This window comes from Pseudoalteromonas rubra (assembly GCF_000238295.3).
In the GTDB taxonomy this organism is placed as follows: Bacteria; Pseudomonadota; Gammaproteobacteria; order Enterobacterales; family Alteromonadaceae; genus Pseudoalteromonas; species Pseudoalteromonas rubra.
The window spans coordinates 288,357-346,027 of the sequence record NZ_AHCD03000044.1 but is presented as its reverse complement, the minus strand read 5'-3'; the positions used below and the strand labels follow the sequence as shown (position 1 = coordinate 346,027).

Sequence of the window (57,671 nt, the reverse complement as noted above, 5' to 3'; positions counted from 1 at the left end):
GACAGCTTGTGGATTAAGCACATCGCCCCCGGCCAGCACCGTTTGTAATGCCAACGTGTCAGCCTCTAATTCGCCACACACCTTGCTCCATTCCGTGAATAAACCCGAGGTCAGCCACATTGCAGTAATCCCCTGCGAGCTCAACACCTTGTTGATCCCATCCAGTGACAGATAAGTCTCGGGGTACAATACACAGCGCCCACCATTCAGCAGTGGCCCCCAAATTTCCAGGGTGGCTGCATCAAAGGCGATATTGGCGCTTTGCAGGAACACGGTCTGGTTGTTCAGGGCCATAAAGTTAGGGTCGTACACCAGACGATTGACTGCCCGGTGCGGTGTCATCACGCCCTTGGGCGTGCCCGTAGAGCCTGACGTGTAAATCACATAAGCAATCGACTGCGCCGTTAGCCCTTCAGCCCTGGGCAAATCTAATACACTCAGCGCAGACCAGGGCGCATCTATGGTGTCTAACGTGATTTTTGCCACCGAGCTGAAAGCCAGTACTTCATGCTGCGCCTGCTCAGTCAGGACCACAGTTAGCTGAGTATCTTCAAGCATATAGGCCAGGCGAGATTCCGGATAAGTTGGATCCAGCGGGACATAAGCGCCACCGGCTTTCAGAATCGCCAGGGTTGCAACCAGCATCTCCACAGAGCGGCCCAGACACAAACCGACTAACGCACCTGCACCAATCTGATGTGTTTCTCGCAGATACAGCGCCAGCTGGTTAGCACGCGCATTCAACTCACCATAACTAAGCATCTGGTCATTCAGCTGCACTGCCACCTCATTAGGTGTTGCCGCAGCCTGCAACTCAAACAACTCATGAATACAAGACAGCCGCGGATAGTTAGCTCGCTCACTCTGCCACGTATCTTGCAGCGCTATCTCAGCAGGCGGTAAGACCGTCAGCGTCGACACGGGCTGATTGCTATTATCTTGCAGTGCATTCACCAACCCATGCAGTGCTGTTTCCATCCAGTCAGCAATGCGCGTCGCCTCAACAGTTTGCTCAATCTGGAAGTCCAGCGTAAAGCTGGCCTGCTCGCCCAGATCGTTAACAGACAGATCAAATGGGTAATTGGTACGCTCACGGGTACTAAGCAAACTCGGGGCCCCCTCATCACGGTGAGACGCAGCCTGCTCCTGTGCGGCATCATGCCCGGTATGACGGTAGTTGAGGATCGCACTGAACAGCGGCGTATTACCGCTGATGGCACTGTGGCTTTGCGCTTCTGCCAGCGACACCTGCTCGTAAGGCAGCAATGCCTGCAGTGCGTCGTTAACTTCTCTCAGGGCATCCTGAGCACTTTGCTGTCCCAGCGAAACGCGCAGCGGCAAAGTATTGATCAACATGCCCATCATGTTTTCTATACCAGGCATACCATTCATGCGCCCTGACATCACAGTACCAAATACCACCTCATCACGGCCTGTGCTGGTGCTCAATACCTGTGCCCAGGCAAGGTGGAATAGCGCAGCCGGGCTGCATTGCAGGTGTCTCGATAATGCCCGGATCTGCTGCGACAACGCCATATCAAGCGTCGTGCTATATTCCGCTACCGCATTGCCGTCTCCGGTCACCTGGGACAAACCAAATGGCAAAGTTGGGGTATCAATGTCGCCGAGCTGCTCGGTGAAAAACGCCGCCGTATCCAGCTTAGTGCTTTGTGCCATTGAACGGGCGATAAAGTCACGATAAGGCAGTGGTGCGGGTAATTCAGCCTTGTTTTGTGCACCCAGCTCTGAGAGCAATATTTCCAAAGAGACATGATCGGTGATCAGGTGATGGAACTTCAGCAATGCATAAATTCTGCCCTGCTCGTCCTGTGGTGACACCATCAGTTGGATCAACGGTGCAGACTCCAGCTCAAAGCCATGCGCGGCATTGGCCACATAGTCTTCAAACTGCGCTTTTATCTTTGCGCGCTCGAACGCTAACTCAGAGACGGGCAGTTGTGCCTCACGCAGTACAACTTGCACTGCCTGCGCACGACCACGCCAGAAAATCGCGGTACGCAGCACATCATGGCGCTGGATCACAAAGTTCAGCTCAGCTTTGAGTTGTGCCAGTTGCGAATCATCCGCCAGTTCAAACGCCATGGTACTGACATAAGGGTCGTGCTGCTGGTTCAGCGTGTGCACAAACAGCACCCCTTCTTGCAGCGGTGCCAGTGGATACATATCCTGCACGTTTGCAGCGCCACCGGGCACCTGCGCAATCAGGCTGTCTATGCTGTCCTGTGTCAGTTCAATCAAAGGCAACATATCCGGGGTAATGGTGCTCGCCTGCTCGGGGATCAGGTTTTGAGGCACGCTGAATTCAAATTCAACCTGGGGTTGTGCGTCCAGATGCGCTGCCATCACACTCAGGCTACCCGCCTTAAACAAGGCCTGCGCCTGGCACTGATAACCCAGCTGTTTAACCCGGGACAGTAGCTGCATGACCAATAAAGAGTGGCCACCCAGAGCAAAAAAGTTAGCATCACGGCTAATTTGCTCTACCGGCAGGTTCAGGACATCAGCCCAGATTGCCGCCAGCGTACGCTCGGTATCGCCCTGTGGTGCCACATAATCGCTACTTAAATCCGCGTGTTCAGGCGCTGGCAGCGCCTTGCGGTCAATCTTACCGTTAGGGGTTTGTGGCCATTCGTCAATCAACACGAAACTGGTTGGGATCATGTACTCAGCTAATGACAGACCCAGTGTCTCAACAATCGACGCTATCAGCGTCTGTTGCGCCGCTTGCACCTGCTCAGTAAGCGGTTTAACGTAGGCAACCAAACGCTGGTTGCCCTGCGTATCTGACAACGCCATCACCAGTGCCGAATCAACTTCGTGATGCTCGCCGATATGATATTCAATTTCACCCAGCTCAATGCGCAATCCGCGAATTTTTACCTGATGGTCCATCCGACCCATATATTCTATGGCGCCATCATCACGAAAGCGCACCAGATCGCCGGTTTTATAGAGTCGCGAGCTTGGCAATGTATCCTCAAACGGATTATCAATAAACCGCTCGGCAGTCAGCTCGGGGCGGTTATGATAGCCGCGCGCCAGACCTTCACCGCCGATGTGCAGCTCACCACAGGCACCTTGTGGTAGCAGGTTAAGGGCCTCATCCAGGATCACCAGCTGGATATTCTGGATTGGTTTCCCAATCGGCACGCTGCTGCCATGTGGCTGGCTGCAATCCCAGTAGCTGACATCAATGGCCGCTTCGGTCGGACCATATAAGTTGTGCAGTTGTGCCGAAGGTAAACTCGCTCTGAACTGTTCAACATGGCTGATCTGCAGCGCTTCACCACTACAGAACACCTGATTAATAGACGTACAACGAGCAAGATCGCCATGCTCCAGCATCACACCCAGCATAGAGGGAACAAAGTGTAGTTTGGTGATCCCCGCGGCCACGATCAGCTCGCTTAGATATTCCGGTTCTTTATGACCACCAGGTTTGGCAATCACCAGCTCCGCGCCTTTGAGCATAGGCCAGACGAATTCCCATACAGATACATCGAAACTGTAAGGGGTCTTTTGCAAAATTCTGTCGTCCGGGCCACAACCGTATTCGTTGTCCATCCAGTCGATGCGGTTATGCAGCGCCTGATGCTCAACCAGCACGCCTTTAGGCAGCCCGGTGGAGCCTGACGTGTAAATGGTATAGGCAAGATTGCGAGCATTCAGACCAATGTCACTCACTGCAATATTGGTATCCGGATAAGCGCTAAAATCGAACTCATCCAGTCGCGTAACGCTTGCTTCACCAAGGCTCACTCGCCCGGCAACCACAGCTGTGCTGAGTACCACAGCCGCATTGGCATCTTCAACCAGGTAAGCCAGGCGTGCCGGAGGCAACTCGGGGTCCAGCGGCACATAAGCGCCACCGGCTTTGAGGATACCCCAAATCCCGATCACCATTTCCAGTGAGCGCTCGACACACAAGCCCACTAACGAATCCGGTCCGATATTGTGCTCCGCGCGCAGATAATGGGCCAATTGGTTAGCTCTGCTATTGAGCTCACCATAGCTCAGAGTCTGCTCACCAAAGCACAGCGCAATCTGCTCCGGCGTGGTAGCTGCCTGCTGCTCAAACAGTTCGTGAATACACAGCTCACGCGGATAATCCAGCGCAGTGTCATTCCAGTTATGTAGCTGCTGCTGGCGCTCCGCCTCATCCAGCACACACAGACTCTGTACCGCAGTGCTGCTCTGGCTATCCAGTAAATCCAGCACCTGAGTCAGGGTCACTTGCAGATACTGTGCAATGCGCGCCGCCGGGGCACGTTTATCTACCTGCAGCTCAAACCCAAAGCCATCGCCGAAATCATCCACCGAGAGGTTGAACGGATAGTTGGTGCGCTCTTCACTACTGATGACTCTAAATCCGGCATCCTGCTCCAGCTGCGACTCCTCTGTCGCCGAATGGCGGTAGTTCAGCATCGCACTGAACAGGGGCAGCTGACCACTCACGCCGCTGCAACGCTGCGCCTCGGCCAGCGACACCTGCTCGTACGGCATCAAGGCACGCAGGTCATCATTAATCTGTGCCAGCAGGCTCATCGCATCCTGCTCACTCAGCGACACCCGCAGCGGCAGGGTGTTGATCATCATCCCCATCAGCTGGCTGCTCAGGCCATCGTCGCTCATACGGCCGGATAAGACAGTACCGAACACCACCTCCGACTGACCACTACACACCCCCAGTACTTTGGCCCAGACCAGATGGAACAGTGCCGCCGGGCTGCTGTGATACTGACGGGTCAGGCGGCGAATGCGCTGCGCCTGTGCGTCATCCAGCGTGACATGCACGGTCTCAATGCCCGAGCCGTCGTTTAGTACGTCTGTCAGACCATAAGGCAATGTTGGTTCGCTGACCTCACCCAGCATCTGAGTGAAAAAGGCCTCAGTATCCAGACTCGCTGTGCGTGCCAGTGTGCGACCGACAAATTCCCGGTAGGGCACCGGCTCAGCCAGGCTCGCTTCATTGCCGTGCAGCAGCGCCGTCAACTCATGCACCAGAATTTCCAGCGACACGTGATCTGAGATCAGGTGATGCTCACACAACAGCGCATAATGCTTACCCTGCGCGGCGTCTTCGCACACGCTCAGTTGCAGCAGCGGCGCATTTTCCAGCTCAATCCACAGCGGCTGTTCAGCCACATGTGCACTGAACGCGGCCCGGACATCCGCTTCCCCGCTGAAGTCCAGCTCAGTCACGGGCAGCGCTACCTCACGCTGTACCACCTGAAGTGCAGTGGTGCGGTTGCGCCACAGGATGGCGGTGCGCAGCACATCGTGGCGGGCAATCAGCGTATTCAGTGCCCACTTAAAGCGCTCAAGAGACTCGCGGCTGTCGAACTCAAACGTGGTGCTGGTAACATACGGGTCCTGCCCTTCACTCATGGTGTGTACAAACAGCACGCCTTCTTGCAGCGGTGCCAGCGGGTAGATGTCCTGAATATTGACCATGCCACCGGGAATAGTCTGGGCAATATCCGTAAGCTGTTGCTCATCCAGCTCAGTGAGCGTCACCATCTGTGGGGTGATTTTGCTGCAATCCGCCGGAATTAAATTGGCGGGCACACAACTTGATTCCTCACTCCCAAGTGCCCAAACCTGGCGTGCCATGTCCTGTAGCGTGTGTGCCCTGAACAAGGCCTGCACATCAGCCTGATACTGACGTGCCCGCAGCTGACTGACCAGCTGCATAATCAGCAATGAGTGGCCGCCCAGCGCGAAGAAATTAGCATGGACACCCACCTTATCGACGTCCAGCGACAACAGCGACGCGACGATGTCGACCACCATTTTCTCGGCGTCGGTTTGAGGTGCCTGATAAGGCTGCTCCACCGTTTTAGCCGGCAAAGCCAGCAATGCTCGCTTGTCCAGCTTGCCATTGGCCGTCAGCGGCCACTGATTAACAAAGCTATAGGCCGACGGCACCATGTAATCCGGCAGGTTGCCGCTCAAATGTTGTTGCAGTGCATCAATTAAGTCGTTGGTCTGCTCGCTCTCTGCCTTCACAAAAGCGCGGAGTACCTTACCACCTTGCTTACCGGCCTCGGCCAATACCACCGCAGACTCCACCTCTGCATAACTCATCAGCTGGGTTTCTATCTCACCCAGCTCGACCCGGAAACCTCGGATCTTGACCTGATCATCGCTGCGTCCGACAAACTCGATTTCGCCGTCTACACCGATACGCACTAAGTCACCGGTTTTATATAACCGCGCGCTCAGCGCCGGGTTGGCCGGATCACAATACGGGTTATCAATAAAGCGCTCAGCAGTGAGTTCGCTTTGATGCAGATAACCACTGGCCAGACACTGACCACTGACATACAGCTCGCCCACTACGCCCGGCGGGCATAACGTCAGCTGCTCGCTGAGTACCAGGGTCGCAGTATTCACATTGGCGCGGCCAATGGGCACCGCCCGCGGGTCATCGTACCCGCCACTGATAGCATAGCCGGATGCCGTGACTGTGGTCTCGGTCGGACCATAGGTATTAAGCAACACAAAGCCTGGTTTAAGGGAAGCCACCGATTGTTTATCCAGCGCCTCACCGCCGACAATCACCAGTCGCAGTGCCAGGGATTCAAGCTCCGCTTCGCTCAGCGCCAGCATATGCCAGAACGCCGTGGGTAAGCTGGCCACGCTGATGGCATGGCTGTCGCAGAAGGCGATAAAGGCCTCGCGGCTCAGCGATACGTCTTCGTCGCGCAGCACCAGAGTAGCGCCCTGAGTCAACGTCGCCAGCCATTCCTCGACGAAAATATCGAAGTTCATGGTAGAGAACTGCAACACATTGTCGGCTTCGGTGATTTCGTAGCGCTGCTCACAGTTCGCGGCAAAGTTGATCAGGTTATGATGACTTATCATCACGCCCTTAGGATTACCGGTTGAGCCCGAGGTGTACATCACATAGGCCAGGCTATCAGGGTTCAGGGTAACGTCCGGGTTGCTGACCGGGTAGTTTGCAAACTGGCTGGCGTTATCCAGCAGCACAGCCGTGACGTTAAAGTCGTTCAGGATCCCGGCGGCTTTTTGCTGAGTCAGCACCACAGACAAACCGGTGTCTTCGACCATATACGCTAAACGTTCCTGCGGGTATTCCGGGTCCAGCGGCACATAGGCACCGCCTGCTTTGAGGATCGCCAGCACCGCCACCATCATCTCCAGCGAACGGCCCACACACAGACCCACCAGGGTATCCGGGCCCACCTGATGCTCGGCGCGTAAATAATGGGCCAGCTGGTTGGCACGTTCATTCAACTGCTGATAACTCAGTGTGCCCTCATGGTTCTTGACGGCAATGCGCGCGTCACATTGTGCGGCGCGTGTTTCAATGAGCTGGTGCACCGGCACCGCAGACAAAGCCACGCTCGGCCCACATAAATCTGTCAGATAGGCCTGTTGCTCTTGTGTGTCCATCAAACTCAATTGAGCCAACGCCGTGCTGGCAAGGCTATTACTGAACAGATGAATTGCCCGGATCAGATGGCGATTCAAAGTTGCAATATAGTCGGCATCAAACAACGCCAGATCATAAGTCCAGCGCAGTACGTAGCCTCCGTCCTGTGGGGTAATGTCGATATCTATGTCGTACTTCAGTGACACAATCTCGCGCTCGTACTGTCCAAAACGCAGTCCATCCAGTCCAACATCAGACTGATCGCTTACTCCAAAGTCACTGTCCATGGACAACATGATCTGAAACAGTGGATCGTGCGACAGGCTGCGCTCGACATTCAAACGCTCGACTAACTGCTCAAAAGGCACATCCTGATTGTCCTGCGCGTCCCGATGCACTTCACGCACGTGAGCAAAATAGTCACCGAGCGTAGCGTGTTGCGTTTGAGTTCTGAGTACCAGATTATTGACGAAAAAGCCGATCAGCGGCTCCAGTTCGCTTTGCAATCGGTTGGCAACCGGTGTGCCGATCAGAATATCCTGCTGATTACTGTGTTGTGCCAGCACCCAGCTCAACGCACTGTGTACCAGCATAAAAGGCGACATCTCATTACGCTGCGCCACGGTCGTGAGCTGCTGGCTTAGCGTACTGTTAAGACAGAAACTCTGACACCCGGCAGCACTTTGCTTTTCTTCCGGGCGCGCTTGTTTCAGCGGCAGGCTATGGACCGAGGGCGCGTCGGCTAATGTTTCCTGCCAGTATGATAATTGAGATTCCAGTACGTTTTCCTGCAACCAGGTTTGCTGCCACAGCGCATAATCAGCGTACTGAATCGCCAGCTCAGGTAAGGGGTTCTCTGCCCCTTGTGCAAACGCCCGATATAAAGTCAGAAACTCCTGACTGAGCAATTCAATTGACCAGCCATCAGACGCAATATGATGCATATTGAACAGCAACATCCCGTCTTGCTGCGCGCTACCCGGATCCGCAAGCAAAATATAACGTGCCCGCATCATCACGTCCTGCGTCAGATCAAACGGGGTATTCAGCTCCTCCTCAATCAGGGCTTCGAGCTGCGCCGAACGTGCACTTGCCTCCAGTGTGGTCAAATCGCTCTGGGCGATAGCAAACGTCACCTCGTCACGAATATGCTGCCGGGCTCCGTTTTCACCATCAACCACCACAGTGCGCAGTATTTCATGACGGCGGATAATGGCCTGACAGGCACGTTCAGCCACCGCCAGATCCAGCTCCCCCGTGACCGTCATCAGGGCTGGCATATTATATTGTGCCGACCCCTGTTGCAGCTGGTCGATAAACCATAACCGGCGCTGTGAAAACGACAACGGTGCTAAGGTCTGATATTGTTCAGCGCGCGGCGTAACGGCCTCGCGCTTAGGTTGTGCTTCGCTGTCACTCAAATAAGCCAGCAATTGTGTTTTATTATCTCTGATCAGCTGCGCTATCTCTGCGGTGACTGCGCCCTTTTCAGCTTCGACTACGAGCGCCCCATCAGAGGCACTCACCAAAATCAACTTGTCCTGAAGCAGACTTACTAACTGTTGCGGTTTCATTAAAACACAATCCTTTCTACATTATCTGATTGTTCTAACTTAGCTTTTAGTGCTTTAGCGGCCAGCAGCTCATCGAGCTGCACGGCTTGCTCAGCCACCGAGGTGTACTTAAATAACTGTTTGATAGTCAGAGTGCAGTCAAACCGGCTTTCGATGTCTTTCATCAACTTAATCACCAGCAGAGACTGACCGCCCAGAGAGAAGAAACTCGCCTGGGTACTGATGTGTCCTTCATCCAGACCCAGCACCTGAGACCAGATGGTCACCAAAGCCAGCTCCGTGTCGGTTTGTGGCGCAATGTACTCGCCAGCCAATCCGGCATGCTCCGGGGCAGGCAGCACTTTGCGGTCAATTTTGCCGTTCGGAGTTTGTGGCCACTCATCCAGCAATACAAAGCTGGTTGGGATCATATACTCAACCAGGGCGTCACCGAGTTGTGACTTGATAGCATCGATCAATACCTGTTGAGACGCTTCATCGCCCAGTGTATGCGGCTTCACATAGGCCACTAAGTGCTGATTGCCTTGCGTATCATCAAGCGCCATCACCAAGGCGGAGTCCACTTCACTGTGCTCACCGATGTGATACTCAATTTCGCCCAGTTCGATACGCAACCCGCGGATCTTCACCTGATGGTCAATACGACCCATGTACTCGATGACGCCGTCATTGCGATAACGCACCAGATCGCCCGTTTTGTAGAGGCGCTGGCTGCTACCCGCTTCGCTGTCATCATAAAATGGGTTAGCAATAAAGCGCTCTTCGGTCAGATCTGCACGATTGTGATAGCCACGCGCCAGACCATCTCCGCCGATGTGTAATTCGCCGCATGCGCCCTGTGGTAACAGATTGAGTGCGTCATCCAGTACGTAGAGCTGGATATTCTGAATTGGCTTACCAATGGGAACACTGCTGCCATAAGGCTGTGAACAATCCCAGTAGCTGACGTCGATGGCTGCTTCAGTTGGACCATAAAGATTGTGCAGCTGCGCGGAAGGTAACACGGACCGGAACTGCTCGACATGGCTGATCTGCAATGCTTCACCACTACAGAATACCTGTTTAATTGAAGTACAACGGCTCAAGTCACCATGCTCCAGCATCACGCCCAGCATAGAGGGTACAAAGTGCAGCTTAGTGATGCCTGTTTCGACGATCAGGTCACTCAGGTAATCCGGGTCTTTGTGACCCCCCGGCTTGGCAATTACCAACTCAGCCCCTTTGAGCATGGGCCAGACAAACTCCCACACCGACACATCAAAGCTGTAAGGCGTTTTTTGTAATATCTTGTCGTGAGGTCCACAGCCATACTCTTTATCCATCCAGTCGATGCGGTTATGCAGCGCCTGATGTTCAAGCAATACGCCTTTTGGCATGCCAGTGGAGCCTGAAGTGTAAATGGTATAAGCCAGATTAGTTGCACTGAGACCCATATCGCCTACCGCGATGTTCTTATCACTGTGGGCACCGTAGTCAAAGCCATCGAGCTCAACAACCTGCGCTGCACCCAGCGCGACACGCGCAGCGACCTCCTGGGTACTCAGCACGACACTGGCTCGGGCATCTTCCACCAGATATGCCAATCTGGCACTGGGCAGCTCTGGGTCCAGCGGCACATACGCACCGCCGGCTTTGAGAATACCCCAGATCCCGATGACCATTTCAAATGAGCGTTCCACACACAGCCCAACCAGTGAATCCGCACCCACGCCATGTTCGCTTCGTAGATAGTGGGCCAGCTGATTGGCTTTGCTGTTGAGCGTTTCATAGCTCATTGTCTGTGTGCCAAAACGCAGCGCCGTAGCCTGAGGTGCGCGGGCAACTTGCTGCTCAAACAGCTCATGAACACACACCTCACGGGTATAATCCCGGGCCGTGTCATTCCACTGTTGCAACTGCTCATAACGCTCCTGCTCAGACAACAGTGGCAGCGTATCCAGCGGATTGGCCAGCTGCGCCTGCGTAAGACGCGCCAGATATCTGAGCACGCCCTGGAGGTGTTTATCCAGCGCCACAATGTGCTGCTCGTTAAACAGGCCTGTATCGTACAACCAGTTAACAGTCAGTCCGGCATCATCCAGATCAATGTTAATTTCGATATCAAACTTGGTGGTACAGGCCTCCGGCAGCCTCGGGGTGAACTCCAGCCCTGCCAGCGCCTGCCCTGGCCTGTCTGCCAGCGCAAATTCCGAATTGGTGGTCAGCATGATCTGAAACACCGGGCTATAGGCTGTAGAGCGTGGAATTTGTAAGGCATCTACCAGCTGTTCAAACGGCACATCCTGATGTGACTGGGCACCAATATGGGCCTCTTTGACGTGCTCAAGGTAATCGCCCAAATTATGATGACGAGTGCTGACTCTCAGCACCAGCGTATTGGCAAAATAGCCGATGAGGCCAGCCGCTTCTGGTTGCGCACGATTCGCCACCGGTGTGCCAATCACAATATCGTGCTGATTACTGTGGCGCGACAACACATAAGCCAGTGCGCTGTGCACCAGCATAAATGGTGTGATCCGGGCTGCTTCTGCAAAGCTCTTAATTCCCTGACTCAGCGTGCCCGGCAACAAACTGGTGAAGCCTTTGGCACTGAACGCCTTTTCTTCCGGGCGCGGCTTATCCAGTTGCAGGCCATGCACGGCCGGTGCATCGCTCAGGGTTTCGCGCCAGTAATTGAGTTGCGTTTCCAGTGCTTTGGCGCCGCCTTGCGCGTTATTCAGCCAGTCGCGTTGCCAGATTGCATAGTCGGCATATTGGATAGCCAACGGTGGCAATGCAGCCTCAGTGCCAGAGACGGCCGCTTCGTAGAGTGCCATAAACTCGTTAGACAGCAACTCCACCGACCACCCGTCCGAAGCAATATGGTGCATATTAAAAGCCAGTACGCCACGCTGAGGTTGGTTATGATCGGCATAATTGAGCAAGACATACTGAGCGCGTAGCATCAAATCGCTGTCCAGTTTAAACGGCGTCAGCGCGTCTTCGCTCAGCAGCTGGTTAAGCCGATCTGTTTTGGCGTGTTCGCTCAGCTCACTTAAATCCTGCAAAGTCAGCGTCAGCTCGCCGTGACTACGGATCAGCTGAACCGGCTCGGCGTCCTGCTCCAGATAGACCGTGCGCAACGCTTCATGGCGCGCCACCAGGCTATTCAACGCAGCCTGGGCGGCATCCAGATCTAATACGCCATCCACATCAAAGGCCACCGGCATGTTGTACTCAGCACTGCTGCCATTGAGCTTGTCGATAAACCACAAACGTTGTTGAGCAAACGACAGTGGCAGGTGTGAATTGTCTTCACGCGGCTGCGGCACAATAGGTGGTTGCACCACAACATCAGTTTGCTGTGCAACACGTTCAGCCTGCTGTGCAATGGTCGTTGCAGCAAAGATATCCTTAACACTCAGCTCGCATTCCAGCTGAGTTCGGATCCCGGCCAGTAGTTTCATCAGCAACAGAGAATGTCCGCCCAGCTCGAAGAAGTTGGCTTCTACGCTGACCTGACCATGCTCCAGTTTGAGTAAATCAGCCCAGATCCCAACCAGGGTGTATTCAGTGTCATTGCGCGGCGCAACGTACGTTTGCTCACCCAGTCCGGCGTCCGGCGCTGGCAGCGCACGTCTGTCGACTTTACCATTGGCTGTCAGTGGCCACTGAGTCACGGTAACAATGGCGCCTGGTAACATATAGGCAGGTAATTGCTCACCGAGCGCTGCTTTTAATTGGCTCAGCCAGGTCTCATCGGTACTGGCTTCTGCGCCTTTTACATAGGCGACCAGTTGCAACGTGTCATCCGCCAGTGGCATAGCCTGCACTAAAGCAGAGTCCACCATGGCCAGCTCAGCAATGCGATTTTCCACTTCGCCCAGCTCAATACGGTGACCGCGAATTTTAACCTGATCGTCCTGACGACCCAGATAATGTAGCTCGCCGTTTTCGTCATAACGGGCCAAATCGCCCGCACGATACAAACGCTCCCCAAGCCAGGGGTAACGCTGGGTGTCGAATGGGTTGTCAATAAATCGCTCAGCACTGAGTGCTTCGCGGCTAAGGTAGCCCAGGGCGAGACCTGCACCACCGACATAGATTTCGCCCGCGCAGCCATCAGGTACCAGCTTAAGCGCATCATCGAGCAGCACGATATGCTGGTCGCGCAGCGGTCTGCCAATGTTGATCGGCGCATTGGGTGCTATACGTTTATAGGTCACATGCACCGTGGTTTCTGTGATCCCATACATGTTAATGAGCTCAGTCGGCTGCTGTGCAAAGTGCGTCCACCACTGGCTAACATGACTTGGCGTCAGCCCTTCACCGCCAAATACGATGCTGCGCAACGCAGGTAAGGCCTGTTGTGCCGTCACCAGATATTCGGTGAGTTGTTTAAAAGCACTCGGCGTCTGGTTGAGAACAGTCAGGGCGTTGCGCTGACATAAAGCCACAAACAATTGACTGTCCTTGACTTCATCCAGGCTTGGCATCAGCAGCTTGCCACCAAACAGCAGGGCGCCCCAGATCTCCCAAACACTGAAGTCAAAAGCAAAGGAGTGGAACACACACCAGCAATCGTCTTCATTAAAGTTAAAATCGGGCTGAGTCACATCAAACAGGCGACCCACATTGCGGTGCGTTTGCAGCACCCCTTTTGGTTTACCCGTGGAGCCCGAGGTGTAAATCACATAGGCCAGATTGTCCGATGTATGCGTCGTTAACTGCACGTTATCCGTGCTGTAACTCGCTAATACCAGCTTATTCAGGTCGATAATGGGCGTATCTTGAAGTGCCAGCGCATCGGCCACCTGATCTTCGCCCAGCACCAGTGCCACACCCGCATCCTGACAGATAAAGTCGAGGCGCTCCTGCGGATAGTTAGGATCAAGCGGAACATACGCACCACCGGCTTTGAGAATAGCCAGTATGCCCACAATCATGTTGACCCCGCGACCCACGCAGAGGCCTATCAGTGTGTCCGGGCGGATATCGTGCGTTTCAATAAGATAGTGTGCCAGCGCATTGGCCCGCGCGTTCAATTCGTGATAAGTCAACGACTCTTGCTGGTACACCAGCGCGGTGCGCTCGCCAAATTTGGCAACCTGACGCTCAAACCGAGCCTGAATGCTGCTTGTTGTGTCTGTGTCGATGGCTTGTGATACATTCGCGCGCATCAGCGCATCTTGTTGCGCCTCGTTCAGGACACTGAGTTTTGCCACCGGAGTGTCAGACTCGTCATGCAACGCACGCAGCAACTGTTCAATGGCGCACGTTACATATTCGCCTATTGCGTTTACGTCGACTGAGCGATCAACTTGCAGGTTGAAAGAAAACGCCTTGCCCCAGTCATCCACACATAAATTAAATGGATAGTTAGTACGCTCTTTAGCAGCGATGGCCTGTGCGCCCCCTTGCGCTGGCGCTTCTACCAGGCGGGAATGACGATAATTGAAAATGGCGCTGAATAAAGGCGTTTGTGCACTGACACCACTGCATGCCTGCGCTTCGGTTAGCGACGCCTGTTCATACGGCATCAACCCGAGCAGGGCCTGATCGACCTGCTGCAATAAAGTATCCGCCGCTTCATCTCCCAGATTAACACGCAGGGGCAGGGTATTGATCATCATCCCCATCATCTGCTCAATGCCCTGCTGACCACTCATTCTGCCAGACAACACAGTACCAAATACTACATCCCGGCTCTGGCTACAGGCCGACACTACCATCGCCCAGGCCAAATGGAAAAATGCCGCCGGACTCATACCGCGTTGCTGCATCTGGGTGCGGATCTGCGAAGATTGTTGCTGGCTCAGTTCACGGTGTAACTCATTGCAGTGCAAATCATCAGCGCGGGTACTGTCCAGCCCAAACGGATAGCACGGTGTCTCAATATCACCCAGCTGATCGGTAAAGTATTTACGACAATCCAGTTGCTCCGCATTATGTAGCGTCTGGGCAATAAACTGTCGATAAGGCAAGGCATCAGGCAGTTGTACGAAAGTTTGCTCATCCATGGCCAGCTCACCCATGATCATTTCAACAGAGATATGATCGAGCAAAATGTGATGCTCTTTGAGCACCCCGCAGTAAGTATCCGTGGCCGGATCATGAGCCAATTCCAGCTGCACTAAAGGTGCCAGCTCCAGGTCCATACGATGTATGCCCTCGGCAACATAGGCATCGAGTTTTGCCCGGGCGTCCGTCTGACCAGAGAAGGACAACCAGGTTGGTAACAGCTCACAATGACGCAGTACCACTTGTAAAGGGGCTTGACACTCGCGCCAGGCCACCATAGTGCGCAGCACGTCGTAACGTGCAATGATCTGATTAAAGCGCGCAACGAAACGGTCGATCTGAGCTTCGCTGTCAAACTCCAGCGTGATGGTGGTGACATAGGGGTCGGATTTTTCCGTCGCACTGTGAACCAGGAATATGCTTTCCTGCAAAGGTGCCAGCGGATAGATATCTGCAATATTAGCGGTCCCCCCCGGAACACGCTCACTCAACGTATCCAGCTCGCTCTGAGTCAAAGCGGTCAGCGTCACCATATCTGGCGTTATCTGGGTACATTGTGCAGGAATACCATTTTGCGGTAACTCAGGCTCGCTGTGATGGGTGGCGTCTGTGATGGTTTTAGCCATTTCACCCAGCACTCGGGCGTTAAACAGTGCCTGCACGGACGTGCTCAGGCCTTGCTTTTTCAACCGGCTGACCAGCTCCATCACCATCAGAGAGTGACCGCCTAATTCGAAGAAGTTAGCCGCCATGCTGACTTCGCCTGGTTCAAGATTTAACAGCTCAGCACATAGCGCTGCCAGGGCTAGCTCCTGCTCGGTAACCGGAGCCAGGTATTCAACTTCATAGCCCAAGCTTTGCGGTACCGGCAGTGCTTTACGGTCAATTTTGCCGTTTGGCGTTTGTGGCCATTCGTTAAGTACCACGAAACTCGATGGCACCATGTAATCGGCCAGCGACTCGCTCAGCTGATTTTGCACCGAGGCGATCAGGGTTTGCTGTGCTTCATCCGTCAACTCACTGCTGGGCTTAACATAAGCCACCAGTCGCTGGTTACCTTTATCATCACTCAGTGCCATCACCAGCGTAGAATCGACCTGTTCATGCTCGCCAATGTGGTATTCGATTTCACCCAGCTCAATCCGCTGACCCCGGATCTTGACCTGATGGTCCAGGCGACCCATGTATTCGATGTTGCCATCTTCACGAAAACGCACCAGATCGCCGGTTTTATACAGGCGTTTTCTGGCACTTTGCGGATAAAACGGGTTGTCAATAAAGCGCTCTTCAGTGAGTTCAGTGCGATTATGGTAACCTCTTGCCAAACCCTCACCGCCAATGTGCAACTCACCGCACGCGCCCTGTGGCAACAAATCAAGCGCATCGTCCAGTATGTATAACTGAATATTCTGGATAGGTTTACCAATAGGGATGCTGCTGCCGTGGGGCATCGCGCAATCCCAGTAGCTGACGTCGATGGCCGCTTCTGTCGGACCGTAGAGATTATGCAACTGCACGGTGGGTAACAGTGCCTTAAACTGCTCGACATGACTGATTTGTAAGGCTTCACCACTACAAAATACCTGTTCAATTGAACCGCATGTGGCCAGGTCACCATGTTCCAGCATCACGCCCAGCATAGAAGGCACAAAGTGCAGTTTGGTCACACCGGTTGCGACAATCAGCTCATTGAGGTAAGCCGGATCTTTATGTCCACCCGGCTTGGCAATCACCAGCTCGGCGCCTTTAAGCATGGGCCAGACAAACTCCCATACCGAGACATCAAAGCTGTAGGGGGTTTTTTGTAAGATTTTATCCTGCGGCTGACATCCGTACTCATTGTCCATCCAGTCGATGCGGTTATGCAACGCTTGATGTTCGAGTAACACGCCTTTGGGTTTACCCGTCGAGCCCGAGGTATAAATGGTGTACGCCAGGTTCTGTGCCGACAGGCCAATGTCGCTAACCGGAATATTCGAGCCTGGATAGGCGTCGAAGTCGAAGCTGTCCAGCGCAATGACCGCCGCATCGCCCAGCGATACTTGTTCAATGATCCCTTGTGTGCTCAGCACGACTCTGGCGCTCGCATCCTCCACCAAATAGTTCAACCGACCTGATGGCAATTCCGGGTCCAGTGGCACATAAGCGCCGCCGGCCTTGAGAATGCCCCAGATACCAATCACCATTTCAAATGACCGCTCTGTGCATAAGCCAACTAATGCGTCCGGGCCAATCGCATGCTCTGTGCGCAGATAGTGGGCTAATTGGTTGGCCTTAGTGTTGAGTGTGTCATAACTCATGGTACGCCCGTCAAAGCGCAACGCGATGGCATCTGGCGTAGCTTTAGCTTGCTGCTCAAACAGTTCATGCACACAGCGCTCGTGTGAGTAATCCAGCGCCGTGTCGTTCCAGTCCAGCAGTTGTTGTTGTCGCTCAGTGTCGGACAGCAATTTCAACGTATTAGGCTTGGCTGATAACTCAGCTGGGGTCAATGCTGCCAGTTGCGAAAGTACAGTATTTAAGTGGTTAGCAATAGCGCTGACACGCTGCGCACTAAACAAAGCGGTATCGTAAGTGATCTCTATCGCCACGCCCTGCTCGTTCAATGCCACTTCAATTTCTAAATCAAACTTAGTGGTAACACTGCTGGCCGGACGCTGCGCGATTTGCAGACCATCCAGCGCCAGTTGTTGCTCCCTGACACCATAATCCGTGTTGGTGGTCAGCATGATCTGAAACAGCGGTGCATGAGCGCCGCTGCGAGGTACATTGAGCTTTTCGACCAGCTGCTCAAAGGGCACATCCTGATTGGCCTGAGCGCCAAGGTGTACAGATTTTACATGGGCAAAGTAGTCTGTCAGGCTGGGCTGATCAGTATTCAGCCACAGCACCAGCGTATTGGCGAAGTAGCCAATCAAGCCTTCTAATTCTGCGTGGCCGCGGTTGGCGATGGGCGTACCAATCACAATATCATGGCTGTTGCTATGACGTGACAGCACATAAGCCAGTGCGCTGTGGATCAGCATAAAGGGGGTCAATTGCTGCTGGCGGGCTAAATTTTGTAAAGCCTGCGCCTGACTCGCTGATAACTCGCTGCGTACCAGTGCACCATGCAGTTGCTTGGTTGCAGGACGCTCAAAGTCCGGGGTAATACCGTGGACAGCCGGGGCATCAGCCAGCGTTTGTTGCCAATAGGTGAGCTGCTCGGCAAGCGCCTCTTTAGTCAGGTGCTCACGCTGCCAGTGTGCATAATCGTTATACTGCAATGGCAATGGCGACAGGTCCGCAACCTGCCCGGTGACTCTTGCCTGATAGGCCTGAACAAACTCACTGGTCAGTATTTCCATAGACCAGCCATCTGACACTATATGATGCATATTCAGTAGTAGTACGCCCTGTTGTGTGCCATCACTGTGTTTATGCGTACACAAATAGGTCACTCTGAACAACACATCAGCCGTCAGATCAAATGGTGTCAGGGTATCGCGCTCAATGTGTGCAGCCACGTCTGCCGCCAGATCGTCACTGTCACACAGGTCTATGCGGCGAATATTAAGCGCCGCATCTTCACGGACAGTCTGCCTTGGTCCGTCCTCAGAATCATAGTATCCGGAGCGCAAAATAGTATGGCGCACCAAAATATCGTTGAATGCATCTTCTACGGCCGCCAAATCCACACGACCCTGCACATCCAGTGCAAGCGGGATATTGTACTCGGCCGAAGGCCCTCGTAGTTGCTCTAAAAACCACAATCGCGTCTGTGAGAAAGATAAAACGCTTTGTGTTAACCCCAGGGCAGGAATACTGCCTGTTGATTGGGTTAACGCCTCTGCTTTTATCGCCTGCTGGCTCAACAGCTCAATAAGCTGAGTTTTGTTTTCCTTGAGTGCGCTTCTCAGCTCATCAGTCATACTGCCTTTTGCTGCTTTAAACTTGAGTTTGCCCTGCTCGACATACAGATGAACGCCCTGTGATATCGCTAACTCGAAAGCCTGATGTACATTCATTAAATCTCACCATCCTCAACTAAATCCTGATCGCAGATACTGTCTGCCGCCTGTGCATTGAGCTGTTGCATTCGCAGCAGATCGATGTGCTGGGCCAGCTGGGCCAGTGACTGCGCCGTAAAAATGTCCTGCATGTCTATCTGTTGTAGCTGTAATTCCGGGTCCGATGTGATCGCTCTGACCAGTTTACTGACCAGCAGAGAGTGACCACCCAGCGCAAAGAAGTTGGCTGAGGTGCTTATTTCACTTTCCTGCAAATGCAGTAATTGCGCCCAGATGGTAACCAGGCGTTGTTCGCTGTGTGTTTCAGGCGCAATATATTCACCTTCAACAGCCGCTAAATCTGGCTCCGGCAGTGCACGCTTATCAATTTTACCGTTACTGGTCAGTGGCCATTGAGATACCGGCACAAACATTCCGGGTACCATATAGTCTGGCAGTTTATCGGCCAGTTCAGTCTTGATGCGCTGGATAACCGCTTTATCATCATTAATATTTTCATGACCAGAGACACTATTTTTGGCATTTTTGTTGTTCAACTGAACATAGGCCACTAAGTGTTTGGCACCCGTTGCACTGGTCGCAACAGTCACCACTACCGCATCGACATCAAGACACTCGCTCAGCAAGCCTTCAATTTCACTGATCTCAATCCTGAAGCCGCGGATCTTCACCTGCTGGTCGATCCGACCCAGATATTCCAGTTCGCCATCCGGCAGATAGCGAACCAGGTCACCTGTTTTATACAAGGTTTCGGTTACACATTTATTGTGCCCATCGAAATAAGGGTTAGAGACAAATCGCTCTGCAGTTTGCTCCGCTAACTGGTGGTAACCACGTGCCAGTCCCACACCACTGATGTAGAGCTCACCTACTACGCCCGGTGATAGCAAGGCCTGATTACTGTCCAGAACAAAGGCACTGGTGTTTTTCAATGGTTTACCTATGGTGACTTTCTGTCCGGGGCGTAACTCTGCCCAGGTCGCACAGATAGAGATCTCAGTCGGGCCGTAGGCGTTGACCATCCGATACGCGCCGCCCCACTGTTCAACCACTTCCTGATCGCAGGCCTCACCACCGACTGCCAGCGCTTTAAGCGCCAAATCATTACGAAACTCCATCATGGCCAGGAAAGCCGGTGGCAATAACACATGGGTAATGGCTTCGCTGTGCAACAGCTGACCTATGCTCTCCGGAGACAGACGCTGAACACTGTCGGCAATCACCAACGTAGCGCCGCTCAGCAGTGCCATTACGTACTCCCAGGTGCCAGCATCAAAACTCATAGATGCAAAGTGCAGTACTTTGCTTTGTCCGTCCACTTTCAGGTAATGGCGGTGGTTAAACGCGATATTCACTATCCCTTTGTGTTCAAGCAACACGCCCTTTGGCTTGCCGGTTGAACCCGAGGTGTAAATGGCATAGGCCAGGTTCGAAGATGTCAGGCCTGCTACCAGCTCACCTGGATTGTGGGTAGCATAATCAACAAATGTCTGCACCACTTGCTCATTACCCAGGCCATCAATGCAGATACTGTGGTAATCGGTTAAGTCCAGCTGCTCAATAATAAAATGTGTAGAGAGGATAATTTTAACGCCGGAGTTTTCCATCATGTAAGTTACGCGCTGACGCGGGTAAGCCGGATCCAACGGCACATAGGCTGCACCGGCTTTAAGAATAGCCAGTGTCCCGATGATCATTTCCAGCGAGCGCTCAACACATAAGCCGATAAAGGTATCCGGCGTTACCTGATATTCACGGATCAGGAAGTGTGCCAGCTGGTTGGCACGCTCATTCAGTTCACGATAAGTCAGTTGTTTGTTGCCAAACTTAACGGCAAGCTGATCTGGGGTTTGCAGCGCTTGTTCTTCAAACACCTGATGAATGCACTTATCGACCGGATAATCCGCCGCATTGTTATTCAGGCCGTCGATCAAATAGGATTCCAGCTTGTCGCCCAGAATAGACAGTCGATTTAATGGCAAGGTACGACGCGCCTGCGGCGACATATCCGCCAGCGCGATCAAGGCATTATTAAAGTGCTCACTGAGCTGCTCAACAAATTCAGCATCAAACAAAGCCACATCATAGTTCCAGACAGTCTCAATCTGCTTGTCGCTGATATTCAGCGCAATTTCCAAATCAAATTTAATCGCCGGATGGCTGCCTTCCAGCGGCGACAGGCTCAGGTCAGGCAGTGCCATCAGGGCCGACTCATCGTTGCCGTCAGTAAACTTATCATTGGTGGTCAGCATGACTTGCACCAAAGGTGTGTATGATGAAGTGCGTGGCAAGTTCAGTGCATCAATTAACTGCTCAAAAGGCACATCCTGATTCACCTGCGCGTTCATATGCACCTGACGAACATGATTAAGATAGCCCTCCCATGTGCCATGGCGGGTATTCAGGCGCAAAGCCAGCGTATTGACGAAACACCCAATGAGCGGGCTGAGCGCCTCATCGGCACGATTTGCCACCGGCGTGCCAATGACAATATCTGACTGATTGCTATGACGGCTAAGTACCACACCCAGGACTGCATGCATCAGCATAAAGGGACTCAGCTGGGCCTGTCTGGCCACCTCGCCTAATTGCTGAGCCACATACGCAGGCAACGTGGCCGTGACATGTGCCCCCTGGGTCTGTTTTACTTCCGGGCGGTGATGCTGGGTTGGCAGGCTGTGTGTCAGCGGCGCATCTTCCAGTGTCTGCTTCCAGAATGTCAGCTGTTTCTCAAACTCACCGCCCTGCATTCTGTCTTTCTGCCAGACGGCAAAGTCAGCGTACTGTAGCTCCAGCTCAGGCAACGGGTTGGCCTGATCGGCAGCAAAAGCCCGGTACAAGGTCACAAACTCATTGATCAACACGTCCATTGACCAACCATCAGAAGCAATGTGATGCAGCGTCAGCAATAGTACGCCGCGCTGATCATGACCTGTTCCCTGCAGCTTCAGGTACTGTCCACGGATGGACAGCTGCTGAGTCAGATCAAATGGGCGTTGTGCTTCTTCAAGCAGACATTGAGACAATTGCGCCTGCTGCTGTTCGCCCTCACTGTCACTGAGGTCAACAAACCCCAGCGAAAAATCGTACTCAGGCAAAACATGCTGGCGTACTTCATCGTCCTGTTCACGATAGACAGTGCGCAAAATCTGATGACGCGACACTATGGTGCTCAGCACCTTTTCAACCAAAGTCAGCTCCAGTGCGCCTTCTACATTCAGCGCAACCGGCATGTTGTACTGACTCTGCCCGGATTGCATTTGTTCCAGCAACCAGAAACGCTGCTGAGTATAAGAGAGCACACAGCCATCCGGATACTGTCCGGGTTGCGGCCCCTGCGCATTGCCAGACGTCCCTTCTGCATGTGACAGAAATGCAATGATCTCTGCCTTATTTGCGATGATGTCCTGTTTCAGCGTGGCCGGAAATTCGCTCACCGTCAGGTCAAAATGTAGCGCGCCCTCTTTGGCATACAGATAAACCCCTTGATCTGCTGCCGATTTAACTAATTGTGCAATCATTATAGTGTTCCACTCATCATTACCGATTCATTGGCTTTTTTGTCTTCGAGATATTTTTGTGCCTGCTTGCTCTCAATTACCTTCGAAAGGACCGCTAATTCTGCAGCGTCGTAAATTTCCCGTAATGTCAGCTCGATTTCGAACTGGGTTTTAATTGCACCCGCCAGTTTGATCAGATAGAGCGAATGACCGCCCAACTCGAAGAAGTTGGCACTGGTACTGATCTGCTCGCTGTTAAGGTCGAGTAGTTCCGCCCAAATTGCCACCAGGGCATGCTCTGTCTCACTTTGCGGTGCAATGTATTCCTGACCTGCCAACATACCTTGCGGTGCTGGCAGGGCTTTTTTATCTATTTTTCCGTTTGGCGTCAGCGGCCACTCGTCTATCAACACGAACTGGCCTGGGATCATGTGCGCCGGTAAGTCGCCTTCCAGCGCGCTTTTCACGTCGCTTAACCAGGCTTGTTGCCGTGTCACATTATCGATTTCCTCTCTTGTCTCACATGTGAGACAAGGCTGTAGGTAGGCCACCAGATAATGTCCACCATCGCTGTGTTCGCGTGCCATCACCAGGGATGTCGCGACATCCGGGTGGGTATTAAGGCGATGCTCTATTTCCCCCAGCTCAATCCTGAAACCCCGGATCTTAACCTGGTCATCTATTCGTCCAATAAATTCAAAGTGACCATCTTCGCGATAACGCACCAAATCGCCGGTGCGGTACAAGCGCTTGCTGTTATTGACTCCCTCCGCTTCGTAGTAAGGGTTATCAATAAAGCGCTCGGCCGTCAGCTCAGGGCGATTTAAATAACCCCGTGCGACACCGGCACCACCCAGATAGAGCTCACCCACACTGCCGGTCGGTAACAGCTCCTGAGCACTCCCCAGCACATACGCCTGGCTATTGGCGATGACCCGGCCAATATCCGGCACCTGATCCAATGCGGTGGTAAAACGTGCCGCGGTTGAATAAGTGGTGTCTTCCGACGGACCATATAAGTTGCATACCGCCACACCCGGACAGGCCTCTAAAATCTGATTCACCTGCTGTGCAGTCAGCGGCTCACCTGCGAGGTTAATGACTTTCACCCCGTTAGGTACCGCGCCCACTTCCAGCAATGCCTTCATCGCCGATGGCACGGTATTGATCATGCTGATGTCTAACTGCTGCTCAGCGAGTGCCATGGCATTTTGTACAATCACGCTCTGATAGCCAAAGCACAGCGGCAAGAACAACTCGTAAATCGACAAGTCAAAATTCAGTGACGTCGAGGCCAGCACTTTGCCCAGTTCCGCGTCGCTGTAGGCTTGTTTCGCCCACTGCAACATTGCCACGGTATTGCTATGTTCAATCATCACGCCCTTCGGCTTGCCGGTCGACCCTGAGGTGTAAATCAGGTAAGCCAGACTCTGAGCCGACACGCCGGTTTCTGCCCGCGTTAAATTGTGCGCAGGATAAGCTGAAAATATGTCGTGATTATGTGACTCTGGTGTGTCCAGTAAAACGACGTTAGCATACCCCAGTGTTATCCCTTCTGCAACATTCTGTTGACTTAGCACCACATCTAAACGCGCATCCTCAACCAGGTAAGCCAGGCGCGATTGCGGGTAGTTGGGATCCAGCGGCACATAGGCACCACCGGCTTTGAGAATACCCCAAATCCCGATCACCATTTCCAGCGAGCGCTCGACACACAAGCCCACTAACGAATCCGGTCCGATATTGTGCTCCGCGCGCAGATAATGGGCCAATTGGTTAGCTCTGCTATTGAGCTCACCATAGCTCAGAGTCTGCTCACCAAAGCACAGCGCAATCTGCTCCGGCGTGGTAGCTGCCTGCTGCTCAAACAGTTCGTGAATACACAGCTCACGCGGATAATCCAGCGCAGTGTCATTCCAGTTATGTAGCTGCTGTTGGCGCTCCGCATCATCCAGCACACACAAACTCTGCACCGCAGTGCTGCTCTGGCTATCCAGTAAATCCAACACCTGAGTCAGGGTCACTTGCAGATACTGTGCAATGCGCGCCGCCGGGGCACGTTTATCTACCTGAAGCTCAAACCCAAAGCCATCGCCAAAGTCATCTACCGACAAGTTAAATGGATAGTTGGTCCGCTCCTCGGTGGCCAGCACGTTAAACCCGGCATCCTGCTCCAGCTGTGACTCCGCTACCGCTGAGTGACGATAGTTCAGCATCGCACTGAACAGGGGCAGCTGACCACTCACGCCGCTGCAACGCTGCGCCTCGGCCAGCGACACCTGCTCGTACGGCATCAAGGCACGCAGGTCATCATTAATCTGTGCCAGCAGGCTCATCGCATCCTGCTCACTCAGCGACACCCGCAGCGGCAGGGTGTTGATCATCATCCCCATCAGCTGGCTGCTCAGGCCATCGTCGCTCATACGGCCGGATAAGACAGTACCGAACACCACCTCCGACTGACCACTACACACCCCCAGTACTTTGGCCCAGACCAGATGGAACAGCGCCGCCGGGCTACTGTGATACTGACGAGTCAGGCGGCGAATACGCTGCGCCTGTGCGTCATCCAGCGTGACATGCACGGTCTCAATGCCCGAGCCGTCGTTTAGTACGTCTGTCAGACCATAAGGCAATGTTGGTTCGCTGACCTCACCCAGCATCTGAGTGAAAAAGGCCTCAGTATCCAGACTCGCTGTGCGTGCCAGTGTGCGACCGACAAATTCCCGGTAGGGCACCGGCTCAGCCAGGCTCGCTTCATTGCCGTGCAGCAGCGCCGTCAACTCATGCACCAGAATTTCCAGCGACACGTGATCTGAGATCAGGTGATGCTCACACAACAGCGCATAATGCTTACCCTGCGCGGCGTCTTCGCACACGCTCAGTTGCAGCAGCGGCGCATTTTCCAGCTCAATCCACAGCGGCTGTTCAGCCACATGTGCACTGAACGCGGCCCGGACATCCGCTTCCCCGCTGAAGTCCAGCTCAGTCACGGGCAGCGCTACCTCACGCTGTACCACCTGAAGTGCAGTGGTGCGGTTGCGCCACAGGATGGCGGTGCGCAGCACATCGTGGCGGGCAATCAGCGTATTCAGTGCCCACTTAAAGCGCTCAAGAGACTCGCGGCTGTCGAACTCAAACGTGGTGCTGGTAACATACGGGTCCTGCCCTTCACTCATGGTGTGTACAAACAGCACGCCTTCTTGCAGCGGTGCCAGCGGGTAGATGTCCTGAATATTGACCATGCCACCGGGAATAGTCTGGGCAATATCCGTAAGCTGTTGCTCATCCAGCTCAGTGAGCGTCACCATCTGTGGGGTGATTTTGCTGCAATCCGCCGGAATTAAATTGGCGGGCACACAACTTGATTCCTCACTCCCAAGTGCCCGAACCTGGCGCGCCATGTCCTGTAGCGTGTGTGCCCTGAACAGGGCCTGCACATCAGCCTGATACTGACGTGCCCGCAGCTGACTGACCAGCTGCATAATCAGCAATGAGTGGCCGCCCAGCGCGAAGAAATTAGCATGGACACCCACCTTATCGACGTCCAGCGACAACAGCGACGCGACGATGTCGACCACCATTTTCTCGGCGTCGGTTTGAGGTGCCTGATAAGGCTGCTCCACCGTTTTAGCCGGCAAAGCCAGCAATGCTCGCTTGTCCAGCTTGCCATTGGCCGTCAGCGGCCACTGATTAACAAAGCTATAGGCCGACGGCACCATGTAATCCGGCAGGTTGCCGCTCAAATGTTGTTGCAGTGCATCAATTAAGTCGTTGGTCTGCTCGCTCTCTGCCTTCACAAAAGCGCGGAGTACCTTACCACCTTGCTTACCGGCCTCGGCCAATACCACCGCAGACTCCACCTCTGCATAACTCATCAGCTGGGTTTCTATCTCACCCAGCTCGACCCGGAAACCTCGGATCTTGACCTGATCATCGCTGCGTCCGACAAACTCGATTTCGCCGTCTACACCGATACGCACTAAGTCACCGGTTTTATATAACCGCGCGCTCAGCGCCGGGTTGGCCGGATCACAATACGGGTTATCAATAAAGCGCTCAGCAGTGAGTTCGCTTTGATGCAGATAACCACTGGCCAGACACTGACCACTGACATACAGCTCGCCCACTACGCCCGGCGGGCATAATGTCAGCTGCTCGCTGAGTACCAGGGTCGCAGTATTGACATTGGCGCGGCCAATGGGCACCGCCCGCGGGTCATCGTACCCGCCACTGATAGCATAGCCGGATGCCGTGACTGTGGTCTCGGTCGGACCATAGGTATTAAGCAACTCAAAGCCTGGTTTAAGCGAGGCCACCGATTGTTTATCCAGCGCCTCACCGCCGACAATCACCAGTCGCAGTGCCAGGGATTCAAGCTCCGCTTCGCTCAGCGCCAGCATATGCCAGAACGCCGTGGGTAAGCTGGCCACGCTGATGGCATGGCTGTCGCAGAAGGCGATAAAGGCCTCGCGGCTCAGCGACACGTCTTCGTCGCGCAGCACCAGAGTAGCGCCCTGCGTCAACGTCGCCAGCCATTCCTCGACGAAAATATCGAAGTTCATGGTAGAGAACTGCAACACATTGTCAGCTTCGGTGATTTCGTAGCGCTGTTCACAGTTAGCGGCAAAATTAATCAGGTTATGATGGCTTATCATCACGCCTTTAGGATTACCGGTTGAGCCAGAGGTGTACATCACATAGGCCAGATTATCAGGGTTCAGGGTAACGTCCGGGTTGCTGACTGGATAGTTTGCAAACTGGCTGGCGTTATCCAGCAGCACAGCCGTGACGTTAAAGTCGCTCAGGATCCCGGCAACTTTTTGCTGAGTCAGCACCACAGACAAACCGGTGTCTTCAACCATGTACGCCAGACGTTCCTGCGGGTATTCGGGGTCCAGCGGCACATAGGCACCGCCTGCTTTGAGGATCGCCAGCACCGCCACCATCATCTCCAGCGAGCGGCCCACACACAGACCCACCAGGGTATCCGGGCCCACCTGATGCTCGGCGCGTAAATAATGGGCCAGCTGGTTGGCACGTTCGTTGAGCAGGTGATAGGTCAGGAAATCATCGTCATAGCTGACGGCAACACGACCCATAGTTTTAGCGGCCTGCTGCTCAAACAGCTGATATACCGAAGCTTGTGGTAAAGCCACAGCCGGTCCTTGCTGTGCACTCAGTAACGCCTGGCGTTGCTCGGCAGAGTAGGCCGTCCACTGTGCCGGTGATTCTTCGGAATCACGCATTGCGTGATGTAATAAATTATCGATGGCGGTATTCATCAGATCGGCCACCAGCGCCAGGGGAACGCGCGCATCAGCCTGGAAGTCGAGGGTAAACTCATCACCAAAGTCATTGACCGACAGATCCAGCGGATAGTTGCTGCGTTCGCGTACTGCAGCAATGTCGTAAAGACTGCTTTGTTGCTCATCGAGGTTTTCAGAATGGCGGAAATTCAGCGTGGTGCTGAACAAAGGCGAACTGGCATCAACCTGCGAGTGACGCTGCGCCTCGGCCAGTGCCACCTGCTCGTAAGGGATCAGCCCCTGCAGCTGATCATGTACCTGAGTCAGCAAGGCTCTGGCATCTAGATTGGCCAGCTGGACACGCACCGGTAAGGTATTGATCAGCATACCCAGCATGCGTTCTACACCGGCTTCACCACTCATACGCCCGGACAATACAGTGCCAAATACCACATCCTGCATATTACAGCAGTGACTCAGCACCTGTGCCCAGGCAGCATGGAACAACACTGCCGGACCCATTTGTAACTGCCGCGACAGCTGACGAATACGTTCACCCTGCTCTGGTGCCAGCGCATAGCTGAGTTCCTGCGAATTCGACCCATCGCCCAACGTATCTGCCAGACCAAAAGGTAGAGTTGGCGTATCAACATCTCCCAGGCGCGCCAAGAAAAATGCTGCGCTGTCGAGGGTGTTGGCAATGTGTTGTGATTTGGCAACGAACTCACGATACGGTACCTGAGGCGGCAAACTAGCCTGCTCGCCCGCTACACACATAGCCAGCTCTTCGAGGATCAATTCAACCGACACATGGTCAGTGATCAGGTGATGATGCTTAAACAAAGCATGCACTTTGCCACTCATCTCATCCCGAACAACCTGCATGCGTACCAGCGGTGCCTGCTCTACATCGATTTTGTGATTACCATGTTCAACAAACTCGTTAAATGCAGCCAGCACATCTTGTTCAGCACCAAAGTCCAGCCACTCAACCAGGCTGCCCACCTCGCGCTGTACCACCTGCACCGCCTGTTCACGGCCACGCCACAGGATCACGCTGCGCAAAATATCATGACGGGCAACCACCTGCTCCAGGGCCGCAACGAAAGTCCCAAACTTAACCTCATCTGCAAAGGTCAGTGCCGCAGAAATCACGTACGGGTCAAACTCCTGCTGTAAGGAGTGCGCAAATAAAATGCCTTCCTGTAACGGTGCCAACGGATAAATATCCTGAATGTTTGCCATGCCACCCGGCACCTGCTCAGACAAGGTATCGATATCGCTTTGGCTCAGGCTGATCAGAGGTAGCATCTCTGGAGTAATGGATGTCGTGTCAGCCGGTATCCCATTTTCGGGCACTTGCCAGCTGTGCTGTGCGTCAAGCGTACTCACCGTTGCAGCCATCTCGGCCAGCGTCTGGGCTTTAAAGATAGCCGCCGCTTCTGCTGTATAGCCGGCTTGTTTAAGGCGGGCATGGATCTTCATCACCAACAAGGAGTGGCCGCCCAGCTCAAAGAAGTTCGCGGTACGACTCACTTTGCTCGTTTCAATACCGAGTAGCTGTGACCAAATCTCACTCAGCAGGCATTCAATATCGCCCTGTGGCGCCTCGTACTGACCCTGTCCAGCGGACATATCAGGCTCAGGCAGCGCACGCTTATCAATTTTACCATTCGCATTCAAAGGCCACTGCGCCATTGCCACAAACGCGCCGGGGACCATATATGCCGGTAAACTGTCACCCAGCGCTTCACTTAACCAGTGGCTCAGCGTCTGACCTTCAGGCACCTGAACCGCAGGCTCAACATAGGCCACTATCATGGCATTATTACTGAGGTCTTTGCGGGCAACGACCAGCGCCTGCTCAACCTGTTCCAGCGCATTGAGTTTGTGCTCGATTTCACCCAGCTCGACGCGGAAACCGCGGATCTTTATCTGGTCATCCACCCTTCCGACATACACAATCCGGCCCTGCTCGTCATATCGCACCAAATCGCCAGTTCGATACAACAGCGAAGGCTGGCCCGGTTCAGTGGAAAATGAATTTGGGATGAATTTCTCAGTCGTCAAATCTGAACGATTCAGATAACCCAATGCCAACCCGGCACCACCGACATACAGCTCTCCTACGGCACCAACGGGCAAAAGCTGCTGTTGCTGCGAGAGAATAAAGCACTGATCACCACAGATGCCGGTTCCTATCGGTAATACGCCACTCGCCAGATCTTCACTGGTAAACGCGTGACAGGCAGTGAACGTGGTGTTTTCAGTCGGTCCATAGCCATTTACAAAAGTACAATGAGGGTTGGTCGCCATGGCGCGTTTAAGGCCATTTAGTCGGGCCGCCTCACCACCGGAGATCACGCATCTTAACGATGGTTGCTCAACTTGCGAGCGACTCCATTCATCAAACAGCCCGGTAGTCAGGAACATATCCGTGATCTGTTGCTCGAAGATTACCTCGTCCAAACGAGACACAGTTAAAAACTCGTCGGGGAACAGCACACAACGACCGCCATTGAGCAGTGGTCCCCATATTTCTATGGTCGCAGCATCAAATGCGATGTTGGCACACTGTAAGAAAGCAGTCTCATCACCAAGCTGTATAAAGTCAGGATTATCCACCAAACGCACCACCGCACGGTGTGGCGTCATAACCCCTTTAGGGTTACCCGTAGAGCCTGAGGTATAAATAATATAAGCAAGCGACTCAGGTGACTGAGTACCCGCAGCCACAGGATTGTCCGTCCCATAGTGCGCAAACCGGGCACTATCATTATCTACGGCCAACAAATGAGCATTGCTGAAAGCAAGTCGCTCACAGAGTGCCGATTCAGTCAGTACTATCTGAGCGCCACTGTCTGCCAGCATATATTCGAGACGGTTTTGCGGGTAATTTGGCTCCAGAGGCAGGTAAGCACCACCAGCTTTGAGAATAGCCAAAGTCGCGACAACCATGTGAACTGAGCGACCGATACACAAGCCCACTAAAGTGCCATCAGTCACACTATGTTGCTCACGTAAGTAATGTGCCAGCTGGTTTGCCTGCGCATTCAGCTCGCTATAGCTAAGTGTCTGCTCATTGAGTTGCAGCGCAATGGCGTCCGGCGTCGCTGCCGCCTGTGCTTCAAACATCTGTTGGATCTGCATGTCGCTGCGATACCAGGGCGCATTCGCCTGCCATTGCTCCAGCTGATGTTGCTGCGCTTGCTCAGGCAACACACTGTAAGACACAGGCTGATCCGGTGTTTCTGCTAATGCAGTCACCAGCTGCGTCAGTGCGTTAGTCAGATAAGCTGCAACCTGCTGTACATCGACCTGCTGATCGATTTGATATTCAAGCGAGAAACCTTGTCCCAGGTCATTTACTGACAAACCGAACGGATAGTTAGTACGCTCTTTGGCACTCAGCAAAGTCCACGCAGCATTGTCCTGCAGTACCTCAGTCACATCATCCTGCGTGGCAGAGTGACGGTAGTTTAGCATGGCGCTGAACAGCGTTGCGCCGCTGGCAAGACCACTGTACTTTTGTGCTTCGGCCAGCGATACCTGCTCATAGGGCAGCAATGCTTTGAGGCTTTGATCAACCCGCTTAAGTTGCGCCAGGACCGGAGCATCATCCAAAGACACGCGCAATGGCAGGGTGTTGATCATCATCCCCATCATGCTCTCAATGCCCGCCATGCCATTCATCCGACCTGACATAACACTGCCAAACACCACATCTTGCGTGCCACAACAGGCCGCTATCACCTGTGCCCAGGCCAGATGGAACAGCGCTGCCGGACTCAGTCTTTCACGCCGCGCCAGGGCACGAATAGCCTCACTCAGCTCAGCCGATAATGTGTCATGGTGATCAAGGATTGTCTCACCACTGCCCGTCACTTCACTCAGATCAAAAGGTAAGGTGGGGGTTTCTATGTCGCCCAGTTGCGCCGAGAAGAATCCGGCAACGTCCAGATTGCGGTTGTGCTCCAGAGTATGGGCAATAAAGGCGCGATAAGGTAAAGGCGCAGGCAGTGCACTATCTGGCTCATCACATAATTGCTGTAACTGAGAGACTAAAATATCCAGCGATACGTGGTCGGTCGTCAAGTGGTGGAAGGTCAGCAGCGCATAGTGCTTGCCCTGTTCGTCGACCTCCGTGATTGCCAGCTTGATCAAGGGCGCCGCTTCCAGATCTAAGGTGTGCGGATGCTCCGCCACGTAGGCTTCAAAAGCCGCTTTAACTGGTTGCTCAGTATCAAACACCAAGTGTGACACACTTAACTGTGCCTCACGCAGCACCACTTGCAGCGCCGTTTCGCGCTCACGCCACATCACCGCCGTGCGCAGCACATCGTGAGTCGCAACCATTTGTTGCAGTGCCTGCTGGAAATTCGCTAACTGCGCAGCCCCCTGAAACTCAAACGCCGCAGTCGTGACATAAGGGTCAGCATGGGTATTCAGAGTATGCACAAATAACACCCCTTCCTGCAGGGGCGCTAAAGGATAAATGTCAGCAATATTGCGATGCTCTCCCGGGATCTTTGCCGCTATTTCATCAATTTCCTGCTGATTCAGCTCGACCAGGTTGAGCATCTCAGGCGTCACCCGTGCACAGTCTGCCGGGATACCATTAACAGGCACACTAAAGGTTTGTGACTGTTTGCCTTGTTTATCGAGCAGCTCTGCCATCTCCCGAAGTGACACGGTAGCGAATAAATCGTGCACTCGTGCCTGCCAGCCCAGGCCCTGAAGCTGACTGGCCAGCTGCATCAGCAACAGTGAATGGCCACCAAGCTGGAAGAAGTTGGCCGTTGCGCTCACCTCTTCCACTTTGAGTAACTCAGACCACAAAGCAGCCAGCGCAACTTCCGTATCAGTTTGCGGTGCAAGATATTCTCCCTGCAAAGCAATGGTTGTGCTGGCCAGCAGGGCTTTCTTATCAATTTTGCCGTTCGGCGTCAGTGGCCACTGGGTCAGTAACGTGAAGTGCCCTGGCACCATGTGTGCAGGCAACTCCTGCTCAAGCGCTCGTTGCAGGGCAAAAACAAACTCAGCCTCATCCGAATCTGTCACTGGCTGCTCCGGGATCACACAGGCCAGCAGCTGATTGGTGCCGCCCTGACGCTTCGCCAGAACCACACAAGAATGTACCGCCGGCAGTTTATTCAGGCCATGCTCAATCTCACCCAGCTCGACACGGAAACCTCGCACCTTTACCTGATCGTCGGCGCGGCCAACAAACTCCAGCTCACCATTGGGTAAGTAACGCACCAGATCGCCACTGCGATACAAACGCGCTCCCGTCTGTGGATTTTGTTGATAATAAGGGTTGGCGACAAACTTATCCTGGCTCAACTCAGGACGATTCAGATAGCCCTGTGCCAGCCCGGCACCACCGATGTACAACTCACCAATAGAGCCAATTGGCAGCATCTTTTGATATTCATCCAGGACAAACAAAGACACATTGTCGAGCGCCTTACCGATGCGGATCGCATTGCCCGGCGACAGCTGGCACACCGTGGCACAGACCGACGCCTCGGACGGACCATACGCATTGTAGAAACCATAACGCGCAGACCATAAGTCCATCAGTTCCTGCTCGCACGCTTCACCCGCCACAATCAGACATTGCAGCGCATAGTCATCGCGGCATTCCATAGTCGCCAGAAATGCCGGTGGTAAAGTCACATGAGTGATCTGCTGCTGGACAAATAAATCGGCCACCTTTGCCGGCTCCAGACGCGCTTCATCGCTGCTGATCACCAAAGTCGCACCGTTTAGCAGTGCCATTACCCAGTCCCAGGTGCCCGCATCAAAACTGATTGAGGCGTAATGTAAGACCCGGCTTTGTGCTGTGATTGCGAATCTGTCTTGCTGATTTTGCGCCAGATTGACGATACCCTGATGAGTACACATCACGCCTTTCGGCTTGCCCGTCGAACCCGAGGTATAAATCAGGTAGGCCAGTTCATCGCTGTGTTGCTGTATCTCTAGGCTGAGGTTGCTCTCGCTAAACTGTGCCCATTCGCAGGCCTTTGGTTCAACAGCCAGATTATCCAGCAAGATCACTTTATCAGCAGCAAATGCCACCGATTCGCTGCAACGGGTATTGGTGAGGATCACGCTCACCGCAGAGTCTTCCATCATATAGGCAAGACGGTCTGCGGGATAGTTGGGGTCCAGTGGCACATACACCCCGCCCGCTTTCAACGTGGCAAGGATGGCTATCATCATCTCAAGTGAGCGATTAATGCAGACACCCAAATAGCTGCCCGGCATCACTCCTTGTTGCACCAGATAATGAGCCAGCTGATTGGCCCGTTCATTCAGCGCCTGATAGCTCAGTGAGATTTCTCCAAACACCAGGGCTGGCTGCTCAGGCGCCGCCGCAACTTGTTGCTCGAATACTTGCTGAATAGTGAGCTGGGATGCATAGTCAGTCTGGTTGCCGTTCCAATCAAACAGCTGCTGCTCAATTTCCTGCTCACTCGCCAGCGTATAATCGCCGATCAGCATGGTTGGATTCGATACCACGTCTGCAATCATAGTCGTCAGGCGGCTGACATGGCTATCTATTTCATCGTCATTAAAGAAGTTGCGATCAAAGTTAAACTCGACATGAACGTTATTAATATTATCATGGCTGCGCACATAAATAGACAAAGGGTATGAGCCAAATCCGCTGTTCAGTATCACCTTACGGCTAGACACTTCGCCGAACTGGGTATCCGAAGGGTGTTCTTCTACAGACAACTGAATATCGAACAGCTGGCCTTCGCCGTCATTCAGCGGTCTGAGATCGCGAATGATTTCGTGCAGCGGGTACTTTTGATATTTGTAGCTGCGTTTAAGCTCAGCCGCCACGGACTTAAAGGTATCAGCAAAGCTATCGGTACGAGAAAATGCCACACCAACGGGGATCACTGAGGCCATCATACCGATAGTCTGACGCAGCTTGGCTGAGCTGCGGTTGTGCACCGGCATACCGATGTGAACCAAGTCGCGCTTGTCGTTCATTTGTGAAAAATAGACAGCGATCAGAGTCGTGAAAAAGTGCGTGGCCGAGCAGCCATATCGTGCGGCAACGGCCCCTATCTGATTGTACTGTTGCTGCGTAAATTCGTATTCACGACGGGCGAATGGCTGATCATCAAACTGATTGGTTTTCTTCAGCAGCAGAGGATCCGGTAAGGTTGTAAACTTCTCCAGCCAAAAAGCCTGATCTTTTTCGAACCGGCTGCTCTGCCGGTAGGCCAGATCTTTTTCAATAAACTCGCTATATGACGGACGTTCAGGGACCTCTTTAAAAAAGCGACCTTGTCCATCCATTGCCAGATAGGTTTCGCTAAGGTATTCAAGGAATAAGCTGCCCGCTATGCCATCCACTATCAAATGGTGGAACACCATACACATGGCACTTTCCTGCTCAGAGATTTTTAACCAGTGAATACGCCATAAGCAGGGACCATGGATATCAAAGGCCGTAGACATTTGATTTTGACAGTAGTCAGCCGCACGCTGGTGCGCATCCGGGTAGTCACTCAGGTCTATACACTTCCAGTCCAGTTCCAGGTCATCATTGATAATTTGCCACGGCTGTGTGTCTTCCATTACCAAATTGATCCGATAGGCGTCGGTGTGTGCCACGACGTGATCCAGTGCATGTTTAAAACGTACCGGGTCCAGTGCCCCCGTTAACACAAACCGACCCCCAACGTTATACAGCGGGGACTCACTTTTGAATACTTGTTCCATCCAGACCGGTTGCTGGGATGATGTCAGGGGATAACGTCTATTACTCATGATTGGTCTATCCATACTCACTGGTCCCGGTGTGCGGGAACCTTGATAATACTCTGGCCGTAAGGCTGTGCCTTACGGCCTCGCCCGGAGGCAACGAAACGTGACGGACCACAAGCCCGCCTGTCAGACGATTAAGCCAGGGCCGCTGGCTCGCGCTCGGTCACTGGCGCTGTCGCTGAGAATGACGTCGTTACGTCTTCCATCTGACCGGCTTCAAATTTGAGGATCCGATCTGACAGTGAGAAGTAATGCTCGTCGTGGCTAATCACAAACACGGTTTTACCCAGCGATTTCAGCTCGGGTAACAATTCGCGATAGAAGAAGTTTCTGAAGTAAGGGTCCTGATCGGCCGCCCATTCATCAAAGATATACAGCGGCGTATCTTCCATATAAGACAACAGCAGACCCAGGCGTTTTTTCTGACCCTGAGATAGCTCAGTCGTCGACAAAATGCCCTTTTCTACCGTCACTTTCTGATCCAGTTTAAGCTTGCTCAGGTACTGACGAATTTTATCGTCATCAGCCAGCATACCGTTGGCATCGATCACCTGATCAAACAGGTAAAAATCAGAAAAAATAGTGCTGAAGTGACAACGGTACCAATCCATTGAATGGGCAGCATCGCGGCCATCAAGGCGAATGCTGCCCTGAGTTGGCGTATATAAACCACATAGCACTTTAGCGAAGGTTGATTTACCACAGCCATTACCGCCGATCAGAAAGACAATTTCACCACGTTGGATCTGCGTACTGATTGGCCCGATTGAAAAGTGATAGTCGTCGCTGTCATCCCGGCGGTATTCATATTCAATGGCTTCAATGTCAAGGGTTTGCCAGTTATGCTCCGGGTGCAAGGTGTTATCCAGCTGATCGGTCAGGATCTCCTCAGACAGCTGTAACTTTTCAATTTTCTGGCTCGACACTATGCCTTCGGCAACCACAGAATAGGTGTTGATCAACACCGTCAGCGGCCCTATCACATACACCAGCGTCAGAACAAAGCTCACCACCACAGCCGTGGCGATACCACTTAGAAATAACTGTGACATAAAGACCACAGATCCCAGCGCCAGGAACAAGATTAAATTGGTCCAGTTGCTCAGAATGATAAAGACAATGTGCGCCGAAATCGTCGACTTTTTAATTTCCTGAATGTTTGGCGTCACCACATCCTTATAAAAAAAGCGCTTACGATTGAAGTTGATATTCAGCTCTTTGCCGCCGTCGATCAGCGCGCGAAAGTTCTTAAATAAGCTGTCATCGAGTTCCCGCACCGCCTGGAAACGTTGTATCCCCAAGCCCATCAACAGCTGAGCAACCACCATGGCCAGCAACAAAACGCCCCCCACAAACAAAAACAGCTGCCAGGACTGGTACGCCATATAAGCAAAACACAGCAGTACCGTTGCCAGGTTATAAGCGACGTGTGGCACGGCACTCAGGGTGGCGGTGAGTGACTCAATGTCTTTGGTCAGAGTCGCGAAAATACGGTGACCGCCAACGCGCTCAATCTGCTCATAACTGGTCGATAAAACCCGCTGTACCAGATTCTCCCGAATACTCACCATGATTTGAACAGACAACTTAGTCAGTATGTACTGAGAAATGACGCTGAAGGTTAAAAATCCCGCCAACGCAGCGAAAAAGATGGTCAGCCCCCGGATCACATCCGAGTCGGGATTAGACACATTTTCTATCTCAGCATTAACCAGTGAGATGATGCCAATGCCAGATAATGCACTGACCACACTCAACAAAGTGGCAAGGATGAGGAGTTTCTTATGAGATAAAACTAGCCGATATAACATAAAACAGCCTTGTAATGGTTACTTAAAACTAAAATGGGTATTACTCAGGCTGAGACGCTGTTGCCTCAGCCTGCCTGTTTGGGTCAAAGACCCTGTTTTTTGGTGCTGTTAGCTCATGCCAGTAGCGTCATGAGTTTGTCTGCCAGACCACTCACATAAGGGCTTTTCACCATAGTGACGTGTTTGCCCTGAGTGTTGATGGTCGTGATTTGTGTACTTACATGTGCCTGCAACTGTGCCTGCTTTTGCGCCCAATATTCGTCACCCAGCTCAGGCGTATTGATCATGCTGACCGCGCCGTTGAGGCTCGTCTCGGGCTGGTAGCGCCGTGACCAGTCAACCTGCTGGAAATAGACATTGAACAACCGCTGTGTCATGGCCAGACTCAGCCAGGAAAGTAATTGCTCCTCGCTGACTTCGGGTTTCAACTCTCTGGCATACGACAGCATAAGTTCCTGCTTTTCAGCATCGCTGATTTCGAACTGAGCCTGATCATCGGTTGCCACTAAACACTCACACAGTAGCAGCTGTGTTTGACACCCTAATGACTCCAGTCTGAGTGCCGTTGCAAAGGCCACTGCGCCGCCTGAACTATGGCCCATCAGCACCGCTGGCTCATTCTGGGCACCACGTGCTGTGCGCTCGTTGATAATGGCATCGGCGTAGCAATGAATGAGCGCCTCCCAGCTGTCGATATCCGGGTCCTGCTCGCTCATTCCCACCGGCTCCAGACTCATGATCTGAACCTGAGGTAATGCCCGCGCCAGATCCATATAACCACCACTGGTCATGCCCGCACCGGGTGCCAGATAAATCGTTGCAGCCGGGTCAAAGTCCAGTGATAACACAGGGCGAATAGCCTGCCATTCGTGGTCATTGTGATCTTCGATTAGCTGCGCCATGGCGCTGAGTATGGGTCGCTCAACCACTTTATTGATGGCAATGCCGTGGGTTTTGAAGATTTGGTCAATGTTCTGCACCAGCTTCATCACCAGCAATGAATGGCCACCCAGCGCAAAGAAATTAGCATCGCGGCTGATCTGCTCGGCTGGCAGTTTGAGTACATCGGCCCAGACCTGAGCGAGCATCACTTCGGTGTCACCCTGTGGCGCTTCATAGCCACCAGTCAGTCCCGTCAATTCAGGCGCGGGTAAGGCCTTGCGGTCAATTTTCCCGTTTGGTGTTTGCGGCCACTGACTGACAAACATAAAGCTGTCGGGCACCATGTACTCGGCCAGCGCTTCGCTGAGTTGTGTTTTGATGGCTGCAACTAATGCCTGCTCATCACACGCCCCTAAAGGCTTCACATACGCCACCAGCCGCTGATTACCATGTTCATCCGTCAAAGCCATGACCAGCGCAGAGTCTACGTCGCTGTGCTCACCGATATAAAACTCAATTTCGCCCAGCTCAATACGCAAGCCACGGATCTTCACCTGATGGTCCATCCGGCCCATGTATTCAATATTGCCGTCCTCACGGTAGCGCACTAAATCACCGGTTTTGTAGAGGCGCGGGCTGCTGTTCGCAGCACTGGCTTCGAAAAATGGGTTCGTAATGAAACGTTCTTCGGTCAGCTCGGGGCGATTCAGATAGCCACGCGCCAGGCCTTCCCCGCCAATATGCAACTCGCCGCAAGCTCCCTGAGGCAACAAATTCAGCGCTTCATCGAGCACCAGAAGCTGGATATTCTGTATCGGCTTGCCAATAGGCACGCTGCTGCCATGAGGTTGCGCACAATCCCAATAGCTGACATCGATGGCTGCTTCCGTTGGCCCGTACAGGTTGTGCAGCTGTGCCGTTGGCAAACACGCCTTAAATTGTTCAACATGGCTTATCTGCAATGCCTCACCGCTACAGAACACCTGCTGTATTGAGGTGCAACGGCTCAGATCGCCGTGCTCCAGCATCACGCCTAACATCGAAGGCACAAAGTGCAGCTTAGTCACGCCTGTGGCAGTGATCAGCTCGCTAAGATAAGTGGGGTCTTTGTGTCCACCCGGTTTGGCAATCACCAGCTCGGCACCTTTGAGCATCGGCCAGACAAACTCCCAGACCGAGACATCAAAGCTGTAGGGCGTTTTTTGCAGGATTTTGTCTGAAGTATCACAGCCATATTCTTTGTCCATCCAGTCGATGCGGTTATGCAACGCCTGATGCTCCAGCAGCACCCCTTTGGGTTTACCTGTCGAGCCTGAGGTATAGATCATATAGGCCAGATGCTGCGCGGTAAGGCCGATGTCACTCGCCGGGATATTGTTTTCGTCATAGGCATCAAAATCAAACCCATCCAGTGCCACAACCTCAGCCTCACCCAGTACGACACGATTGGCTACCGCGCTGGTGCTAAGCACCACATCCGCATTGGCATTTTCAACCAGATAGTTGAGTCGTGCCGCCGGTAGCTCAGGATCCAGCGGGACATAAGCCCCTCCGGCCTTAAGAATACCCCAAATGCCAATCACCATTTCAAAAGAGCGCTCCACGCATAAGCCAACCAGTGAATCAGGCCCTACGCCATGGGTGTCTCGCAAATAGTGCGCCAGCTGATTGGCCTTGCTATTCAGCGCGGTATAAGTGAGGGTCTGAGCTTCAAAGCGCAATGCGATGTTGCCCGGTGTCGCTGCAACCTGCTGTTCGAATAGCTGATGCACACACGCCCCGCGCGCATAGTTTTGCTCTGTATCATTCCACTCACTCAGATAACGATGCTGCTCGTCATCTGGCAATACTGGCAGGGTGGCAACCGGCTGCGGTGAGTCACATTCAAGCATCTCCAGTAACTGACCCAGTGCCGTGACCAGGTAGTCATTAATGCGTTTGCCTTGAACGCTGCTGTCTACTTGCAGTGTCAGAGAAAAGTCGCTGCCAAGATCATCGACCGACATCACACACGGGTAGTTAGTGCGCTCTTTCACACCCAACAATTTCAGCTCTGCCTGCTCGTCTGGCGCACTGATGTCGTGAGAATGACGATAGTTCAGTACTGCACTGAACAGCGGCATATTGCCTTCGACGCCCGAAGCCTGCATGGCCTCAGAGAGCGGTGCCTGCTCATGCGGCAGCAACGCCTGAAGGGCAGTATGCACGTTATGCAGGACCTCCCGCGCGGTGCGCTGATCCAGTGTCACACGGATCGGCAAAGTATTAATCATCATACCCAACATCTGTGCCATCTCAGGACCACCTTGCATCCGCCCCGATAACACAGTGCCAAACACCACATCTTGCTGACCCGCGCAAGCAGCAACCACCCGGCCCCAGGCCAGATGAAATAACGCCGCCGGGCTCATCGCCTGACTTTTTGCATAGTGCCTGATCCGGCGTGCAAGCTCAGCCGGGATACGCTGTTTAAATTCATCAATGTGGGCCCCATCCCCGTTGACCTCACTGAGTCCAAACGGATAAGCCGGCTGGTCAAAATCTCCCAGCTGTGCGTTGAAATACTGCTGGCTGTCGTGATGCTGTTGGTCATGCAGCACCCGGGCAATAAAGTGACGATACGGCGTAACAGCAGACAGGCTGGCAGCGCCCTCGCTTTCAATCTGGGCCAGCTCTGCCATCAGAATGTCCAGCGATACATGGTCAATCAGTAGGTGGTGCACCTTAAGCACCGCATAAATTTGCTGCGTCTGCTTATCCTCCATGGCCTGCAACTGCATCATAGGGGCTGATTCAAGCTCAAGGCGGTGTGCACCCTGTGCGACGTAGTTCTCGAATACCGTTTGCACGTCCTGCCCGGCTTTAACTGGCAGCCATTGCGCTGCAATTTGCGCAGCTCTCAGTACCACCTGAGCCGGCTCTGTGCGGCCGCGCCATAAAATCGCGGTACGTAATACGTCGTGACGGGCAATCAGGGTATTAAGCTGTGCCTCCAGTAGTGTTAATAATTCTGGCTGCGAGAAAGAAAAAGCCATGGTCGTCACATAAGGGTCGCGACCATCGCTCAGGGTATGCATTGCCAGGATCCCCTGCTGCAACGGCGCAAGCGGATATATATCCTGGATGTTAGCGGCCCCGCCCGGCACCTGTGCCGTGATCTCATCTATCTCATCTTGCGCCAATGTGATCAGGTTCAGTAACTCAGGCGTCAATTCCGTGCAGTCCGGCTTGATCGGGTTCTCGGGTACCACAAACCCCTGCCCGGTGTCTGCTGCGAGTAAGCCCGCCATCTCGGCCAGGCTACTGCTGGTAAATAACGCCTGACTGTCAACCTGATAACCGCGCGCTTTGAGCTGCGCTATCAGCTGGATCACCAACAGCGAATGGCCACCCAGCGCAAAGAAGTTAGCCGAAGTACTGAGCTGCGCCGGATCTCGGTCAAGCAACTCAGCGCATACTTCCACCATAACCTGCTCAGCGGCACTGACAGGCGCTGTATACGCAGCTTGCGCATCAATAACGTCGGGCTCAGGCAGCGCACGGCGGTCTATTTTACCGTTACCAGTCAATGGCCAGTGTGTCACCAGCATCAGCGCGTCCGGGACCATGTAGCCTGGTAAAATACGTGTCAGAGTCTGATTTAACTGATTGCTGTCAGCACTGCCATCCTCGCGCGCAGCGGCTGTCAACTCGATATAAGCCACCAGCCGCTTGTGGGTGTCTCCTTTGACAACCACCAACGCACTGGCGACCTCATCAAGCTGTGAGATGTGCTGCTCGATTTCGCCCAGCTCAACCCGAAAGCCCCGGATCTTAACCTGATCGTCTGTACGGCCAATGTATTCAACCACGCCATCGCCACGCATACGCACTAAATCACCGGTGCGATAAAGACGCTGATAGGCAGCTGGCTGGGCCTCGTCGTAAAACGGGTTAGCGGTAAACTTCTCTTCGCTCAGCGTTGCTAAATTCAAGTAGCCCAGCGCCAGTCCGGGACCACTGACACACAGCTCCCCGACACAACCCTGCGGCACCAATTCATTGCCGTTCAGCACCATCACACTGTCACCCTGTAGTGCCCGGCCGATCGGTACGGCAGTTGTCGGGTCAAAGTCGGCAGGTACCGGATAGCAACAGGTAAAAGTGGTGTTTTCCGTCGGTCCGTAACCATTGACCACTTGAACATCAGGCAGTGCTTGCTGCACCCGGGCCACCGCCTGAGGCTCCAGCACATCGCCCCCGGCCAGCACCGTGCGCAAAGAACGCAAGCGCTCAGGCGCGTCACCACATGTTTTGCTCCACTCACTGAATAGCCCGGCAGTCAGCCACATGGCATTGACCTGCTGAGTTTCAATGACCTGATCCAGCGTCTCCAGTGTGATGTGCGCTTCTGGATAAAGCACGCAACGCCCGCCATTGAGCAACGGGCCCCAGATCTCCAATGTGGCCGCATCGAAGGCCACGTTTGCGGCTTGTAAGAAGACCGTATCCTGATCCAATGTCATAAAGTTTGGCGACATCACCAGACGGCTGATAGCCCGATGCGGCACCACAACGCCTTTGGGCAAGCCCGTCGAGCCTGAGGTATAAATCACATAAGCAGCGCTTTGTGGCTCGGGCTGAGATGCTGTAACAGGTGCTGAACCAAAACGCGCAAATTCATCACACCCGGCAATCGTCAGCTCAGGTGTCAATTCCAGCGCCAGCACCGAACTGCCACTGACTAAATCACGGTGCGCTTCACAGGTGATCACGTGTTGCAGCTTAGCATCAGCCATGATGTGATCAATGCGGGACTGCGGATAATCCGGGTTCAGCGGCACATAGGTTGCGCCACTTTTTAACACCGCCAGCATGGCCACGACCATTTCAATGCCGCGCGGTAACAATAATCCGATATGTGGCTGGCGACCTTGCGCGACCAGATAGCGCGCCAGTCGGTTAGAAGCCAGATCGAGGTCAGCATAACTCAGCTGCTGCTCACCACAAACCAGCGCCACATGCTGTGCTGCGCGGTTTGCACTTTGGCTAAACAGCTCAGTCACGGTTAGTTGCGCCGCCTCAACCAGCTCGCCTGGTGCCATCAGCGCTTTTTGCTGTGCCACTTCCTCCGAGTGCAGTGCGTTGATTTCACTCAGCAACGGATTGCCGGCACGCCTAGCGGCATCAGCCAGGCGTTCAATGATCGCTATCAACTGCGCGTTAAACCGTGCAATCAATTCAGGGCTGAACAGGGCTTTGTCGTATAACCAGTTAATCGTGACACCCGACTCATCCATGCTCAGGTTAAGCTCTATATCAAACTTACAAATGGGTTCATCGCTCATCAGCGGCGTCATACTCAGCTTAGGCAGAGCCACTCCGGAGGCTTGCTCGGCGGCAACGCCATAGTCTGAATTGGTGGTCAGTACTATCTGAAATAAAGGCGTATGAGCACTGTCACGCTCAAGGTTCAGCGCCTCAACCACCTGATCAAACGGTACGTCCTGATGAGACTGTGCCTGCTGATTAACGCTGCGAATATGCGCCAAAAAGTCTGCCAGTGTCTCATGATCTGTACTTGCCCTGAGCACCAGAGAGTTTACGAAAAAGCCAATTAACTCCCTGAGCTGTGCATCACTGCGATTGGCAACCGGCGTGCCTATAACAATATCTGAGCTGCCACTAAAACGTGCCAGAGTCAGTGCCAGCGCTCCGTGCATCAGCATAAATGGGCTAAGCTGATGTTGCTCGCTAAGCTGACCAAGCCCACTGGCCACGGTCGCATCCAGTGAGGCATCATGCTTGCCTCCCAGATAGCCCTTATGAGCAGGTCTTGAGTAGCTCAGTGGCAAGCCATGTAATGCAGGAGTATCAGCCAAGGTGCGGCGCCAGAAATCCAGCCCACAGGCGAGCACTTCATCATTTAGCCAGGCGCGCTGCCATTGTGCGTAGTCTTTGTATTGCAATGTCAGAGTTGGCAGAGGACAGCTTTTGCCTTGTGCCAGGCTGGCGTAGAGTGCAAAAAACTCCTGGCTAAGCACCGCCATCGACCAGCCATCCGACGCAATGTGGTGCATATTGAGCAACAGGTAACCCTGTGCCTGCGTCTGATCTGCGGATAACCCCAGGTCTACCCAGGTTGCCCGGATCATCAGGTCCTGGCTCAAATCAAAAGGCGTCCGGGCGTCGTCCTGGATCAAGGAGTCGAGCGCCTGTTGCGCTGCCTGCTCGTCATGAGCACTTAAGTCGACACAGGTTAATGTAAAGGCCACATCATCGCGAACAACCTGAGTAGCTTGTCCCTGTTGCGACTGATACACCGTACGCAGCACTTCATGACGCTCAACGATCCGCGCCAGTGCCTGTTCGACCAGCACCGGCTCCAGCTGGCCTTCAACCTGATAGATCTGTGGCATGTTGTAATGCGCGCTGCCACCATGTAGTTCGTTCAGCATCCACAAGCGCTGCTGGGCAAAAGACAAGGGCGCACTGTTACCGGCCGTTTTGGTCAACACCGGGCGCTTATGGCTACGGGCGTAGAGCTGGTGTAAAAACGCTTTGAGTGCGTCTTTGTTCTCTGCCAGCTGGCGCTTCAGCTGGCTGTCCATCTCCTTGGGCAGCTTCAGAGTGATTTTTTCATCCTGAGATTGAAAAATAACACCCGCCTGTTGTAGTTGTTGAAAAAGCAACTCAACACTCATAGCTCAAAATCCTCAAATTCATCGTTGTCTTCGCACTGCGGTTCGGCCTGATTGTGGATGGCCTGCACCGAGCCTATAAACCCGGCTATTTGCTGAATGTTTTCGCAGCGATATAAATCGGCAATTTGCAGCTCAATCTCAAGTCGCTGATTCAGCTGCTGAAGTAACTTCATGACCAATAATGAATGGCCACCCAGTTCGAAAAAGTTAGCGCCCGTGCTGATCTGCTCAGGAGGCAGGTTCAGTAACTCAGACCAGATGGCCACCAACTGATCTTCCAGCTCATTGGCGGGCGCAACATAGTCGGCCTGCATCAGGCTAAAATCAGGCTCTGGCAGTGCCTGTCTGTCAATTTTACCATTGCGGGTTAATGGCCACTCCTGCACCAACACAAACGCCGCAGGGATCATGTACGCGGGCAATTGAGCGGCCAAGGCCGTTGCCAGTGCCTGGGTTTGGCCACGAGGGTCAACCTGCTCACAACCAGCGTTCAATTCAATATACGCAACCAGTTGTTTGTCACCTTCACTGCGCGCTCTGATAGTCACCAGCGCCTGAGTCACATCATCCAGTGCTTCCAGCTGACGTTCGATTTCACCCAGCTCAACCCTGAAACCCCGGATTTTGATTTGATCATCCAGGCGACCTGCATAGGTGATCAGCCCATCATCATTACAGCGCACCAAATCACCTGTGCGATACAGGAGTTCGGGTTGTCCGGTTTCGTTAGCGTACGGATTGTGAATAAAGCGCTCTTTACTCAGCGCGGGCTGATTCAGATAACCCAGTGCCAGGCCATCTCCCCCCACACACAGCTCACCGACCACGCCTTGCGGCACCCAGCGACCTTGCGGTGTTAAAATCAGTAATTTATCACCCTGGACACCCTGGCCGATTGGCACACCGGCGCTGATATCGCTATCTCGTGGTACTGGATAACAGCAAGTAAAGGTGGTATTTTCCGTCGGCCCGTAGCCATTAATCACCGTGACCTCAGGCAACGCCTGCTGCACTGCACTAACCGCTTGTGGGTTCAGGACATCGCCCCCGGCCAGCACACTTTGTAACGCAAGCCTGTCAGTATCTAGCTCACCACAGACCTTACTCCATTCTGTAAACAGACCAGAGGTCAACCACAACGCTGTGATCCCCTGCGTACTCAATACAGCATTCAGTCCCTCAAGAGTGATCAGGCTATCCGGATACAAGACACAACGCCCACCATTCAATAGTGGCCCCCAGATCTCCAGCGTCGCGGCATCAAAGGCAATATTGGCGCTTTGCAAAAAAACAGTGTCTGCGTTCAGCGTCATAAAATTCGGCGCGTGAACCAGACGGTTAACAGCACGATGAGGTGTCATAACCCCCTTTGGTGTGCCTGTGGAGCCTGAAGTATAAATCACGTATGCCAGCGATTGCGGTGTCAGCCCGACAGCGCGTGGCAAATCTCCATCGCCCAGAGTTGACCAGGCGCTGTGTGCATCATCCAGCACAACTTTGCTTAGCGGACTGAAAGCCAGCGTCTGTTGCTGTGCCTGCTCAGTCAATATCACCGTCAGCTGCGTGTCCTCTAACATATACGCCAGTCGCGACTGCGGATAGTTCGGGTCCAGCGGAACATAGGCACCGCCCGCTTTGAGTATGGCTAAGCTGGCAATTAACATGTCGACCGAACGGCCAATGCACAATCCGACCAGAGTACCTGCGCTCACCTGATGTGCTTCACGCAGGTAACGCGCCAGCTGGTTGGCTTTGGCGTTTAGCTGTGCATAACTGAGCGTCTCATTGTCCAATTGCACGGCAATACTATCCGGTGTGGCTTTGGCATGCAGCTCAAACACGTCATGAATACAAGCACTACGCGGATAATCGGCATCATGACTTTGCCAGCTATCCAGCATAGTCAGTTCAGGCTTGCTCAATACAGCCAGGGTTGCGACGGCTTGCTCAGAGTGTTCATCCAGCGCCGTGAGCAGTGCACTCAGCGCCGTCTCCATCAGCGCAGCGATCCGCGTTGCCGGTACACTTTGCTCAATCTGATAATCGAGACTGAAACTGTCTCCCTCACCCAGGTCATTCACTGACAAATCAAACGGATAATTGGTGCGCTCACGGGTGCTAAGCAAGGCAATGCCCGGGTCGGCTTGTTCCTGAGCTTGTTCAGGAGCTGCATGAGTCGCTGAATGACGATAATTTAGAATCGCGCTGAACAAAGGCGTATTACCGTCAATCCCGCTGTAACTTTGTGCTTCGGCCAGCGAAACCTGCTCATAGGGTAGCAGCGCCCGCAACGCATCATTGACTTGTTTCAGTGCCACATGGGCAGCCTGATGACCTAAAGACACGCGAATAGGTAAGGTGTTGATAAGCATGCCCATCATCCGCTCGATGCCAGCCATACCATTCATCCGGCCTGACATCACAGTGCCAAACACCACTTCGTCGCGGCCACAACAGGCACTTAAAACCTGAGCCCAGGCGAGATGGAACACAGCCGCCGGGCTGCACTGATGACGCTTACTTAAGGTGCGGATCAGCTCAGATTGTGCGGCACTTAAAGACTGAGTATATTCAACCACCGCGTTGCCATCGCCTGCCACCTGAGCCAGTTCAAACGGCAGAGTTGGGGTGTCGATGTCGCCCAGTAATTCAGTAAAAAACTCGGCCGTATCCAGCAGCGCGCTTTGCGCCATAGAGCGGGCGATAAATTCTCGATACGGTAAAGGCGCGGGCAGTGTCTGCACATCATCAGCTTCGAGTTCATTCATCAGGATCTCTAAAGAAACATGATCCGTAATCAAATGATGGAACTTGAGCATGGCATAGGTGCGCCCCTGCTCGTCTTGCGGGCTGGTGACTAGCTGGATCAGCGGTGCTGATTCCAGGTCAAAGCCATGTGGTCCGCTTGCCACATAGCGGGCAAACTGTGCTTTGAGATCGTCCCCACTCAGTGCCAGCTCAGTCACAGGTAATGTCGCTTCACGTAGCACCACCTGCATCGCCTGCTCCCGGCCTCGCCAGAACACTGCGGTACGCAGCACATCATGACGCTGCACTAACCAATTTAGCTGCGCCACAAACCCGGCCAGCTTGTCTGCTGAGGCAAACTCAAAACTAGCAGTGGTGACATACGGGTCATGCTCCGGATTGAGAGTATGCACAAACAGCACCCCTTCCTGAAGCGGTGCTAATGGATAGATATCCTGAATATTGCGCATCCCGCCAGGCACAGCCGCTGCAATGACCTCTATTTCAGGTTGTTCCAGCGTTACCAGCGTCAGCATCTCAGGTGTGATGGCCTCACAGTGCGCCGGGATGCGATTATCAGGGATGGCAAACGCGTCATCAGCCTCATCAATAACGGCGGCCATCGCGGCCAGGTCTTTAGCCTGGAATAGCTGTTGCGCGCTGCTATTAAGATTGTGCTGCTGGAGTTTGGCCAGCAGTTGCATAATCAACAGTGAATGCCCACCCAGCTCAAAGAAATTGGCGGTGGCACTGATCTGCTCCTGTTCCAGCCCCAGCAGTTCAGCCCATAAACCTGCCAGCAAGCAGGCCAGCTCTGTTTCTGGCGCAACGTATTGGGCACTGCTTTGTTGCAGTGCATCGGGCGCGGGCAGGGCTTTTTTATCAATTTTGCCATTTGGTGTCAGCGGCCACTGTGGCATCACCACAAACAGACCTGGCACCATATGGGCTGGCAGTTGTTGCCCCAGACGCGTTTTAATGTCGGCTATCCAGTTTGCCTGCTGCGTCTCATCCTGCGCTGTCTCACATGTGAGACAAGGCTGTATATAGGCCACCAGTTGCTGCTGACCATCAGCCAGCGTGCGCGCCAAGACCTGCGACAGCGCAATGTCTTCAAGCTGATTGAGGCGATGCTCAATCTCACCCAGCTCAATACGGAAACCTCGGATCTTCACCTGATCATCGCTGCGGCCAATAAACTCCAGTCGCCCGTCCTGGCGATAACGCACTAAATCCCCTGTGCGATACAAGCGTGGGCTGTTATCGTGTTCGCCTGCCTGATAATAAGGGTTGGCAATGAAGCGCTCCTCGGTCAGATCGGGTCGGTTCAGATAACCCCGCGCGACGCCTGCACCGCCCAGATAAAGCTCTCCAACACACCCAACTGGTAGTAGCTCCATCGCACTGCCTAACACATAGGCCTGGCTGTTCGCTATCACGTGACCAATGTCGGGGACGGACGTTAATTGCCCGATAAAACGCGCACAGGTTGAATACGTAGTATCTTCCGATGGACCATACAAGTTACACACTTCAGCATCTGGCAAAGCCGCAAAAATCTGATTCACTTGCTGCGCGGTTAACGGCTCTCCGGCCAGGTTGACGGTCGTCAGGCTGTCGGGCAATGCACCGACATCCAATAGTGCCTTCATCGCAGACGGTACTGTGTTGATCAAACTGATGTCCAGCTGCTCATCCGCCAGCGTCAGGGCATTTTTAACCACCACGACTTCAAAACCAAAGCTCAGCGGCAGGAAGATTTCATAGACAGACAAGTCAAAGTTCAGCGAGGTCGAAGCCAGCACCCGGCGCAGCGCCTCATCGTTAAAAGCGGCACGGGCCCAGTACAACATGGCCACCGTATTGCGGTGCTCAATCATCACCCCTTTGGGTTTACCGGTAGAGCCTGAGGTATAAATCAGATAAGCCAGATGTTGCGCCGTCACACCGCTTTCATTGCGGCCAATGTTCGCGGTGGAGTAATGAGAGAAAGCACTGCCTTGGGCAACCAAATCGTCCAGCATCACTGCTTGTGCACCCGGCAGCGCCACCGTGTTAGTCAGACTTTGCTGGGTCAGGACGACACTCAGGCTGGCATCTTCAATCAGATAAGCCAGTCGCTCTGACGGATACGCCGGGTCAAGCGGCACATAGGCACCACCGGCCTTGAGAATCGCCAGCATTGCGACGACCATGTCCACGCCACGCTCCAGGCAAACGCCCACCGGACAATCCGGACTGATATGGTGTTCAAATCTCAGATAATGCGCCAGCTGGTTTGCCCGGGCATTGAGTTCACCATAGCTCAGTGACGTCGCGCCATGTTGTACGGCGCGGCGCTCGGGGTTTTGCTCTGCCTGAGCCTCAAACAGCTCATGAATACAGAGCCCTTGCGGATAATCAATGGCGTTATTATTAAACTGACTAAGCTGCTCAATCTCCGGCTCAGTCAACATAGTAATAGCTGAAATATTGGCCGCCCCGTCGGTATCCAGTTCCGTCAGAAACATCAGCGTGTTATCCAGATGCCTCGCCAGAGTTTCAATGCGTTCGCGGCTAAACAGAGTCACATCATACGTCCATTCAATGACGCCGCCTTCATCACTCATTGAGGCATTGATATCCAGATCAAACTTGGTTGTCGCACCGCTGCCGGTCATTGGGGTAATAGATAACCCCGCCAGCTCGGTGGTGTCTGAATGGGGTTCACTCACGCCATAGTCTGAATTGGTGGTCAGCATGATCTGAAACAGCGGACTGTGCGCGGTACTGCGAGGGACTTTTAGTACCTCAACCAGTTTTTCGAATGGCAGATCCTGATGCGACTGAGCATCCAGGTGTACTTGTCTTAATTGTGCCAGATAATCCGTTAGTGGCTGGTCCTGCGTGTCCACTCTCAGGATCAGCGTATTGACAAAAAAGCCAATCAAAGATTCCAGCTCAACCTGACGACGGTTGGCCACCGGTGTGCCAATCACAATATCATGGTGGTTACTGTTACGAGACAAGACCAGCGCCAGCGCACCGTGGATCAGCATAAACGGGGTCAGTTCATAACGCCGGGCAAGCGCTGCCAGCTTGTGACACAGCTCGGCACTGAGCGGCTGTGACACTACTTCTCCCTGATAAGCTTTGACATCAGGCCTTGGGAAATCGAGAGGCAGCGCATGCACCCGGGGCAACTGAGCCAGCTGTTGCTGCCAATAATTGAGCTGAGTTTGCAGCACCTCGCCCTGAAGCCAGTCGCGCTGCCACTGGGCATAATCGGCGTACTGAATGGTTAATTCGGGAAGCGGGTTTGGCTGGCCATAGCCATAAGCATGGTAAAGCGCGAAGAATTCCCGGATCAGTATGTCCATGGACCAGCCGTCGGTGGCGATATGGTGCATGTTGATAAACAACACCCCGGCATCATCCGCATTCAAGGCTAAAAAGCGCACCCGTAACATAAAGTCCTGAGCCAGATTAAATGGCTGTCCGGCCGCATCATTAATAAACTGTTCAATCCCGGCCGCGTCATCCTGTGTCGTCACGGACTCCTGCGTCACACAAAAGTCTTGCGGGTCAAGCAATAACTGCTGCACGCCTTGTTCAGACTGGCGAAACACCGCTCTGAGTACGTCATGACGTGTCACTATCTCGCGGAACACACGCTCTATCAGCGCAACATCAATCTGACCTGTGAGTCTGAACACCATCGGCATGTGGTATTCACTGGAGCCGCCCTGAATTTGATCCAGTGTATGCAGACGCTGCTGTGCAAATGATAGCGGGTAACTGCTGAGATCTTCACGACGCGCCACCGGGCTCACGACTGAAGCTTCAGTGTACTGAGCCAACGCGTCAATAATGGCACTTTTATGTTGTTTGATCTGCTTTGCGATATCGACCGTGATGGCCCCTTTTTTGGCTTTGGACTTTAATGCCCCATCCTGCAAAAATAACCGGATCCCCGCCTGCTCGAGCTCAACGAGTAGCTGTTTGATATTTTCCATAATGGCTGACTAACTCATCTCTGTGTTTAACTGCAAAAGCGCTGCGCCCGTAACCAGAGAGCCACTCAGATACCTGAATCGCGCCCATACACCGGCTTAGCCTCTACGACTTAAAACCAGCCTGAATCGTCAGGCTGGCAGATTATTTACTTTGTGTCTTTGCGTGTGCTTGTATCTCAGGCCTGTGGCCTGACTAACCTTGTCCTGTTACCAGTCCATTTCCTCCAGCTCAGCATCATCCTCTGCCAGCGGGTCACTCTGGCGACTGAGCAGGTAATCTATGTGCAATGCCTGCTCCTTAAGCTGCGGCTGTGCAAACAGCTCTTTAATAGAAAACTCAACGGCGAAGCGGTGACGGATCTGGGTTTCCAGCCGGGTCACCAAAATGGAGTTGCCGCCTTGCTCAAAAAAGCGTGCATGACTGCTTATCTCGCTGGCCGCTATGCCTAACAAGGCTGACCAGACTTCTGCCAGCGCCTGCTCGGTCGCCGTTTGGGGTGCAACATAAGGCTGTTCACTGTCTACACCAGACACGTCTGGCAACGCTTTTTTATCTATTTTTCCATTCGGGGTGAGTGGCCACTGCTCAACCACCACAAAACGGCTCGGCACCATATATTCCGGCAACTGAGCATGTAAATGCTGCTCAACGTCCTGTATCACGGAGGCCTGGTCCTGCGCTTCATCGCGCGGTTGAATATACGCAATGAGCATATCCGTGCCATTGCTGGCCTGTTTCACCAGCACCACGGCAGAGTCGAGTACCGCACAGCGGTTCAGCTGTGCCTCCACTTCGCTCAGCTCAATGCGGAAGCCGCGAATTTTGACCTGAGCATCGAGGCGACCGACAAACTCAATGCTGCCATCGGGTAAAATTTTGGCCAGGTCGCCCGTTTTGTACAAACGGGTACTGTCACGGTGTGCCGGATAATAATAAAACGGGTTTTCAACAAACTTCTCAGCACTCAGTTCAGGGCGCTGATGATAACCACGTGCCAGCCCGTCACCACCTATGTGCAGCTCACCAATCACACCAGGAGGCACCAACGCCATGTGGTTATCCAGGACATACAGGCTCACATTGTTCAGTGGTTTACCTATAGTGATCGGGGTGCCCGGGTACAGGCGCTGATAAGACGCACATACTGACGCTTCCGTAGGACCATAAGCATTAAAGAAGGGATAATGTGCCGACCACTGATTGACCAGCTCCGGCTCACAGGCTTCACCTGCCACTATTAATGCCTGCAGCGACAGCGAGGTGTCGAGTGGCATCATGGCCAAAAATGCCGGAGGTAAAGTCACATGGCTGATCTGCTGTTGTGCAAGCAGTGCAGTAATGTCATCTGGGGAGCGTCTTTGTTCGCTACTGGCTATGACCAGCGTGGCGCCATTGAGCAGTGCCATGGCATATTCCCAGGTGCCCGCATCAAAGCTCATTGATGCGAAATGCAGTACCCTGCTGCGCGGCGTAATGGCAAAGGCGCGGCGCTGGTTGTCCGCCAGATTGACTATGCCCTGATGCTCCAGCAACACCCCTTTTGGCTGACCCGTCGAGCCTGAGGTATAAATCTCATAGGCCAGACTGGTGGGCAGCAGCCCCAGCGCTTTATGATCCAGATTTTCTGCGCTGCAATGACTGAACGGCCCCAAATGGGTATCATCGAGCAAGCCATCCACCGGAATAAGCGCGTAATCGGTGAGAGAAACAGCATCGCTGATGGCCTGACTGCTGATGATGGTCCTGATCCCGGCGTCTTCGAGCATATAACTCAATCGTGCGGGTGGATAGGCCGGATCCAGTGGCACATAAGCACCACCGGCTTTAAGCACCGCCAGGGTCGCGATGATCATTTCCAGCGAGCGATCCAGCGCTATCCCTATCAAGGTATCCGACGTGATAGTGCCCTGCTCTCGCAAATAGTGTGCAAGCTGGTTAGCCTTGCTATTCAGCTGCGCATAACTCAACTGCTGATCAGCAAAGATAAGTGCAATATGATCCGGGTTGCGCTCAACCTGCTGCTCAAAGGCCTGATGAATACATAAGGTCCGATCATACTCATGATAGTTATCATTGAGGGCATTAACCAGATACTGGCTTTGTTCGTTCGCCAGCACACTCAGCTGCCCGGGCGGGTTGTTCAAACTGTGGGTCATCTCTGTTTGTACGAGGCGCTCCAGCAACAACATCAGGTGCTCACTCAGGTGCGTGATATGGGTCTGTGAAAATAACGAAGTGTCATAAATCCAGTTAACCTGAAGTGCCGCCTCACCCAGTGAGAACTCCACTTCAAGGTCGAATTTTGCCACGCAACCGGCCTGCATCAATGGCGTGAGCGTCAGCCCGTCGAGCGCATTTTGTTCAGACCCGGACGGTGTTTGCGCGCTATTAAAAGACGTCATGATCTGACACAGCGGTGCATGGGCATCGCCCCGCGGGATCTGTAATGTATCCACCAGTTGCTCAAACGGTAGATCCTGATGACTTTGCGCGTCCAGATGCACATCTCTGACATGTTGCAGATACGCATCCAGCGATGGCTGCTCTGTGTTCACCCGCAGTGCTAGAATATTGACAAAGAAGCCAATCAGCGGCTCCACTTCAGCCTGAAGTCGGTTCGCCACCGGCGTACCAATCACCACATCTACACTGTTGCTGTATCGGCTGATGGTCAGTGCCAGCACCGCATGCAGCAACATAAACGGGGTCATCTGGTAATGTGCGGCCATATCACGTAGCTGGGCAGCCAACTGTGCAGAGGCTTTACCCGATACCATAGCGCCTTCATAGCTTTTTTCAGCAGGCCTTGGATAATCCAGTGGAATACCGTGTACGCCCGGTGCATCACTCAACTGAGATTGCCAGTAGTCGAGTTGTTGTTGCAGCACATCTCCCTGTAACCAGTTGCGTTGCCACTGGGCAAAATCGGCATACTGAATACTGAGTGGTGTAAGTGGGTTGTCCAGACCGCTTCGCAGTGCGGCATATAAAGAGAAAAACTCGCGGCTGAACACGTTCAGTGACCAACCGTCTGAGGCGATATGATGCATATTGAGCAGCAATACGCCACGTGTCGGGTTGAGGCTGATGAAGCTGGCGCGCAGCATCAGATCTGTGGCCAGGTCAAATGGCGCCTGGGCGTCTTCAGCCAGCAGCAGGTCGAGCTGTTGTTGCGCCTCAGTTCCCGCCATATGGTGTAGCTCAATATGACGGATAATCACAGGTTGAGGTGTAAGGATGACCTGCACTGGCCCAGCCTCTCCTTCCTGATACACAGTCCTTAGCACTTCGTGCCGGGCCACGATCGCGCTCAGTGCCTGTTGCGCCACAGTCAAATCAAATGGGCCGTCGACTTCAAAAGCCAATGGCATATTGTACTGGGCAGAGCTGCCCTGGAACTGATCGATAAACCACAGTCGCTGCTGGGCATAAGATAATTCAAAGCTGTCTGTATCACGCGGCAACGCCTCGATCACAGGTCGTGATACTTTGCTGCTTTGCTCAATCAGCGCAGCCAGATCAGCCAAAGTACTGGCTGAGAAAACCTGTTTGACGGCAATTTCGACCTCAAACTCAGTGCGGATCAAGGATACCAGCCGTACCGATAACAACGAATGACCACCGAGCGCAAAGAAGTCTGCTTCACGAGTTAATTGTTCAGCCTCACACGAAAGCAAGGTCGCCCAAATCCCGGCCAGAGTTTGTTCTGTCTGAGTGTGCAGCGCTTCGCCCTTACTCAGAGCTAGATCTGTTTTAACCGCAGGCAAGGCACGTCGGTCGATTTTACCATTGGCGGTGAGTGGCCATTGCTCAACTAAAGCGATAGCAGTCGGTACCATGTAAGCAGGCAAAACGGACCTGAGCGCCGTCAACAGTGTGGTGGTCAAGTGTTGCTGTGCATCGTTTGTCTCACACGTGATACAAGGGCGAACATAGGCAACAAGTTGTTTGCTGGCTGCTTCACCTATTGCCAGCACCAATGCAGATTCAACCTCATCAAAAGATTCCAGAACGGCGCTTATCTCACCAGGTTCAATCCGGAATCCTCGAATTTTTATTTGTTCATCGCTTCGGCCCAGATATTGTAAGTCACCTTGCGGTGTGACACGGACCAAATCGCCGGTTTTATAAAGTCGCGATTGGCTGGCAGGTAACGCCTGCACACGCGCGGCATCAATAAAACGCTCGTCAGTCAGCTCAGTATTGTTGTAGTAGCCCAGTGCAACACCTGGCCCTGCAACATACAATTCGCCCACACAGCCTGTTGGTACCGGGACTAAGTCAGCATCCAAAATCAGACACTGGGTATTGGCAATCGCACGACCTATACTGGCTTCTTCCTGATCATATTGTGTGACATGGCACGTTGTGGCGACGTGAGTTTCAGTAGGGCCATAATGATTATATAAATCACAGGATGGATGCTGCACCATAAACTGACGAATACTGGGAGTGAGTTTCAGCACATCTCCGGCTACACACACCTGTCTGAGCCCAGACATATCAATGGCCGGATTTTGATTTACCTGCTCAGCCATTAAATCAAACACAGCGGGTGGTACAAACAATCGCGCTATGTCCTGCGCAGCAACCAGGCTGGCCAGATCCTGCAACTGGTCTTTTTGCTGCTGTGACATCAACACCAGACATGCGCCCGTGTGCCAGCTGGTGGCCAGTTCCTGAGCCGAAACATCGAACGTCAGCGGGGTAAATTGCAAAGTCCGGTAAGGCTGGGTGATACCGTCAATCTCAGCCTGATGAACACTCAGATTCACCAAAGTGCTGTGACGCTGGTTGACGCCTTTTGGCCGACCAGTTGAGCCGGAAGTATAGAGAATATAAGCACTGTGGTCGCCGCCAATGTCTGGCAGGCTGTGCACTTGTGTTACTGGCTGCCATAAATCCGGGTTGTCCAGTCGCACACACGGTAATCCAGCGAAGGTGTCTTGTTTCTGTGATAACACCAGCGAGAGTGACAGCTCGCCGATAATGTAATTTAGTCGTTCTTCAGGGGCTTCGGGGTCCAAAGGTACATAGGTTGCGCCCGCTTTGAGCAGCGCGGCCACCGCACACACAGTGCTAATGCTGCGCTGTGCCACAATCGCAACAGGTTGACCCACAGTGACACCATATTCCGTGATTAAGCGCATCGCCAGCGCGTCGGCACGGGCATTCAGTTCTGCATACGTCAGCTCAGTCCCGTGCTCCTGCAGCGCAATGGCGTTCGGGTTATGCCGAGCCTGATATTCCAGTAACTGATGCACGGTCTGCCATTCAGAAGATACCTGCGCGCCGCTTGTTAACGTCAGCGCTTGCTGCTGTTCTTGCTCACTCACCATAGAGAGTGCGGTCAGGTTGGTCGACCCATTATCAGCATGAGCCAGCTCGGACATTGCATTCAGCACATTACCCAGGTGCTGATCCAACTGACTGATATGCACTCGTTCAAACAAGCTGACGTCGTAGGTCCAGCCAATCGAGACGCCAGCTTCATTCAGTGACATATGAATGTCCAGGTCAAATTTGGTGGTCAGGCTGACATCCTGCATCGCCTGCAGTGACGCCTCACCCAGCTGGACACGCTCCGCTTGCTCCGCGGCTGCACTAAATTGGTTGTCTGTTGTCAGTAAAATCTGAAATAACGGACTGTAGGCGTTATTGCGTGGTACGTTTAATACTTCGACCAGCTGCTCAAATGGCACGTCCTGATTGCTCTGTGCCGCCAGATGGACTGCTCTGACGTGTGCCAGGTAATCGCGCAAGGTGTCATGGGCTGTGCTGACTCGCAACACCAAGGTATTGACAAAAAATCCGATCAGCGGTGCCAGCGATGGATCCTGACGGTTGGCCACCGGGCTGCCAATGACAATGTCCTTACTATTACTATGACGACTCAGTACCAACGCCAGTGCCCCATGCAACAGCATAAATGGCGTCAGTTGTAATTCTTTGGCCAAGGTAAGCAACCTGGTCGCGACCTTGCTGCTCAGTTGCGAGGTGACCAGTT

The 57,671-nt window shown here is 53.4% G+C and carries 8 protein-coding genes (2 of these 8 cut by a window edge); all 8 read right to left on the bottom strand.

The features are described 5' to 3' along the window. Window positions 1–8,994, bottom strand: partial view of a non-ribosomal peptide synthetase gene (locus tag PRUB_RS22525; protein ID WP_198452414.1) — the 5' portion only. It extends 1,002 nt beyond the left edge of the window; 8,994 of the gene's 9,996 nt are visible here — the first part of the coding sequence; its start codon is at window positions 8,992–8,994; its stop codon lies beyond the left edge, outside the window. Continuing rightward, the gene (locus tag PRUB_RS22520; RefSeq protein WP_010387354.1) at window positions 8,994–19,001 is read right to left on the bottom strand and encodes a non-ribosomal peptide synthetase; all 10,008 of its coding nucleotides are present in this window, start codon (window positions 18,999–19,001) and stop codon (window positions 8,994–8,996) included. Before PRUB_RS22520 ends, PRUB_RS22525 begins: the two co-directional genes overlap by 1 nt. Continuing rightward, the gene (locus tag PRUB_RS22515) at window positions 19,001–22,525 is read right to left on the bottom strand and encodes a non-ribosomal peptide synthetase (protein ID WP_010387356.1); all 3,525 of its coding nucleotides are present in this window, start codon (window positions 22,523–22,525) and stop codon (window positions 19,001–19,003) included. Before PRUB_RS22515 ends, PRUB_RS22520 begins: the two co-directional genes overlap by 1 nt. Further along, window positions 22,525–35,547: a non-ribosomal peptide synthetase gene (locus PRUB_RS22510; RefSeq protein WP_198452413.1), complete on the bottom strand. Its 13,023-nt coding sequence runs from the start codon at window positions 35,545–35,547 to the stop codon at window positions 22,525–22,527. Before PRUB_RS22510 ends, PRUB_RS22515 begins: the two co-directional genes overlap by 1 nt. A 131-nt stretch (window positions 35,548–35,678) precedes the next feature. Continuing rightward, window positions 35,679–37,355 carry a cyclic peptide export ABC transporter gene (locus PRUB_RS22505; RefSeq protein ID WP_010384219.1) on the bottom strand — a complete coding sequence of 559 codons (1,677 nt, stop codon included), beginning with the start codon at window positions 37,353–37,355 and terminating at the stop codon, window positions 35,679–35,681. A gap of 113 nt (window positions 37,356–37,468) precedes the next feature. Beyond that, window positions 37,469–44,920, bottom strand: coding sequence for a non-ribosomal peptide synthetase (locus PRUB_RS22500; protein WP_010384220.1), 7,452 nt, complete (start codon window positions 44,918–44,920; stop codon window positions 37,469–37,471). Next, entirely contained in the window at window positions 44,917–51,663 is a 6,747-nt protein-coding gene (locus PRUB_RS22495) for a non-ribosomal peptide synthetase (protein ID WP_010384221.1), read from the bottom strand. Before PRUB_RS22495 ends, PRUB_RS22500 begins: the two co-directional genes overlap by 4 nt. Window positions 51,664–51,870: 207 nt before the next feature. Further along, window positions 51,871–57,671, bottom strand: the 3' portion of a protein-coding gene (locus PRUB_RS22490) for a non-ribosomal peptide synthetase (protein WP_010384222.1). Its footprint extends 892 nt past the window's final position; only the last 5,801 of its 6,693 coding nucleotides appear in the window; its start codon lies beyond the right edge, outside the window — the gene reads right to left on this strand; its stop codon occupies window positions 51,871–51,873.

What these genes read in the sequence shown, in the direction of transcription:
- PRUB_RS22495 (WP_010384221.1), bottom strand. Translation starts at nt 51,663, where the DNA reads ATGGAAAATATCAAACAGCTACTCGTTGAGCTCGAGCAGGCGGGGATC.
- PRUB_RS22500 (WP_010384220.1), bottom strand. Translation starts at nt 44,920, where the DNA reads ATGAGTGTTGAGTTGCTTTTTCAACAACTACAACAGGCGGGTGTTATT.
- PRUB_RS22520 (WP_010387354.1), bottom strand. Translation starts at nt 19,001, where the DNA reads ATGAATGTACATCAGGCTTTCGAGTTAGCGATATCACAGGGCGTTCAT.
- PRUB_RS22515 (WP_010387356.1), bottom strand. Translation starts at nt 22,525, where the DNA reads ATGATTGCACAATTAGTTAAATCGGCAGCAGATCAAGGGGTTTATCTG.
- PRUB_RS22510 (WP_198452413.1), bottom strand. Translation starts at nt 35,547, where the DNA reads ATGAGTAATAGACGTTATCCCCTGACATCATCCCAGCAACCGGTCTGG.
- PRUB_RS22505 (WP_010384219.1), bottom strand. Translation starts at nt 37,355, where the DNA reads ATGTTATATCGGCTAGTTTTATCTCATAAGAAACTCCTCATCCTTGCC.